Source organism: Neorhizobium sp. NCHU2750, from assembly GCF_003597675.1.
Classification (GTDB): domain Bacteria; phylum Pseudomonadota; class Alphaproteobacteria; order Rhizobiales; family Rhizobiaceae; genus Neorhizobium.
Genome location: NZ_CP030827.1, coordinates 3,218,946 through 3,276,616 on the forward strand (window position 1 = coordinate 3,218,946; position 57,671 = coordinate 3,276,616).

Genomic DNA, 57,671 nt, shown 5'->3' on the forward strand with positions numbered 1-57,671 from the left:
TGAGCACGCTGTTGGGCACGCCATGCGACGTCCATTCGGCAGCACTGTCGGCCGTCACGTAGACGATCGGAATGCTGGCAACGCATTGGCGGGCATGCTGACCGACCTGCCAGCCATTGGCCCCCTTGCCGAGGCGGATATCGGTGATCACGCCGGAAAAATTCTCGGCATCCCGGTCGAGCGCGGCAAACGCCTCTTCGCCGGTGGAGACCGATGTGACCTGAAACCCATTTTCCGTCAGCAGCTCTTCCGCATCGAGCCGCAACAGATGGTCATCCTCGACCAGAAGCAATTGCACTGACAATTCGTCCGCCATAGTCCGTCCTAACGGATGCGCAGACCGTATCCGCCACCGCATCCTTCCTTGCCAGCTCCAACCTGTGGTTTCAGCCAGCCCCGTCGGGATCGATAACGCAATCAGTGAGATGTAGTTCCCCATTCTGACACAATCTTCGGGGGATGCTTACCGAGCGTAATCTAAATGCATCACCCCGCGCCCCAAATCGGGACACCGCGCGCGTGAACGGGTTGCCAGGCGGGGGAATATCGAACGCGCAGGAGCGACTGCCCTATTGAAGCGCAACCAATGCGGACAGCCTGTCGCGCGGAGACATGCAGGCGTGGCGGCGCCATGCGCTCGGCGTCGTGCCGGTAACGCGGCGGAACACCCTCGACAGGTGGGACTGGTCGGCCAGCCCGCAATCGAGCGCGATTTCACAAAGCGGCGCATCGCTGGTCAGCATCCTGTACTTGGCGTGATCGACCCGGCAGCAGACGATGTAACTGTGCGGAGAAACGCCGAAGGTCGACTTGAATGCGGAAGAGAAGTAGCTGGTGCTGAGCCGCACCAGTTGGGCCAGTTCATCCAACGGAATGCCATGGCCGATCCGCGCCTCGATATGCTGCCTGATCTTCTTCACCTGCCAGGGTGCCAGCCCGCCGGTCGTGCCTTGCGGCAGATCGGAAATCTCAGGCATGTCCGCCGCAACGATCCTCAATGCGGCGGAGCGGCGTGTCTGGGCGGCAACCTGTTCGGCGCAGGACGAACCGGACATATCGAGGGCATGGATCTGGCGGGCAACAACAGCTGCGGTGGCGGACATCTTCGCTCTCCTGTGGACCTGTTGAATTTTGACAGGTGCATATTGAAGCGCCTCGCCCGATCCGGATATTCTACGGTCAGTCCGTTTTCATACCCATGGGTTTTACAACCCTATACTCGGGTATGATTGCCGCCGGCCCGGCAGCCCGAATAGGGTCGACAGAGCAGGTAGCGTGCCAAAAACCGCCGAATTGAGGATATGACGGAAAGCCCAATCATATTGGTTGTCGATGACGAACCGCTGGTGCGGCAGTCGCTCGATTCGCTGCTGCGCTCGGTGGGTTACCGCGTTCGCACCTTCGCCACCGCACTGGAACTCTACGAGGACGACCGCCTTCCCGAAGCGAGTTGCCTCATCCTCGATATAAGGCTGCCCTTCACCAGCGGGCTCGACTTCCAGCAGAAACTTTCTGAACGCGGCGTCACCATCCCGATCATCTTCGTCACCGCCCATGGCGATATCCCGATGACCGTGCGGGCAATGAAAGCGGGAGCCGCCGACTTTCTCTCCAAGCCCTTCCGCGATCAGGATATTCTCGATTCCGTCGCAGCCGCCGTTGCCAAGCATCAGGCCTTTCTCGGATCGAGCCGCGCCGAGACGGACATCCGGTCGCGCTTCAACCAGCTCTCCCCGCGCGAACAGCAGATCATGGTCATGGCGACCACCGGCCTGATGAACAAGCAAATCGCCGGCGAGCTCGGCCTCAGCGAAATCACCGTGAAGATCCACCGTGGCAAAGTCAGCCGCAAGATGAACGCCAAGACCTTTGCCGACCTCGTCAAAATGGCCGAAACGCTCGGCCTGTCGCGCGACTGAACGGAAAATCCCGCGCACGAAACCACCCCGATAAACCGGTGTATAATTTAAACCTGCCGCGTCAGGGCGCATATTGGGGTCAGTTCGAAAGACCGGGTTTCCCGGAGATTGGTATCATTCCCGTTGAAAGCGCCTGTCATCATTTCCATCATCGACGACGAGGAAAATGTTCGTCGCGGGATCAGCAGCCTGCTCCGGTCGCATGGTTACGAGGTTAACACCTTTGCCTCCGCGGAAAGCTTTCTCGCCTCGTCGGCAGTCGGCAACTGTTCCTGCGTCGTCTCCGACCTTCATATGGGCGGCATGAACGGCATCGAGCTTTTCCACACGCTCCGGTCCCGCGACAGCCGGCTACCCTTCATTTTCGTCACCGCCTTTGCCGATGACGTGCTGCGGCTGAAGCTCGTCGACGATATCTGCGTCCTGCCCAAGCCCTTCAGGGCCGAATGCCTCATTGAAAGCATCGCAAGGGCCACTCGACCGACGACCTGAACCCTCAGAGGGAGGAAAGTCATGTGCACGCATCACAACCTGATCCGAACGGTAACGCCGAAGACGCGCGGATGCCAGGAATGCCTCGAACAGGGGATGACCTGGGTTCATCTACGGCTATGCCGCGAATGCGGGCATGTCGGCTGCTGCGATCAGTCGGAAGGCAAGCACGCAACCGCCCATTTCCGGCATACCCGCCATCCGATCATCGAGGGCTATGACCCGCCGGAAGGCTGGGGCTGGTGCTATATCGACGACGAATTTGTCGATCTGCCCGATCAGACCCCGCAGGTCGGACCGATCCCGCGCTACGTCTGAATATTCAATGCGCCGCCGCCAGATACTGGTGGATCGCGGCGACCACCACCGATCCCTCGCCGACAGCCGATGCGACGCGCTTGACCGATCCGGCCCGCACGTCGCCGACGGCGAAGACTCCGGGCTTGCTCGCCGCATAGGGATGCCGCGTCATGTCGTCAGAGGACAGGCCGGTGCAGACGAAACCGTGGCTGTCAAGTTCCAGGCACCCGCCGAGCCAGTCCGTATTCGGTTCGGCGCCGATCATCACGAAGAGATTGGAGGCATCGCAGCGGAATGTCTTACCGGTCGAGCGATCGATCCATGCGACCTGTTCCAGCGCACTATCCCCTTCAAGCCCGGTAATCTCGCAGCCCTCGCAGAGCGTGATATGCGGCGAGATCCTGATCCGCTGGACCAGATAATCGGACATGGTCGCGGAAATCTGGCTTCTCACCAGCATATGGACGTGCCGCGCCGTCCTCGATAGAAAGACCGCCGCCTGACCGGCGGAATTGCCGCCACCGACGATCACCACGTCCTGGCCGGAGCAGATCTGCCCTTCCATCGCCGTTGCCGCATACTGGATGCCCTTGCCCTCGAATTTCGCATAATTCGGCACGTCGAGCTTGCGATAGCGTGCGCCGGTCGCAACCACGACCGCCCTAGTGCTGACGGCGCGCCCGTCGCTGAGACCGATGACATAGGGCGCCTGCGAGCAGTCGAGCGAGGCGGCATTGCGCGAAATGCAAAGCCGCGCCCCGAATTTCTGCGCCTGGATATGCGCCCGTCCGGCCAGAGCCAGGCCCGAAATGCCCGTCGGAAACCCGAGATAGTTTTCGATCTTCGATGACGTGCCGGCCTGACCGCCCGGCGCCATCGCTTCGACCACAAGGGTCTTCAGCCCTTCGGACGCCGCATAGACCGCCGATGCAAGCCCGGCAGGCCCGGCCCCCAGAACCACGACATCATAGACCGCACCGTCCTCCGGTGCCTCGAACAGACCGAGTTCCTCCGCCAGATCTTCGTTGCTCGGACGTTTCAGCACCCCGTGATCCGGCGTGATCAGCGCCGGCAGGTCTTCGACCGCAAGCGCGAACCGTTCCATCACCCCCTGCGCATCCGCCTCGTTCAGCCCCATCAGCGTGACGGGATAGAGGTTGCGGATCAAGAACCGCTGGATGCCGAGCAATTCGCCGCTGTCCCGGTGACCGATCAGGATACCGCCACCCGTCGCATGGCGCACGAAGCCTGCACGACGCAGGATATAGGAACGGATGATGGTCTCGCCGATATCCGGCTCGCCGGTGATCAGCTTGCGGAACTGGTCGTGCTCGACCCGGATCACCCGCGAACCGGCGACAAGCAGGCCGGACAGCAGAATGCTGCGGTGGGTGAACATGTTCTGCTCGCCGCTGAACTGGCCCTTTTTGTAGCTGTAGAGAAGTTGCCGGCCCTTGATCGGATCGTCGGCGAACATCTGCAGCTCGCCGGAAAGCAGCAGCAGGAAATCGATCGAGTGATCGCCGCGCCGGAAGACATAGCTATCCTGCGCAACCTCTTCCTCGGCACCATAGGCCCGCACCCTGTCGATCATCTCATCCGTCAGTTCGGGAAAGGTCTGTGCCGGGCGAATCCAGGGATCGGAAGGGTCGAGAGCGGGATCGGGCATGGCAGGCTCTCCGTCGAAAATCAATCAGGGCAGGATCAATCAGGGATTGCAAAACATATCAAAGAAAAGCCGGCATCCGCAATCGGATGCCGGCAACAAGAATATTACTTGTTGGTGTCGCGCAGGATTTCGAACAGGAACCAGACGCGCTTTTCGGTCTCGTCGATCCAGTTTTCGAGCAGGCTGGCGGTGCCCACATCGCCATGTTCGTCGCAGACGTTATGCAGTTCACGCATGCTGGCGAGCAGGCTCGAATTGTCTTCGCGCAGTTCCGCCAGCATCTCGTGCGGATGGACGAAATCGGCGTCATTGTCCTCGATGCGCTGCTTGCGGGAAATGTCGCCGATCGAACGCAGCGTGTTGCCGCCGATCTTGCGGACGCGCTCGGCGAGTGGATCGGTCATGCCCAGAAGCTCGTCGCCATGATCGTCCAGCATCAGGTGGAAGTCACGGAAATTGACGCCGGACATGTGCCAGTGGAAATTCTTGGTCTTCAGATAAAGGGCGAAGACGTCAGCCAGGAGCGCGTTGGCGCCACCGGAAATATCCTTGGTGGCTTCTGCGCCAAGACCGCTCGGGGTCTTGAGATCTGCCGAACGGCGCGATTTGACGGATTGTTCCATGGGTCGGATCCTTTCTAGAGATCGGTTGAAATTATGCAGTGCGGAGCGACGAGGGCGGGTCGCTTGCAGGAAAAGTCTCCTCCAGCGCTTCTTCCAGGTCTTCGTCGGTCTCGACACGCGGCAATGGCGCCCTGGCAACCACAAGGTCGAGCGGTTCCGGAAGGCTTTCGAGACCATCGCGCAGCGTATCGTCTGCGTCTTGACGCTTTGTCGTCATGCCACGTCTCCCCTTCTGCCGCCGACGTCTGCCCCGCACTCGCGAGGGCGCTCAGGAAAATGACGTTGCGGCCTTTGCGTTCCACCAATGTGACAATATCGCTCCGGCACATCATCCGCTTGGACAATTCCATCCGTATGACAGCCGGTATTCGCATTTCATCGGCAACCGGCACGGTCCGACTGCTGACTTTTAGACAATCCAGGGTAATTTCAGAGAAGAATAGCACGGCTTTCTGCGATAGTCTGTCACAACGACGGGAAGATGTCTGCGGGTAATCAATTATATACGGGGAAGGGAAATTGCAGGGCGAGACGGGGATAAGGATACGACGGCGGGAAGGCCAATCTGGACTTCTCCGGCCAGACAGGCGCTATCGCGTGGCGCTCGCTGCGGCGCTGGCACTTGTCATCTTCACCATCGACACCTTCACCATGCTCGCCAGCGCGGTTGCAGTCCTTTACGTGCTGGTCATCGTGCTCGCCGGCGATCTCGGCAGCAAGCGCATCGTTCGCACCGCATCGGCAGTCTGCGCAACCTTTACCGTCATAAGCTTTCTCATCTCCCATGCGAATGACTGGGAAACACAGGCGACGCTGCGTCTGCTGTTCAGCCTCGCCGCCAATATTGTCACGACGCTGCTGCTGTTGAGACGGGTCGGCGACGAGGCAGCCTTGAAGGAGAGTGAACACCGCTATCGCACGATCTTCGAAACGCTGGCGATCGCGATCTGGGAAAACGACTTCCGCCATGTCATGGCCGAACTGACGTCGATCAGAGAGAGCGGCATCACCGACCTTCGCCAATATCTCGCAGACCATCCCGGCCTCGCCTGCGACTTGCGCCGGTCTGTCCGCATTACCGACGTCAACCAGACGGCACTGACGCTGATGGGTATTCCGTCCAAGCAAGAATTCTTCACCTCGCTCGACGATTTCCTGCCCGACCGGGACGGCGGCTTCGTCAATTTCCTTGTCGCTCTTTTCGAGGGACAGAGGGACTTCCAGTCCGAAACCACGGTGCGAAGCCGCGACGGCAGGCTCATCCCGATTCTGGTTGCCATAAGCTTTCCGAAAGATGGAACGGGTCTCGACCGCATACAGGCAAGCATCGTCGACATGACCGAGCGTCATCAGTTCCAGGAGGCGCTGGAAGCCTCCAGGCAGGAACTGGAACAGGCGTCGCGCGCCGCCATGATCGGCGAGATTTCCGCCTCGATCGCCCATGAAGTCAACCAGCCGCTGTCGGCGATCATGACCTGCGTCCAGGCCGGCACGCGCTGGCTCGACCGGACGCCGCCCGACATCTCAGAAGCGAGAGCAGCACTTCAGGATGCCGCTGCAGCGACCGAACATGCCGCCCAGGTCGTTCGCCGCGTCCGGATGCTGCTCGGCAAATCCAAGTCGGAAAGCGCCAAACTGTCCGTCGATGCCGTGCTCGGCGAAGCAGCGCAACTCAAGCAGAAGGAATTGCTGACGGCAGGGGTGGAGCTGCAGCTCTCGCTCGGCGCGCCGGCCGCCGTCATCCGCGGCGACAAGATCCTGCTGCAGCAGGCCTTCATCAACATCATCACCAACGCCATCCATGCGATGGAAACGGTCAGGGACGACAGCCGCAGTCTCAGGGTCGAAAGCCGGCAGGACAAGGACGGCATTGCCATACGCTTCCTCGACAGCGGCGCCGGCCTTGGCATGACGGCACCGGAAACGCTGTTCAAGCCGTTCAACACGACCAAGGTCAACGGCATGGGTCTGGGGCTCGCCATGTGTCGCTCCATCACCATGGCCCATAGCGGCAATATCTCGTTGCGGAATCGCGACGACGGCAAGGGCGCCATCGTCGAGATAAGGCTGCCGAGCCATGTCGACGAGATGGAAACGGCGGAGCCGTTGACTGCCTGATGGCTAGGCCTGCTCAGCTGGCCCCGAGCTTTGCCACCGCAGCCTTGAGCGCCACGCCGCTCACCCTTGTCCTCGCCATGTCACGCACGAGGCCGGCAATGATCTCCGCCGCCTCGCCGATCTTCAGCCCGCCATCGCGGATATTCGAGATACAGTTGCGGCCGGAATCCGGATTTCCCGGTTTCGGCCCATAGGTGATATAGGCGCCGAGACTGTCGGCGGCTGAAAGACCTGGGCGTTCGCCCACCAGCACGATCGAAAGCTTTGCGCCAAGCGCCTCCCCCACCGGATCGCCGAGCGCCACGCGGGCCTGGCTCGCCAGCACGATCGGCCCCACCTGCAGGTTGATCGCCGACAGCTTCGGCACCAGCGCCTCGATCAGCGGCACGGCGTTGAGATCCACGGCACTCGACGACAACCCGTCGGCCACGACGATGGCGATGTCGCAGGATGTCTCCGCAGCAAGCACCTTCAGGCTTTCCGTCGACGCCGCATTGAGCAAGCGGCCAAGATCCGGGCGGCGCACATAGACACTGCGGCTGTCGGCCATGCTGTCCACCCTGGCGACGGAAAAGCCGAGGCGGTTGAGGCAGTCGGCAAGCGATGCCCGGTCGACACTCGTCCACACCGCCTCGCGCGCCTTCGCATGGTCGAGCAGGAAGGAGAGCTGCGCCCGTGTCGGCAGGCCCGCGCCATGACGTCCGAGCGCCACCCGCGCATCGGTCATGTCCCGCAGATCGAGCCTGCGCTCTGCCGCCGATGCCTCGGTCTCTGCCGGTTCTATGGTCTTTGCCATCTCAGGCCCCGATCAAGGCGCTGCTGCGCACATAGTTGGAAAGCGCCGCCGGCTCGCCGACCAGCGCCCCGTCGCGGTCGGTAAGTCCGATCTCCTTCAGCCATGCCTCGAATTCCGGTGCCGGCGGCCGTTTCAGCGTTTCGCGGCAATAGACGGCATCGTGATGCGACAGCGACTGATAGTTCAGCATGATGTCGTCGGCGCCGGGCACGGTGATGACGAAATTGACATTCGCCGCACAGAGCAGCGTCAGGAGCGTATCCATGTCCTCCTGGTCGGCATCCGCATGGTTGGTATAGCAGACATCAACCCCCATCGGCAGGCCGAGAAGCTTGCCGCAGAAATGGTCCTCGATGCCGGCACGGATGATCTGCTTGCCGTTGAACAGATATTCCGGCCCGATGAAGCCGACCACCGTATTAACCAGCAGCGGATCGAACTCGCGGGCAACCGCATAGGCGCGCGCCTCCATCGTCTGCTGATCGACGCCGAAATGCGCATCGGCGGAAAGGGCCGCCCCCTGCCCCGTCTCGAAATACATGACATTGGAGCCCGGCATGCCGCGACTGAGCGACCGCCCCGCCTCATGCGCCTCCTTAAGCAGCGCCAGATCGACGCCGAAACCGCGATTGGCCTTTTCCGACCCCGCCACCGACTGGAAGACGAGGTCGACCGGCGCGCCGCGCTCGATCGCCTGGATCGCAGTCGTCACATGGCCGAGACAACAGGTCTGGGTGGGGATGGCGAGCTTTTCGCGCAGTTCGTCCAGCAGCGAGACGATGCGGATATAATCGTCCGTGCTGTCGGTCGCCGGATTGACGCCGATCACCGCATCGCCCGATCCCATCAGCAAGCCGTCTATGGCGGATGCGATGATGCCCCGGCTGTCATCGGTCGGGTGGTTCGGCTGGTTGCGGGTGGAAAGCCGGCCAGCAAGCCCGATCGTGTTGCGGAAACGGGTGACGACCCGGCGCTTTGCCGACACCGCGATCATATCCTGCAGCCGCATGATCTTGGAGACCGCCGCCACCATCTCGGGCGTCAGCCCCCAGGTGATCGCCTCCAGACGGTCATGCGTCGTCTCGGGCCTGAGCAGCCATTCGCGGAATTCGCCGACGGTCATCGACGAGACCGCGGAAAACGCCGCGGGATCGTGCCGCTCGGCAATCAGTCGCGAGACCTCATCGTCATCGGATGAAATCAGCTCTTCCGACAAAAATGCTTTCATTGGCAGATCGGCCAACGCCATCTGCGCCGCCAGCCGCTCGACCGGGCCGTCTGCCGCAATACCCGCCAGTTGGTCGCCCGACCGCTCCGGCGTCGCCTTTGCCAGCAATGCCTTCAGGTCGTCGAAACGAAATACCGTCTGCTCGATCGTCGTCTTATAGGCCATAGGAAACTCAATCCGAAAAACGGTCAGGTAAAAAAATCGGCCTCCCCGAGCGCACCAGCTTCTCCCGGCCTGTGCCCTCAGCGCGAATTAAGCACGACAAACCACCCGCTTTTCAAGATCAAACTCGATCCATCGCCGGATTGGTTGCGCTTGACCTCTGGCACGCGACCAATATTTACGCCGAATGGACACGCAAGGCACGTCACATCGCCACCGCCCGAAACTCCACGCGCTGAGAGATACGGCCCGGCGTGTCGCCACCGGCCGCGACACTTGGGCGCTGCGCTGGCAGGCGCTGCTCGCCATCGTCGATATCTGCATCCTCGCCTTCTTCCTGGCCGGCCCCTATCTGCGCGACGGGCCATCCTACCTGATCATCGACTATGCGATCGCAGTCTGGGTGGCAGCAGAACTCGTCGCGCGGGCATTGGCGGCGCCGTCCTTCGGAAAACTCCTCAAGACACCGATGACCTGGGTCGACCTCGTGATTCTCGGGACGCTGCTCTTCCCCGACATCCTGTTCAACTTCGCCTTCCTCAGGGTGATGCGCATCTGGGCGATCGGCCGCAGCCCGCTTCTGAAGGAAATCATGCGCCGCTTCGGCTGCCTGCATCTTGAAGATGTCACGCGCGCCTGCCTGAACTTCCTCGTCTTCCTGTTCCTGGTGACGGGCTTCGTCTACACGACCTTTTTCTACGATCGCAGCAATGGCGAGGGATTTGTCGACGCGCTCTATTTCACCGTTGCCACCATCACTACGACCGGCTTCGGCGATATCACCCTGCCTGGCACGCTCGGCAAGCTGACCTCCGTCGTCACGATGATCATCGGCATCTCGCTCTTCGTGCGCCTCGCCCAGACGATCATCAGGCCGCACAAGGTCCGCTTCGCCTGCCCCGAATGCGGCCTGCAGCGGCATGACACGGACGCCGTTCACTGCAAGGCCTGCGGCCATCTTCTCAACATCCCCGACGAAGGACACTGACGGGGCGCTGCGAGAAGCGTCACAGTCACGTCAAACCTGTGCTATAGCAGGCACGGGATGTGACGGAGAGGCGACGATTTGACGACGCTGCAGGACGTGGCGGAACGCGCCGGCTGCTCGCTTGCGACGGCAAGCCGGGCACTGACCCTCAAGGGCTCGGTCAGCGACGCGATGCTGAAAAAGGTGCGCCGCGCCGCCGCCGAACTCGGCTATCGCCATACGGTTTCCGGCGGCAAATCCGGCCGAAGGCTCGTCGTCGGCATCCTGATCCCTAGCATCACAAACCCCGTCTTCTCCTCCTCGCTGTCGAGCATCGAAAACCGCATGCTGATGGCCGGCCACGGCGTGCTGATCGCCCAGTCGAACTACGATCCCGCCCGTGAACTCGATGCCGTGGCGGCCCTGCTCAACGAAAGACCCACCGGGCTGATCCTGACGCTCTGCGCGGCGGAAAAAAGCGGCATCCTAGATTTGCCCCTGCCGCCCACGGTGCTTTTGCACAACCGCCCGACCGCACATTTTCCGTCCGCCGTGACGGTCGACAATTTCAGGGCCGGACACGAACTGACCACCCATCTGCGCGACCTCGGCCACGAGCGTATTCTCTTCCTGTCCGGCAGCTTTGCCGCATCCGACCGCGCCCGCCTGCGTTACGACGGCTATGCCAAGGCGATGGCGCAAACCGGCGTCGAGCCCTTGCCCGCCATGCAGATCTCCTTTGTCGGCGATTACGACATGCTCGACCTGTCGACCGCAATCGCCGACTGGAAGCCGACAGCCATCATCGCCTCCAACGATCTGCTGGCTTTCGGCGTCATCGGTGCCCTGCGTCGCGAGGGCCTGTCCGTGCCGGGCGACATTTCGGTTGCCGGCTTCGACGGCATATCGCTCGGCCGCATGATGGACCCACCGCTGACGACGATCGAAATGCCCGATGCCAGCATGGGCGCCGCCGCCGCCTCCCTGCTTCTCGACATCGCCGAAAACGCCGCCCCGCCAAGGCATCTGGAAATGGCTTACACGCTGCGGCGCGGCGGGAGTGTGCGGGCGGTTTGAGCGGGGCGCAATTTATATGCCCTAAAAAGTCCCCTCCCAACCCTCCCCACAAGGGGGAGGGCTTAACCCAGCCAAACCGCCGAGGCTCAATTGAGGCAGATGGCCGCCACAGATCTTCTCCCCCCTTGTGGGGGAGATGGCCGGCAGGCCAGAGAGGGTCTTTCTTCACAACAAAACAAAAAACCGCCGGACCTTTCGATCCGACGGCCTGTCATGTGCGGGGGGCTGAGAACTCAGCTGCGCGGCAAGAGGCGCTTCACTTCCTTGGCGGCGTCGTCCAAGGCTTCCTTCGGCGTGGCCGACTGCTCGACGACGCGGGCGGTGTTGTCGACGATCGTCTGGGTGACACGAACGCCGTTGGAACCCGGGAAGGCATACCACGGGATCATCCGCGGCATCTGCTTCAGGCCGGCCTGGAACAGCGGATTTTCCTTGTAGAAGTTGCCGAGATATTCCGGCGACTTGGCGGCCAGTTCATTGTTCGGAACGTAGCCGGTGCCCGGAACGACGACCGAGGCGCCGTAAGGGCCGGCAGCGAACTTGGCGAACTTCCATGCGGCTTCCTGCTTGGCGGCATCATGGGTCAGGATGACGACGGCATTGCCGCCGGTCGGCAGCTTGCCGTTGACCGGGTCGAGAAGCGGGATTTCAGCTGTACGCAGGTCGAACTTGCCGCCGACATTCTTGATCGTGTTGCGAAGCGCCCCGGTGGTCTGGAAAGTGAAGCCGACCTTGCCGGCAACGAAGGCCTGCTCGCCGGCAGCCTTGGTGAAGACCGGCATGCCGGCTTCCTTGACCATGCGGTCGATGATGTTCATCGCCTTCTGGCCTTCCGGACCGTTGAACGTGACCTTGCTTTCGTCTTCCGAAAGCATCGTGCCGCCGGCGCCGAACAGCAGCGCGGAGAACATCCAGTCGTCGCCCTGCCAGCGGAAGTCGATGGAATCGACGCCGTTGCCGAGCGCCTTGATCTTGGCGCCGAGAGCGATGACTTCGTCCCAGGTCTTCGGCGGCTGGTCTGGATTGCCGCCGGCAGCTTTAACCAGATCGGCATTGTAATACATGATCGGGTTGGAGGTCGCGAAAGCGAGGCCGACCTGCTTGCCGTCGACCTGCGCGAGCTTCAGGATCGTGTCCGAGAAGCCCTGCTCGGCCATCGAAGCCTTGTCCTTGGCAATCATCGGGCCCATGTCGACCGGGATATTGCGTTCGCTCGCCATGCGCAGGCGGTTGAGCGCGATGAAGGTCAGATCCGGCATTTCTGCCGTACCGGCCTGGCGCATGATCGTCTGGATGCCTTCTTCATAGGTCGGAGAAGGATTGGCGAACTGGATCTTGATATCCGGGTTCTCTTCCATGAACTTCTTCGAGATCGTGTCCATCACGTCCTTGAAGAAGCCCGGCATCGGGTAATGCACGGTCAGCGTCGTTTCGGCATGGGCCGGCAGCGCTACAGTCATGGCGCCGGAAAGGGCGACGCCCGCTGCGGCAAGGATCTTGGTGAAATGCTTCATCGCATGGCTCCTGCGTTGAACAAGTAGGGTTTCAGGCTTGCGGTATGGGCGACCGGGGATAAGGGCTTCAGCCCTTGAGACCGGTCATGGTGATCCCTTCGACGAAGCGCTTCTGGGCGACCAGAAAGGCGGCGACGAGGGGGAAGGTGATGATCAGGGTTGCCGCCATCAGGGCGCCGTAGTCGTCGCCGGCTTCGGCGGCGCGGAAGTAGAGAAGGCCGAGCGGCGGGGTGGCATAGGCCTGATCGGAGACGACGATCAGCGGCCAGTAGAGGTCGTTCCAGTGGGCGACGACCGAGAAGATCGAAAACGCCGTGACCGCCGGCCAGGCATTCGGCACGATGACGCGGGCAATCACGCCGATCTCGCTCATCCCGTCGAGACGGGCGGCATGAATCAGGTCGTCCGGCATGGCGCGGAAGAACTGCAGGAACAGGAAGATGCCGAAGACCGAGATCGAGAAGGGCGCAACCAGCGCCGTATAGCTGTTGAGCGCACCGACGCTATCGAAACCGACATAGAGTGGCAGCGCCGTCGCATGGATCGGCACCAGAAGGCCGAGCATGACGAGAACCATCATCGCCTTCGCCGCACGGAACTTCAGCTTCGCCATGGCATAGGCGCAAGGGATGGCGATGACGACCTGGATGACGAGGATCATCGCGCAGATGATCACGCCGTTGAACAGGAGCATCGCCATATTCACGCGCGACCAGGCCTTGGCGAAATTCTCCGCATAGAACCAGTGCTGCGGGATGAGGTTGAGCGACGAGGTGAAGATGTCGCTCTGGCCCTTGCCGGCAGTCGAGATCATGAAGATGTAGGGCGCCAGGAAGACGAGAGCGCCGAGGCCGAGGATGGCGAGCCGGACGACGCGGCCAACCGAAAAGGCGGGGGTGAAGGCGTTCGCTCTCATGAGTAATGCACCTGCTTGTCCTGCACCCGGTACTGGAAGAACATCAGCACGACGAGGATGGCGAGGAAGACGACGGTCATTGCCGAGGCATAGCCGACCCGCAGATAGACGAAGCCTTCCTGGTAGATCGTGTAGAGCAGCACTTCCGAGGCCTTGTTCGGGCCGCCTTCGGTGAGCGTCTTGACCGTCTCGAACACCTTGACCGAATTGATGATGCTGATCGTGGTGACGAACAACGTCGTCGGCCCGAGCATCGGCCAGGTGACCAGCCGGAACCGGTCCCAGGCGGATTTCGCCCCGTCGATCTCGGCTGCCGAATAGAGCTCCCGCGGAATGGCGGTAAGGCCGGCGAGGAACAGCACCAGGTTGAAGCCGACAGACTGCCAGACGCCGATGATCGACAGGCTGTAGAGAACCATGCCGGCCGAGCCGAGCCAGTTCGGCCCGGTAACGCCGATCATCGCGAGCATGGCATTGATCGGCCCGATCGTCGGGTGGAAGAGATATTGCCACACGGTCGCCATGGCGACGAGCAGTGATGCGACCGGCAGGAAATAGGCGGTGCGGAAGAACGACTTGCCGATCCCTTCCGCCTCGATCAGCATGGCAAGACCGAGCGCCATGAAGATCGAAACCGGCGTCACGATCACGGCATAGACGGTCGTGTTCCACAGCGACTTCTGGAACGTCCGGTCGGAGAACAGCTCGCTGTAATTATCGAAGCCGACGAATTCGAAGCCCGGATAGCCGAGCTCGAAATTGGTGAAACCGAGAAAGATCACGGCCGCCACCGGCAGGATGATGAACAGGAAGACCAGCACGATGGCCGGCAGCGACAGCATGATGCCGGCACGCGCCTCGTGGCGTTCGGCGGCCGATTGCCGGGCCTTGGGTATGACCGGTGCTGCATCGATCGAAGTTGCGGCCATGTCAGCCATGGGCCGCCTCCCTCATCGCATTTTCCGCCAGCGGCGCCGAGGCAAGCCGGGCACCATCGGCACCGAAGACGAAAATATGCTGGGCGGCCGCCGAAAGGCGAACCGGTGCGCCGGAGACAAGGCCTGCACCTTCGGCCGGCGTCACCTTGGCGATCATCGTCTCGCCGATCGCATCGAGACGGCAATAGACGATGATTTCCGAGCCGAGGAACTCGACCCGCTCGACATGCGCGGGCAACCCCACGTCGCCCGAGCGCGATACCCGAACAAATTCCGGCCGGATACCGAGCGTGACCTGGCTGCTTGCCGCAAGATTGCGATCGGCCAGCACGCAGCGCTCGGTCCCGAGCGCCACGATACCATTGTCTTCCACCTGCGAGGCAATCAGGTTGATGCGCGGCTGGCCGACGAATTTCGCCACTTCGATATGCTGCGGATCGTCATAGATCACCTGCGGCGGGGCAAGCTGCAGCAGCGAGCCGCCGATCATCACCGCCACCCGGTCCGCCATCGACAAAGCTTCCGCCTGGTCATGGGTGACATAGACGGTCGGCACACCGGCGCGGCGGTGCAGTTCGACGATCTCGCCGCGGGCATGGACGCGCAGGTTGGCATCGAGGTTCGACAGCGGCTCATCCATCAGGAACACTGCCGGGCGGCGCACCATGGCACGGGCAAGCGCCACGCGCTGGCGCTGGCCACCGGACATCTGGCCGGGCTTGCGGTCGAGAAGATGGTCGATCTTGAGCGAAGTCGCCATCTCGCGCACGTCGCGATGGATATCGGCAACGGCCTTGCGCTGGCCCGGCATCAGCGGTGCGACGAAAGGAATGCGCTGTGCCCGCGTCAGCCGGCGCATGACGAGCGGCACGGCAATGTTCTGCGCCGCCGTCAGATGCGGATAGAGCGCATAGGACTGGAACACCATCGCGACATTGCGGTCAGCCGCCTGAACCTGGCTCACTTCGCGCCCGTCGATAACGATCTCGCCGCTGTCGGAGGTTTCCAGACCCGCGAGGATGCGCAGAAGCGTACTCTTGCCGCAGCCAGACGGACCGACCAGCGCGATGAACTCGCCCGGCTCTGCATCAAGGCTCACACCCTTGAGGATCTGGTTGCCGCCGAAGGATTTCTGGATGTTGTTGAGAGTGAGCGCGCTCATTCGGCGGCCTCCTCCTGCGCCCGGCGATGCGACTTCGCCGCCGGGCCGCCCTTGGGGGCAGAGGCCGGATAGACTTCGTGGATGACGTCGTCGATGTAATGGGCGGTCGTGCCCGGCACGGCGACGATCTCGCTTTGAACCTCGTCGCCGAATTCATGCACGACGGCGCCGATCAGCCGCTCGCCCGGCATTTCGCGCTCCAACGTGTCGATGATGAAGGCGGCCGAAGGACCCCAGACGATCGAGGTGTCCTTGAACCTGCCCTTCCAGGCCCAGTGCAGATGGCCGCTGGCAAACAGCGGCACGTCATGCTCAGCCATCAGGTCGAAGAAACGCTGGCGCTGGGCGGGGCGAAACCCCCAATAGCCCGTGTCGCCTTCTTCCGGATCATCGACAAACAGCGGCTTGTGGGAAAACAGCGCCAGCCGGCGTCCGTTGCGCTCCTCGAATGCGGTCCGCAACCATTCGAACTGCGCTTCCTCTTCTTCGTCCTCGTGACCGACGAGAAGCGCGTTGAGCCCAACGAAACGCCAGCCGTTCGCATCCTCAATGAAACGGTCGCTGCCGGTCAGATCGCGCCAGCGCTTCAGGCGCTCGGCATTGACCGGCTGGTGCGAACCCGGCAGATGGCCGACATCGTGATTGCCGGGAATGATCAGCATCGGCGCAGTGGCCTGCCGCATCAGGTCCATCGAGAAGGTGATGTCGTGGTCCTTGTCGGCACCATCGACGGAGAGATCGCCGGTATGGATGATCAGGTCGGCCTTCTGGTCCTCGATCCAGGTCAGGAGCGGTTCCCAATTGCCGTTGAAATGGGGCTTCTCCGGGCTGAAATGGGTATCGGTGATCTGGATGACTTTCATGGTCGGCTCTCCGGTCTTTCGGGGCGCGTACCAAAGCTTGGCGGCACGCTGTTGCGAGCCTCCTTAGTCCCGGCTTGTGTCAGGCTGGTAACAAGCCTTTCCAACGGCTTTTCATTTTGGTCACAAAAGCTTCACGCTGACCAAGAGACCGCGGGACAAGATCATCGCGATGACGGAGGAAAGGGCTTTCCGTGTCGTATATCGACTGGGCCGCGACAAGAACTGTCGCTAATCTCTGGGCCACATTCAGGAGACGGCAATGGCAGAATTTCCAACAAAGGCAAAAGTGGTCATCATCGGTCTGGGCGGCATCGTCGGCGCCTCGATCGCCCACCATCTGGTGGAGCGCGGCTGGGACGACATTGTCGGCATCGACAAGTCCGGTATCCCGACCGATATCGGCTCGACCGCCCATGCCTCGGACTTCTGCTACACGACGAGCCACGACTATCTGTCGGTCTGGACCACCCAGTATTCGATCGATTTCTATGAGAAGATGGGCCACTACGCCCGTATCGGCGGCCTTGAAGTCGCCCGCACCGGCGATGATGCCTGGATGGAAGAGATCAAGCGCAAGCTGACCTCCGCCAAGGCTTTCGGCACCCGCGCCCATTATGTCTCGCCCGCCGAGATCAAGGAAAAATTCCCGCTGATCGAGGAGGATCAGGTGCAGGGCGGCATGTATGATCCCGATGCCGGCCTCGTCATTCCCCGCTCGCAGACCGTCGCCGGCAAGCTCGTCGATGCAGCCGAAAGGGCCGGCAAGCTGCAGGTCTTCGGCAATACGCCGGCGAAGTCGCTGATCGTCGAGAACGGCCGCATCAAGGGTGTCGTCACCCATCGCGGCACGATCATGGCCGATTACGTCATCGTCTGCGCCGGCATCTGGGGCCGCCTGATCGCCGAAATGGTCGGCGAGGACCTGCCCGTCATGCCGGTCGATCACCCGCTCACCTTCTTCGGCCCCTATAACGAGTTCGAAGGCACCGGCAAGGAGATCGGCTTCCCGCTTTTGCGCGACCAGGGCAATTCCGCCTATATGCGCGACACCGGCGACCCGAACACGACCGAGGGCGGCCAGATCGAATGGGGCTATTACGAGACAGCAAACCCGCGCCTCTGCCATCCGCGTGACATTCTCGAAAAGCACGAGGCGCGCCTGTCACCGTCTCAGCGCGACCTCGACATGGAGCAGATCCTTGAACCACTCGAAAAGGCGATGGAACTGACCCCGATCCTCGGCGAACTCGGCTACAATGAAGGCCATTCCTTCAACGGCCTCTTACAGGTGTCTGCCGCCGGCGGCCCTTCCTGCGGCGAAAGCCAGAAGGTCCGCGGCCTCTGGTATTGCGTCGCCATCTGGGTCAAGGACGGCCCCGGCTACGGCAAGCTGATCGCCGACTGGATGACCGATGGCCGCACCGAAGTCGACCACAACTCGATCGACTATTCCCGCTTCTACCCGCACCAGCTGACCGAGGAATTCATCCACGGCCGCACCTATGAAGCGGCCCAGAAGATCTATTTCCCCGCTGTCCACCCGCGCGAGCCCTATGCGACCGGCCGCAACGCCAAGCGCTCGCCCTTCTACGAGCGCGAAAAGGAACTCGGCGGCTACTTCATGGAACTCGGCGGCTGGGAACGTGCCCACGGCTATGCCGCCAACGAACATCTGCTCGAAAAATACGCCGACAAGGTGCCGGTGCGCGAGAACGAATGGGACAACCGCCATTTCTGGCGTGTCTCCAATGCCGAACATCTGGCGATGAGCGAGGATTGCGGCATCGTCAACCTATCGCATTTCCACATGGTCGACATCGAGGGTCCCGACCACGTCGAGCTGCTCGAATGGCTCTGCGCCGCGAAGATCGGCGGGGACGCCAATATCGGCAAGGGCATCTACACCCACTTCCTCGACGACGAGGGCATGGTGCGCGCCGACTTCACCGTCTTCCGCATGGAAGACCGTGGCCGCCTCGTCAACGGCGCCGATGCCGGCCCGCGCGATTACCACTACATGAAGCGCATCGCCGAGGACAAAGGCCTCGACGTGACGATCACCGACGTCTCGGAACAGTTCATCACCATCGGCATCTGGGGCCCGAATGCCCGCGATACGCTGAAAAAGGTTGTCGCCGACCCGGCCGGACTCGACGTCGAGAATTTCGCCTTCGCCGCCATCAAGCCGATCGAGATCGCCGGCAAAAAGGTCTCCGCCTTCCGCATTTCCTATGTCGGCGAACAGGGCTGGGAACTGCATATGAAATACGAGGACGGCCTCGCCGTATGGGATGCCCTGCGTGCAACGGGCGTCATGGCCTTCGGCGTCGAGACCTATGCAAACTCGCGGCGCATGGAAAAGTCGCTGCGCCTGCAGAACGGTGATCTTCTTACCCAGTATAACCTGATCGAGGCCGACCTTGCCCGCCCCAAGGTCAAGGAAGCCGATTTCCGCGGCAAGGCCAAGCATCTGGAATACAAGGCTAGGCCCCACCAGCCGGCGATGCTCTGCACCCTCGTCATGACCGACAACACCGATGCGTCAGGCGTCAAGCGCTACCCGGTCGGCTCCATGCCGGTGATGGACCCCGACACCGGCAAGACGCTGGTGGATGAACTCGGCCGCCTCTCCTACACGACCTCGGTCGCCTATGGCCCGACCATCGGCAAGAACATCGCGCTTGCATATCTGCCGCACGACTATGCCCAGGTCGGCCGCAAGCTGACGGTCAATTATTTCAACGAGGACTTCCCGGTGGAAGTGGCAGCCGTCGGCTACAAGCCGCTCTACGACCCGGAGAATTTGAAACCGAGGACGTAGTCGCCTCCCCGCCCCTCATTCCTGTGCCTGTCACAGGAATCCAGCCGACGCGCGTCCGCGCGTCGAGAAGACTCCTTTCAGCCCAAAGACTTGGGCTGGCTGGATTCCTGTCACAAGGACAGGAATGAGGGCTGTGATTGTGTCTCCCTCGCTCCAGAAACCTCAGGCGCTCTGCCGGTAGGCCGCCTCGCCCCGCGTCTCCAGGCGTTCGGCAATCTCCATCGCGACCTGCTTTGCCTGGTCGCGGATGTTCGGCACCGCAGTGATCTCCCAGAACTGTCCCGCCGTCAGCGCCCCGACGGCATAAAGGCCCGGCCTGACATTGCCCTCGGGACAACACAGGCGCGAATGCCGGTCGACGCTCATCCCGAGCCCCAGTCTGTCCATACCGATCACCGAAGCCTCGCGCATCTGCTGCAGCAGCGGCGAATGCGCGATACCCGCCCGCTCCATGCCGGTACAGTTGACGATCCAGTCGACGGTAACATCCTTGATATCGCTCGTACCCCGCTTGCGGTAGCGGATGCCGATCCGGCCGGACACATCCTCGACCTCGCGGATGAAGCCCGCATGGACCACGACCGTTCCGTCGTCGATCAGCGGCTGGAAGCGCGCCGCCACCTGCGGTGCAAGCCGGTGCCGGTGAATATTCCACCATGCCAGTGCATGGCGCATGAACCGCGCCCGCTGAGCTTCATTGAGTTCCTGCCAGAGCGCCTGCGTGCGCGGCCGCAATCCGTCCATTAGCGCCCGCCAGTCGGCGCCGTCCCGCACCTGCGCTCTGAATGTCGCAAGGATATCGCTGATTTCCCGGCTTTTCTCCGGCAGGCGGGGTTCAACCGGGGCAGCATGGGCGGTGGTATGCCCATGCGGCACCAGCCCGCGGCGTGACAGGACATGGATCCTGCCCCTATGTCCATGTGCACGCAAGGATAGGACCTGATCGATCATGGTCAGTCCCGAACCGAGAATACAGACCTCGTCCCGTGCCCCGATCGACGACAGCCAGCCGAGCCGCCAGGGATTTTGCACCACCCGATCCTGCAGGCTCGCAGGAATGAGCTTCGAGGAGATCGGCATATCCGCATTGCCGACGCCGAGACAAAGCGCAACGTTTCGCGCTTCAAGCACCGATCCGTTGTCGAGGTGAAACTCGACCGTCGTCTCTCCCGGCATCATGCAGGCTGTCGCCTTGGCCTTGATGAAATCGACCAGCGGTCGCTCGCCCCGCTGGCGCAGCAGCACAGCCAGCCGGTCCCTCAGGTAAAGGCCGTAATCGCCCCGTGAGGCGAAGTAGTTGCCCTCGGGATTGCGCCCCTTCTCTGTCAGCCAGTCGACGAAATCGGCGGGCTCATCCGGAAACACGCTCATCCGCGCGGCGGCCACATTCAGACGGTGCAAATGGAATTCGCTTCGATAGGCGGTGCCGCGGCCAAAGCCGGGATCATCGCCGACAATGGCGATCGATTGCCCGGATTTCAGCCCGCGGAGAAGATTGATTGTCAGGGCAATCGCGGAAAATCCGGAACCGACCACGGCGACGTCATAGATCAAGGGCTCGCTCCTGCTCTATTTCGGAATGCCGGTTGCCATGTCCTGGCCCCCGATAACACTACCAAATTAGTCGCGATTGAGCCGCTGTAAAGCCCCAACTTGGAGCAGGTCATGGCAAAAGCCTGAGTGCAGAAACGAAAAGACCGCGGCATTCTTCATGCCGCGGCCCTGATTTTCAGAAAGATCTGCCGATTACTTCGGCAGTGCGTAGGCGATCACATAGTCACCGCGGTCGTCCGAATTACGGGCGCCACCAGCGGAGATGACGATGTACTGCTTGCCAGTCTTCGGCGACTTGTAGGACATCGGGCCGCCCTGGCTGCCAACCGGCATGCGGGCTTTCCAGACTTCCTTGCCCGTCGCGCTGTCGAAGGCACGCAGGTAGTAGTCCTGGGTGCCGGCGATGAACACAAGGCCGCCCTGGGTGGTCAGCGTGCCACCAAGCGTCGGCATGCCGATCGGCATCTGCATGCCCATCTTGATGCCGAGCGGGCCGGTATCCTGAACCGTTCCGACCGGAACCTGCCACTTGATCTTCTGCGTCTTCATGTCGATCGCAGTCATCGTGCCGAAAGGCGGCTTCTGGCAGGGGATGCCGAGTGCCGACAGGAAGCGGTTCTTGTCGACTGCATAGGGCGTGCCCTTCATCGGAACGATGCCCATGCCGGTATTGACCGATTCACCGCCATTGGAGACCTTGTCGCTCGGTGCTGCGGCAATCATCCTGCTCCACAGGCCGAGGCGCATGTCGTTGACATAGATCGTGTCGGTGGTCGGGTCGGTGGAAAGACCACCCCAGTTCATGCCGCCGAGCGAACCCGGGAAGGCAAGCGAAAGCGTCGTGTCCGGAACCGTGTAGAGACCGTCATAACGCATGCCCTTGAAGGCGATACGGCACAGCAGCTGGTCGAACGGGGTTGCACCCCACATGTCGCTTTCGGTCAGCGTTTCCGCACCGATCTGCGGCATGCCGACAGACTTCGGCTGGGTCGGACTGTAGGGCTCGCCGGGAATGTTGCCGGGCTTGACCGGAACTTCTTCCACCTTGGTCAGCGGCTTGCCGGTTGCCCGGTCGAGCACGTAGATCTGGCCGGCCTTGGTGCCGAACACGAGCGCCGGAACCTTGCTGCCATCAGGCTTGGGGAAGTCGATGAACGACGGCGCCATCGGAATGTCGAAGTCCCAGAGGTCGTTATGAACGGTCTGGTAATCCCACTTCTCGTTGCCGGTCGTGGCATCCAGCGCCAGCATGGACGCGCCATACTTGTGCTCAAGCTCCGTACGCGGAACGCCGTAAATGTCGACCGAGGGGCTGCCCATCGGGATGAACACGGTGTTGGACGCCGCGTCATAGGACATGCCGGCCCAGTTGTTCGGCGTCGAGCGCGCATAGCTCTTGCCGTCAGCAGGCAGGTTACGATCGGTCGGGTTGCCTGGATCGAAGGCCCACTTGAGCTTGCCGGTGATCACGTCGAAGCCACGCATGACGCCGCCCGGCATGTCGGTCTGGACGTTGTCGGCAACGCGGCCGCCAACCATGACGGTCGTACCACCGACGGTCGGTGCCGAGGTCAGCACATATTGCGGATCCGGAGCATTGCCCATGCCGGCCTTGAGGTCGACGCGGCCATTGTCACCGAAATCGGCGCAGAATTTGCCGGTGTCGGCGTCGATCGCATAGAGCTGTGCGGTGATCGAGTTCATGAAGATGCGGCGCTGGCAGGGAGCACCGTCGGCAACCGTGATCGGCGTGACCGGCGTGGAACCGTCTACCGTCGGCTGAACGATCGCCTGGGTCGCATCGAAATAGGCAAGACCGCGGCAGCGCATCCAGACGGACGACTTGGCGTTGATCTCGTTCTTCCAGATCTGCTTGCCGGTATCGGCATCGATCGCGACGACATTGTTATGAGGCGTGCAGATGAACACCTTGTCGCCGACCTGCAGCGGGGTTTCCTGATCTTCTGCACCGTTGGCGCCGGGGCTGATCGGGGTGTCGCCGGTGTGATAGGTCCAGGCAACCGTCAGATCCTTGACGTTGTTGCGGGTGATCTGGTCGAGTGCGACGAAGCGCGAGGAACCGGATGTGTTGCCATAGGCTTCCCAGTTCTTCTGCTCCTTGGCCGGATCGACCGGAACGAGTGGAGCCGGCGTGCCGGTGAAGGCCACGGTCGGGTGGGGAACGAACATGCCGCCAAAACCGGCGACGGAGGCAAGTGCCAATACGATGGCGACCACGAAGGACGGCACATAGGCAGGCGTCTTGCCGGCAGCCTTCCGCAGCAGCGGGTAGGTTGCGGCAACCACGGCAGAGCCAAAGCCGAAGGCCAGCAGACGCGAGATCAGCGGCCAGAATTCAAAGCCGGCATCCCACACGGCCCAGATGGCCGTCAGCACGGTCACCAGACCGAAGAGAAGCGCGCCGGCGGGCTTGCGAAGGATGAACAATACACCCGAAATGATGATGCCGATGCCGGCCAGCAGGAAGTACCAGCTGCCGCCGAGTGTGACGAGTTTGCCGCCGCCGATGGCAAAGAATAGACCGGCGAGGACAAGAACAGCGCCGATCACGAAAAGCCAAATCTTGGCTATCGCGGACAGGGCGCCCCGAGAGGTTTCCATAGGTGTCTCTAGCTCCAGTTGTAGTTTCGACATAGTCGACAGTCGAAGGCCACAGCGGCGCCGTCAGGAGCGGAATAGATCGTCAAGTTCGCTTACCGTGCTTCTGTCGAAGGAACGCAGGCGGCGGGCCGGTCTTATAAATTACGGCGGGTCGGAGGCGCCCCTTTCGAGGACTTCGTAGATCGCCTGCAGCACCCTCCCCGCACCGCCGGCGGCAGGCAAATTCATCCCTGCGATTGCGGTATAACGCCGCCTGCGACAAAATAGCAAGAGAATGTATGTACTATTCCGTACATAAAACGCGCAAAAATTCTGCCTGTTTTATAACATAATGATTTAATTGAAGTTTCAGAAGCTTACTTGAGACGCGCCACTCTATGGACACGTTGCGGCCGCAGAGTGCGCCTCACCTTGCGGCAGGGTCGACGGCATATTCGGTCCGCTGGGTGCGTGCGTTGCGGCTGACTATTCGCAGCCGCTCTCCTTGCTCGGCAAGCAGGTTCAGTTCTCGAAGAACAAGCGCATGGGCCGCCCCGAAGACACGCGCGAATGTGCGGCTGTCATGGGCGATACCCTGCTCGGCAGCAAGGATGATCGCCGCCTGCAACGGGCTCAGTCGCGGATCCCCTTTCTGGAGATCCGCGACCAGGGCCATGAAACGCTCACTGTCGTCGGTGGCTTCGTTCACGCAGCCTCGCGCTTGCGGAACGACACCATGATCGACTTCGACGTCGGCGTATCGCTCTCGTCGCCGGCGCTGCCGAGCGGCACGAGTACGTTGAGCTCCGGATAATATCCGGCAATGCTGCCTCTTGGGATATCATAGGGCACGAAGCGGAAATCCGGTGCCACGCGGGAAATGCCGTCGTTGAAATCGCCGACCACGTCGACCCGATCACCCGCTTCCGCCCCCATCGCCTTCAGGTCATCCGGATGGATGAAGATCACCTGGCGCTCGCCATAGACGCCGCGATAGCGATCATCGAGACCGTAGACGGTGGTGTTGTACTGGTCATGCGAGCGGAAGGTCTGCAGCGCATAGCGTCCCTCGCCCCGACGGGCCTGCTGATGCAGCGTGGCGTCAGGCAATGCGACGGACGAGAAGGAGGCCTTGGCAGCCGGTGTGTTCCACTCGCGATGCGCAGCCGCATTGCGCAGGTGGAAACCACGTGGCTTGCGCACCCGCATATTGAAGTCGTCAAAGCCCGGAATGGTGGCTTCGATATGCTCGCGAATAAGGTCGTAATTGTCGGCAAGCTCGGTCCAGTCGACGATGCCATTGCCGACCGTCGCCTGCGCGATGCCGGCAATGATGCCGACTTCCGAGAGAAGAAGCGGCGAGGCCGGACGGTTGATTCCCGCCGAACCATGCACCATGCTCATAGAATCCTCGACGGTGACGAGCTGTGAATGGCCGGCCGAATTCAGGTCCATCTCGGTGCGACCAAGGCATGGCAGCACATAGGACACTTCGCCGGGCATGAGATGCGAATGATTGGGCTTGGTGGCGATATTCACCGTCAGCTTCATCCGCCGCATGGCTGTCTCGACCAGCGCGCTGTCCGGCGTCGCACGGGCAAAATTGCCGCCGAGCCCGATAAACGCCTGGGCCGAGCCGTCGAGCATGGCGCCGATCGCCGCCAGCACGTTATGGCCATCGGCACGCGGAACCTTGAAGCCGAAATGCTTTTCCAGCGAATCGAGGAAAGCGGCCGGCGCCTTCTCGTTGATCCCGACGGTACGGTCGCCCTGCACGTTGGAATGGCCACGGACCGGGCAGAGGCCGGCGCCTTCCTTGCCGACATTGCCGCGCAGGAACATGAAGTTCGAGATTTCACGGATCGTCGCAACCGAATGGACATGCTGGGTAACGCCCATCGCCCAGGTGCAGATGACCTTATCGGCCTTCATATAGACGGCTGCTGCCCGCTCGATCTGCTCGCGGCTCAGGCCCGACTGATCCTCGATCTGTTCCCAGCCCGTCGCGTCGACGGCCGCACGATAGTCGGCAAGTCCCACCGAGTGCTTGTTGAGGAAATCGTGGTCGAGAACCGAAGGCAGGCCGGCGGCAATCGCGGCGTCCTCGGCCGCAAACACGACCTTGGCCATGCCGCGCACGGCCGCCATGTCGCCGCCGAGACGCGGCTGGTAATACTGACTGGCAATATCGGTCGATCCGCCACGCAGCATCTCGATCTTGTCCTGCGGGTCGGCAAACCGTTCCAGCCCCTTTTCCCGGATCGGGTTGAAGACGACGATATCGGCGCCGCGGATCGCCGCACGGCGCAGATCGCCGAGCATGCGCGGATGGTTGGTGCCGGGGTTCTGGCCGATCACGAAGATCGCATCGGCCTTCTCGAAATCTTCGAGCAGCACGGTGCCCTTGCCGACGCCGATCGACTGCTTCAGTCCGACGCCGCTTGCCTCGTGGCACATGTTCGAGCAGTCGGGGAAATTGTTGGTGCCATAGATGCGCACGAACAACTGGTAGAGATAAGCCGCCTCGTTGGTGGCACGACCGGAAGTGTAGAATTCGGCGCGATTGGGATTGTCGAGACTGTTGAGCACCGCCCCGATCTCGGCAAAGGCATCGTCCCAGCTGACAGCAAGATAACGGTCGCTCGCCGCATCATAGCGCATCGGATGGGTCAGCCGGCCGTGAAGCTCCAGCTCGTAATCGCTGAGCTTGCGCAGATCCGATACAGTGTTTTCGGCGAAGAGTGCAGGCGTCGCCCGCTTTTCCGTCGCTTCCCAGGAGACGGCCTTGACGCCGTTCTCGCAGAATTCGAATGACGATCCGTGTTCGGGATCACCCCAGGCGCAGCCGGGACAATCGAAGCCATCCGGCTGGTTTGCCTTCAGCATGGTGCGGGCGCCGGCGAGCGGCGAACCACTTTCGAGGAGCCGCTTTCCGCAGCTTTTCAATGCGCCCCAGCCGCCAGCGGCAGAGGACTTCTTGCCAATGAATGATACTGTCATGCCCACAGGCTTATTGACGATAATCAAGGTCAATCAAGCCGAGTGTTGAGATGGCACGATAGAAGAAAACTATCGACCAGTATGATTAGGCCAGCGACGGAATGGCACAGGCCTCGCCACCACCAAAAACCCGCGAACGGGTGAGGAACCGTTTTTCCCGGCCATTGTCGAGCGAGAACATGCCTCCGCGACCCGGCACGACGTCGATGATCAGCTGGGTATGCTTCCACACTTCGAACTGGCTGCCGCTGATATAGACCGGCACGCCGCCGATCTCGCCGAGTTTCACGTCGTGATCGCCGACGATGAAGTCATCCGCCGGATAGCACATTGGTGAGGACCCGTCGCAGCATCCGCCGGACTGGTGGAAGAGGATGTCGGGATAATCCTGTTTGATTTCGGCGATGAGCTGCAGCGCCGCATCCGTGGCTGTGACGCGCGGTTCGCCGTTGACGGTGGTGTCCATGGTCGCTCCTCCCAGATCGCGATCAGTATGCTCAGGTAACGAGTTTGATGAAGTCTACCACAATCGCCAGGAAAGTGCCCGCAACCGTCATCGCCAAACCACCCAAAAACAGCTTGGCGGCCTTGTCATAGATGCGCCGCCGTAGGGAATCGTGACGCAAGAAGAGGACCAGAGAACTGCCCTGTGTGATGATGCCGGCGGCAAGCAGGATCATCGTCGGCAGATCGGCCAAGGTCCACGGCACCGGGTTCTGTGCCCATTGGCTGAGAAAGGTGAGTGAGAATGAAAGAATGATGCCGACGACGGTCAGCGTCCCATTGCGGAAAAGCATTTCCACGACCGGTTCATTTTCATTCGCCATCACGGAAGATCTCGATTGCCGGAATACCGCCTGTCTATCGAAAATTCCTTTCCAGATGATTGCCGGTTGGCAATGGCCGGCCGCGCCTGCCGGACATCAGAACCGGGCAGGAGCGTCGTTTCCCCTGCCCGGCCCGAATGCTTTATCAGAAGAAGCCGAGCTTCTTCGGGCTGTAGCTCACCAGCATGTTCTTGGTCTGCTGGTAGTGGTCGAGCATCATCTTGTGGGTCTCGCGACCGATGCCGGACTGCTTGTAGCCGCCGAAGGCCGCATGGGCAGGATAGGCATGGTAGCAATTGGTCCACACACGCCCGGCCTGGATTTCCCGGCCGAAGCGATAGGCGCGGTTGCCGTCGCGCGTCCACACGCCGGCGCCGAGGCCATAAAGCGTGTCATTGGCGATTTCGAGCGCTTCCGCATCAGTCTTGAACTTGGTGACGGAAACCACCGGTCCGAAGATCTCTTCCTGGAACACCCGCATCTTGTTATGCCCGGCAAAGATGGTCGGCTTGATGTAGTAGCCGCTCGAAAGCTCGCCGCCGAGATCGTTGCGCGATCCGCCGGTCAGCACTTCAGCGCCTTCCTGCTTGCCGATATCGAGATAGGAGAGGATCTTCTCCATCTGCTCGTTGGAGGCCTGCGCGCCGATCATCGTCGATGAGTCGAGCGGGTTGCCCTGCACGATCGCCTCGACGCGCTTGACGGCGCGTTCCATGAACCGGTCGTAGATGCTCTCATGAACCAGCGCACGGCTCGGGCATGTGCAGACCTCGCCCTGGTTCAGCGCGAACATCGCAAAACCTTCGAGCGCCTTGTCGAAGAAATCGTCGTCTTCGTTCAGCACGTCGGCAAAGAAGATGTTCGGCGATTTGCCGCCGAGTTCCAGCGTCACCGGAATGAGGTTCTGGCTGGCATATTGCATGATCAGCCGGCCTGTCGTCGTCTCGCCGGTAAAGGCGATCTTGGCAATCCGGTTGGACGAGGCAAGCGGCTTGCCAGCCTCGAGGCCGAAGCCGTTGACGATGTTGAGAACGCCCGGCGGCAGCAGGTCGCCGATGATTTCGGCCCAGACGAGCAGCGAGGCCGGTGTCTGTTCTGCCGGCTTGATGACGACGCAATTGCCCGCGGCAAGTGCCGGTGCCAGCTTCCAAGCGGCCATCAGGATCGGAAAATTCCACGGAATGATCTGGCCGACGACGCCGAGCGGCTCATGGAAGTGATAGGCGACGGTATCGTTGTCGATCTCGCCGATCGAGCCTTCCTGGGCGCGGATGCAGGAGGCGAAATAGCGAAAATGGTCGATCGCCAGCGGAATGTCGGCTGCCATCGTTTCGCGGATCGGCTTGCCATTGTCCCAGGTTTCGGCCTGGGCCAGCACTTCCAGCTTGTCCTCCATTCGCTGGGCGATCTTCATCAGGATGTTGGAGCGCTCGGCCGGTGCGGTGCGGCCCCATTTGTCCTTGGCGGCGTGGGCGGCATCAAGCGCCGCATTGACGTCCTTTTCGTCCGATCGCGGGATTTCGCAGATCTTGCCGCCGGTGACCGGCGTGATGTTGTCGAAATACTTGCCCGAAATGGGCTCCCGCCATTCACCGCCGATATAGTTGCCGTATCTCAGCTTGAACGGCGATTCGACGATTTTCTGGTGCAGCATGTCATCCTCCCTTGATGTGCTTGCTGGTTATCCGACGCGTCCCGGTTCTCGGGCCGGCCTTGGGAGGAAATCTGCGTCGCCCCGTTCCTGACGAAAAGCAGGCCGCGACCATATGGCAGCGCACACTGTCGCACCGTTGCGACAGTGGCTTGCCGCATTCCATGCGGCAACGCAGCAAATGCCGAATGAGATCAATGCAGACCGAGACGGTTCATCTTGCGGTGAAGCGTCGCCCGGCTCATGCCGAGCGCGATGGCAGCCTGAGAGACATTGCCGCTCGCCCGCGAAAGGGCCCGCATCAGCGCCGCCCTTTCCGCCTCCTCCAGATCCTGCCGATCGTCGGCCGCCATCTCGTTGAGGGCGTCGGATGCAGGAATGCCTGTCGCGATCCGCGCGTCGTCCAGTGAAAGCGCCAGTCGCGCGGCGCGCGTTGCGCCGATGACGATATCATGGCGGTCGACCGCGAGAAGTGCTGCCGCCGCATGAGCCGCCTGCGGCACCATCAGGAAACGCGCGCCGGGAAAGGCCGAGCGGAACAGGTTGAGCTCGATCCTCAGCGCCGTATCGCGCACCGTCTGCGAGAGAATGGAGAGAACCGTCTCGCTGACATCCTCGCGGCAGGTGGAAATGTCGAGCGCCGCCGCCACCTCGCCACGGTGATCGCGGATCGGTGCCGTCGTGCAGCTCAACCCGATATTGGACGAGAAGAAATGCTGGTCGCGAAAGATCGACACGGCCCGTTCGTCGGCAAGTGCGGTACCTATGCCATTGGTGCCGATGCTCGCCTCGGTCCACACCGCCGCCGTCCAAAGACCCAGATCATGGAATGCCCGGTCGTCGCCGGCGGCCCCGCGCCGCTCCAGCGCCACGCCATTGCGGTCCGTCAGCAACAGACAGCAGCCGGATCGGCCGACCGTGGAAAACAGCTTGTCCATTTCCTCGCGCGCTTCGGCAATCAGCCGGTCCGATGCCTGCCGTACCTGGCGAAATGCAGCCTCGTTCAGCCGGTCGGGCGAACGCTCCTGTTCGGGCGCCAGATGATGCATCACCATGCAGCGCCGCCATGAGGCGACGACCGGAGAACTGGCAGCTGCAGATTGGGCCGAAGCATAGACCTCGTCTGCATGTATCGAATTCTGGTGCACTGGTTCCTCCCAGCGGATGGTGCATCAAGTTTCGCTAAAAAAGCGAAACTTGGCAATCCGCAACCGGAAAAGCGCACGAGATATTTATCTGCGACCGATCCGACTTTCACTCGGATCAGGCGGCAACCGGCGTGCAGCGCTCAAAACGGGCGAAGGGCGCGAAGCCGTGACGGATGCGGATCGTCGTTTCAGGTTCGCAGGCGACGAGCGGCAGGCGCGTATCGGCCGGCGACTGGTGAATGAACGACGAAGCTTCCTTGAGGGCGGCAACGTCGCCATGACCGACAGAAGCCACGGCAACCGCAATCGTATGGGACAACGCGAAGGCGCCCTGTCGATCCTGTGACATCGCCACCACCGCCTGCATGTCGGAAGGAATGATGTTGGCTATCGGCGAAACAAGGCCGGATCCACCAGCAGTCAGAAACGGCAGAGCACCCGCATCATCGCGCGACAGATGCATGAACCTGCTTTTGACTGAAGGCGAAAAGCCGTCGAAATTCGCAAGCCGACCCGGTCCGTGGCAAACGGCACGCACGATATCGAGATCCGCGAGCCCTTCAAGCAGTGCCGAACCAAAATCCTTCGCGGTCCGGCCGGGGTCATCATCCACAATGACGGGAATGTCGATCGCCGCCGCGACCGCGCGAAAATGCGCAATCACACCTTTCAGCACCGGCTTGGAATAATAGGGTACCGTGACCAGAAGCGCATCGGCACCCATATCCCGCGCTTTCCGGCAGCGCTCGACGGTCGTTGCCGTGCAGTTTGTGCCTGTGGCGACGATAACGCTCAGATGCCGTCCCGCGCGAGAAATGCAGGTGGACAGAAGCAGCTCCTGCTCCGCCTCGCTCAAAGCCGGCCCCTCGCCTATGACGTCTCCGACAATCACCCCGTTTACCCCGGCGACGATCTGGCGATCGACAGCTTCTTCGAATGACGCAACGTCGATCACACCTTCTGAAAACGGCGTGAGCAGGGGTGTGAAAATCTGGCACCGTGAGTCATGGAGGGCTGTCATGGCGAGTGTTCCTTCATTCGGGAACACTCAAACTGGCCCTTGCCACATAGGATTTCGATGCGAGGGGCGAGACTATGACATAAAAGTCTTATATGCATTCGTTTGCCATCGCCGTTTCGCTGCACCATATTCCGCAGTAAAACGTCCGCCGGCAGACACCTTGGCCGCGCGCCTGGAGACCCTATGACCGCATCGCATGCCGCCGCTTCCGAAACCTCTTCGGAAACTCGCAAATTTCTCATGCTGCTGGTTGGTTGTATCGGGGTCGTTTACGGCGACATCGGCACGAGCCCCCTCTATGCGTTTCGTGAATCGCTGCGGCCGTTTGCAGAAAACGGCGTGCGGCCGGAACATGTGATCGGCCTGATCTCTCTGATGGTCTGGACGCTGACGATCATCGTCACGTTCAAATATGTCCTTTTTCTGCTGCGCGCCGACAATGACGGCGAAGGCGGCACGCTGTCGCTTCTGGCGCTTCTCATGAAGAAGACCGGCAGCTACATGCCGGTCCTGTTCTTCGCCGGACTGATCGGCTCGGCGCTGTTCATCGGCGATGCGATGATCACTCCGGCGCTCTCGGTCATGTCGGCGCTCGAAGGCATGAAGCTCGTTACCCCCGCCTTCTCCGATTATGTACTGCCGCTTTCGGCCGGTATCATGATCTGTCTGTTCATGGTTCAGTCGAAGGGCACCGCCGCCGTGTCGAAATTCTTCGGCCCGATTACCGTCGTCTGGTTCCTTGCCATGGCCTGGGGCGGCCTCATCCATATCGGCGATGAATGGCGTATCCTTGAAGCACTGAATCCGATCAAGGCCCTGTGGTTCATAACCCATGCCGGCTGGGCTGGCCTGATCGTACTCGGCGCAGTCTTCCTGACGGTCACCGGCGCGGAGGCGCTTTATGCAGATCTCGGCCATTTCGGCCGCAAGCCGATCAGCTGGGCATGGTTCATTCTGGTTTTCCCGGCGCTCGCCCTCAACTATCTCGGTCAGGGCGCGCTGGTCCTAAGCGACCCGTCGACGATCGAAAACCCCTTCTATCTTCTCTATCCCGAATGGGCGCTGTTGCCGATGGTCATCCTCGCCACGCTGGCGACCATCATCGCCAGCCAGGCGGTAATCACCGGCGCGTTCTCGCTCGCCCGCCAAGCCGTCCATCTCGGTTTCCTGCCGCGCCTTGCGATCAAGTTCACCTCCGAGACCAATACCGGACAGATCTATGTTCCGGCCGTCAACATGCTGCTCTTCATCGGCGTGATCGTGCTGATCTTCTCCTTCGGGGATTCGGAATCGCTCGCCACCGCCTACGGCATCTCGGTTACCGGCGCGATGGTGGTGACGACACTGATGTCCTTCCAGTTCCTGCGCGCCGTCTGGGGTTTTTCGGCCATCACCGCCGGCATCCTGCTGGCACCGCTGTTCGCCATCGAGGTCATCTTCCTCGCAGCGAACCTGCTCAAGATCCACGATGGCGGCTGGGTGCCGGTCATGCTGGCGCTGATCATCATGCTGACCATGTGGACCTGGACCAAGGGATCGAAATACCTCAAGGAAAAGACCGCCAAGAACGATATCCCGCTCGAAACCTTCATCACCTCGGTGGAAAGCTCGATCGAACGGGAAACCCCAACCGCTCCCGTCACGGTGCCCGGCACGGCGGTGTTCCTGACCAGCGTCCCGGACCGCACACCGGCCGTCCTGCTCCACAATCTGAAGCACAACCATGTCCTGCACGAACAGAATGTCATCCTGACGATCTGGACCCAGGACAAGCCCTATGTGCCACCTCAGGACCGGGTGGAAATGACCCGGCTGTCGAAGCGCTTCATCCGCCTCGACATCACCTTCGGCTTCATGGACGAGCCGAATGTCGCCAAGGCACTGACCGTCTGCAAGAAGAAGGGCTTCAAGTTCGAGATCATGCAGACCTCCTTCTATCTCGGCCGCCGCAACCTAATCGAGACACCGAATACCGGCCTGCCGCGCTGGCAGGAAAAGCTCTATATCATACTCGCCGATTTCGGCATCGATCCATCCGCCTACTTCAAGCTGCCGCCGAACCGCGTCGTCGAGCTGGGCGAACAGGTCGCGATCTGATTTTAGGGCAGGCCTATGACCGTCGTCGCATCCTATCTCTACAGCAATGGCAAGCGTGGCCGCGCCATCTCCATCGACGAACCGCGCCCTGCACTTAACGGCAACGATTTCGTCTGGATCGGCCTGCACGAACCACCGGTCGAGGAATTGGAGAAACTCGCCAGGACATATGGTCTGCATGAACTTGCGGTCGAGGATGCAGTGAACGCCCATCAGATCCCCAAGGTCGAAGCCTATGGCGACCAGCTCTTCGTCGTCGCCAAGACCGCCTATCTCGATGGCGACAAGATCAAATACGGCGAGACGGCGATCTTCATCGGCCAGCACCACATCATCACCGTCCGCCACGGCTCGGCTCGCGGCCATGCGGAGGTGAGGGCCCAGTTGGAAGCTTCGCCGCAACTGCTCGTCCAGGGGCCGGACTACGTCCTGCACGGCATCATCGACTTCATTGTCGACGGCTACCTGCCGACCGTCCAGACGATCGAGGACCGGGTTCTGGAAATGGAGCAGAAGATGCTCGCCAATTTCCTCGAACGGGAGCAAATCCGCCGCCTGTTCCGTCTGCGCCGCCAGCTGATCCTGTTCGGTCGTATTCTGGGGCCCATGTCGGAAGTGGCGGGCAAGCTCGTCAATCTTGAGCTCCCCTGCCTCGACAAGAAGGCAAAGCCCTTCTTCCGCGACGTGCTGGATCATGTCCGCCGGATCGAAAGCATGGTCGGCGGCCTGCGCGAAGTCATCACCTCGGTCTTCGAGGCCTCCAACCTCTTGGAACAGCAGCGCCAGGGCGTCATTACCAGGCAACTCGCCTCCTGGGCGGCGATCCTTGCCGTACCGACGGCAGTCGCCGGCATATATGGCATGAACTTCGAGAACATGCCCGAACTGAAGACCGAATACGGCTATTACGTCGTTCTGGCCGCGATCGTCGTGCTCTGCGGCCTGCTCTGGTATCGTTTCAAGAAGGTCGGCTGGCTTTGAGACCGGCTCAGTCCGGCGCCGCGAGCCGGTAGCCGACGCCGGTTTCCGTCAGGATATAGCGTGGCTGGTCTGGGATGGACTCGATCTTCTGCCTGAGCTGCCGCACATAGACGCGCAGATACTGCACGTCCGTCAGTCCATCCCACACATGTTCCAGGAGGAAGCGATGGGTCAGCACCTTGCCGGCATGCTGTACGAGAATGCGCAGGATATCGTATTCCTTCGGCGACAGCTTGACCTCCCGGCCCGCCACCTTGACGATCCGCTTGACCAGATCGACCGACAGTTCACCGGTCTGGAAGACCGGCTTTTCGCCCTGCGCCTGCAGTCGGTGACGAAGCGCCACACGGATGCGCGCGCCAAGCTCGTTCATCCCGAAAGGCTTCGTCACATAATCGTCGGCCCCGAGCTCCAGCGCCTTGACGATACCAGCCTCATCGGTGCGGCTGGACAGGATGACGATCGGCAGCGTCATTCCCTCGCCGCGCCATTTCGCCAGAAGATCATGGCCGGACATGTCGGGAAGGCCGAGATCGAGGATGATCAGGTCCGGCCGCTCGCTGATCATCAGTTCCATCGCCACCTTGGCATTCATGGCCTCGCTGACGAGGTAATCCTGCGCGGAAAGCCCGACGCGCAAAAGCTTGCGGATCGGCGGCTCGTCGTCGACGATCAGGATGCGCACGGCATTGTCAGTCATTCTCGTCTCCCAGAACGGGTGTTGCCGCGGGAGCCGGCATGCGGATGGTGAAGATCGCCCCCGACCGATCCGAACGGTTGTCCGCCCGGATCGTACCGCCCATCGCTTCGACGAAACCGCGGCAGATGGCAAGACCGAGGCCCGTTCCAGCCCTGACCTGATCGCTTTTGCGCACCCGATAGAAACTGTCGAAAATCCGCTCCAGATCTTCGGGAGGCACGCCCGGCCCCTCGTCCATCACGGAGAGGAGCACGACATTGCCGTCCTTCTGTCCTCTGATATCGATGACCGTGCCGTCCGGCGCATATTTGGCGGCGTTGTCGATCAGGTTGAAAAGCACCTGCTCGAACAGAACGGGATCGACCTTCAGCATCGGCAGATCGGCCGGGATGCCCACTTCCACCTTGTGACCCGATGCGATCTTCGCCGCCCGGCTGAGCGCCGTACCCACCATGTCGCCGGCAAAGTGCAGCGCATAGTTCGGCTGCATCGCCCCAGAACCGAGCCGCGTCATGTCGAGCAGGTTGACGATGAACCGGTTGAGCCGCTCGGATTCGTCGATCACGGTCGACAAGAGATCCGCACGGGTCTCCTCCGGCAATTGGTCCCCGAGATCCTTCAGCATGTCGGCCGATCCCATGATCGCCGCAAGCGGGGTTTTGAGATCATGACTGATCGAGGTCAAAAGCGCCGTGCGCAGCCGGTCGGTTTCCGCCGCAAGCCTTGCCTTGTCGACATCCGACACCAGTTGCACCCGCTCGATGGCAAGCGCGGCCTGATCCGCCAGCGCATCGAAGAGCCGCTGCTGGTCCGGCGTCAGCAGCGGTCCCTGCCGGTCATTGTCGAGGCCGATCACGCCGACGGCCTCGCGGCCGGTGCGAAGCGGCAGGTAGAGGCGTTTGGCACCCGGCAGCGTATCGGCGGCCCGGCCTGCGGGACGATTGTGCTCCCAGGCCCATCGGGCGGCAGCGATATCCGCATCCACCAGCGTATCGTCCGGCGGATAACCGGCCTTCACTGCGATCGTGCCCGCTTCCGGCAGGAGGATGACAACCCTGACCTTCAGCATTGATGCGATCTGGAAGGCGGTGACCCACAGCACGTCGTCCAGTGTGCCGGTGCTCGCGAGCTTCTTGGAGAAGAGATAGAGATCCTCGGTGGTTCGCGCCCGCGCCCGCGCGGCAACCGCCTGCCGCTGCACGGCCGCCGTCAGGTTGGAGGCGACCAGCGCCACACCGAGATAGAAGAGCAATGCGATCACGCTTTCCGGATCGCGGATGGTGAAGGTGTAGCGCGGCTCGAGGAAGAAGAAGTTGAAGGCGACCGCGCCGGCAAGCGAGGCGAACAGGCCCGGTCCCAGCCCACCCCGAACGGCAGACGCCAGAACCGCCATCAGGAAGACGAGCGCCAGGTTGCGCACATCGAAGGTCTGGTCGAGCGCAACGCCCGCCGCGATCGCCAATGCAACGAAAAGGGTGCTCTGCAGATAGTGCTTCAGCTTGAAAGGTCTTGGCGCCTGCGCCACCTTCACGCCACGCTGCGGCTCGCCCTCCTTCTCGTCTCCGGAAATCACATGCACGCTGATATGGTCGGCATGGCGGATAAGGTCATGGGTGACCGAGCCCTGCCAGAACTGCCTCCACCGCGGCTTTGCCGGCCGGCCGACGACGATATGGGTGAAGTTGTTGGCATTGGCATAGGCGATGATGTCGCGCGACGGGGAAAGTCCCGGCAGCGTCACCGTCTCTGCTCCAAGTTGCTGCGCGAGCCGCATGTTTGCCGCCAGCCGGTCCTTCTTCTCTTCCGACAGCGTCGCATCCTGCGGCGTATCGAGATGCAGCACCGCCCAGGGCGCCCTGAGGCGATCAGCCTGCCTTCGCGTATAGCGCACAAGGCTAGCGCCGTTGCTACCGTGATCGAGGCAGACAAGCAGCCGCTCGCCGGCCGCCCAGGGGCCGGAAATCGCATTCGCCTGCATATGGTTGAGCAACTGCTCATCGACCCGCTGCGCCGTACGGCGCAGCGCGAGCTCCCGTAGCGCCGTCAGGTTTCCGGGTGAAAAATAGTTCTCGATCGCACGCCGTGCCGTCTTCGGCATATAGACCTTGCCGTCACGGAGCCGCTTGATCAGGTCGTCGGGCGTGATGTCGATGATCTCGACATCATCGGCACGGTCGATGATCAGGTCCGGCACCGTCTCGCGCACCCGGATGCGGGTGATCTGCGCCACCACATCGTTGAGGCTTTCGACATGCTGCACGTTGAGCGTCGAATAGACGTCGATACCCTGTGCCAGAAGCTCCTGCACATCCATGTAGCGCTTGGGATGGCGGCTGCCGCTCGCATTCGTGTGCGCCAGTTCGTCGACCAGAACCAGCGCCGGCCGCCGCGCGAGAATGGCGTCGATATCCATCTCCTCGAGCTTCTGGCCTCGATAGTCGATTTGTTTGCGCGGTATGATCTCGAACCCGTCGGTGAGCGCCTCGGTTTCGCGGCGTCCATGCGTTTCGACCACGCCGATCACCACATCGATACCATCCACCTGCCGCGCCCGGCCGGACATCAGCATTTCATAGGTCTTGCCGACACCCGGGGCGGCGCCGAGAAAGATCTTCAGTCGCCCACGGCTTTCCCGCTCCGCCTCAAGCAGGAGTGCATCCGGCGAGGGTCTGGTATCCGGTTCTCTGCCGTTCTCACGGGTTGCGTCGGGCATCAAATTCGGTCTCTCGGGTGGTTCGCCCCCTCACCCGGCCTCCGCTTCGCTCGGCCACCCTCTCCCCGCAAGCGGGGCGAGGAGGAAGGGAGAGCTTGCGGCTTGGTCCTTCGCCCCGCTTGCCGGGAGAAGGTGCCGGCAGGCGGATGAGGGGCAAACGCCTGCATTCTTTACGTCTTAGAGCCATCCAGCGCCATGTTCAACGCCAGCACGTTGACCACCGGCTCGCCGAGGAAACCGAGTTCGCGGCCCTCGACCTGCGCATCGACCAGTGCCTTGACCTTGGCCTCGTCCATCTGCCGCGCCTTAGCCACGCGCGGCACCTGGAAATAGGCGGCCTCCGGTGAGATATCCGGATCGAGCCCGCTGCCCGAGGCCGTCACCAGATCGATCGGCACCTCGGCATTCGGATTGGAAGCCTTTGCAGCCTCGTAATCGGCCTTGACGCGATCGATCAGCTTGCCGCTGGTCGGGCCGAGGTTCGAGCCGGAGGAAGAGGTGGCATCATAGCCGTTGGTACCGGCCGCCGACGGGCGACCATGAAAATACTGCTCACCGGTAAAGGACTGGCCGATCAGTGACGAGCCAATGACTTTGCCGTCCTTTTCGACAAGGCTGCCATTTGCCTGTGCCGGAAAGATCGCCTGCGCCAGACCCGTCATGGCGAAGGGATAGGCAAGGCCGGTAATCACGGTGGTGGCCACGATCATGACGATGGCCGGACGAAGTTGTTTCAACATGGTCGTTTTCCTTAAGCGAGGCCGAGCGCGGTGATCACCACGTCGATCGCCTTGATACCGATGAACGGGACGACGATACCGCCGAGGCCGTAGATCATGAGATTGCGGGAAAGCAGCGCACCGGCGCCGACGGCGCGGTATTTGACGCCTCTCAGCGACAGCGGGATCAGCGCGATGATGATCAGGGCGTTGAAGATGATCGCCGACAGGATGGCGCTTTGCGGTGTCGCAAGCCCCATGACATTCAAGACGCCGAGCTGCGGATAGAAGGCCAGGAACATTGCCGGGATGATGGCAAAATACTTGGCGATGTCGTTGGCGATCGAGAACGTCGTCAAGGCGCCGCGGGTCATCAGCAGCTGCTTGCCGATTTCGACGATCTCGATGAGCTTCGTCGGGTCGCTGTCGAGATCGACCATGTTGCCGGCCTCGCGGGCGGCGACAGTGCCGGTGTTCATGGCGACGCCGACATCGGCCTGCGCCAGCGCCGGGGCATCGTTGGTGCCGTCACCGCACATGGCGACGAGCTTGCCCTTGGCCTGCTCTTCGCGAATGAGCGACAGCTTGTTCTCCGGTGTAGCCTGGGCCAGGAAATCGTCGACCCCCGCTTCGGCCGCAATCGCCGCCGCCGTCATCGGGTTGTCGCCGGTGATCATCACCGTGCGGATACCCATCTTCCTAAGTTCCGCAAAGCGCTCGCGGATACCGCCCTTGACGATGTCCTTGAGCTGCACGACGCCGAGCAGTTTTCCATCACGGGCAACGGCAAGCGGCGTGCCGCCGGCCTTGGCGATCTCTTCCGCAATCGACTGCAGCTCGCGCACGGTCTGAGACTGCGGGCTGGCGGCAATCGCCGCATTGCCGGCTACCCTGTCGGCCATTGGCAGCGTGCCGCCATTGACATAGGCGAGCACCGCATCGACCGCACCCTTGCGGATCTGGCTGCCGTCGAGATCGACACCGCTCATCCGCGTCTGGGCGGTGAACGGCACGAACGTGGCCTTCAGGCTGGCCATGTCCCGCCCGCGGATGGCGTATTTTTCCTTGGCCAGCACGACGATCGAGCGGCCTTCAGGCGTCTCGTCGGCAAGCGAAGCGAGCTGGGCTGCATCGGCGAGTTCCTGTTCCGAAACGCCCTTGACCGGGCGGAACGAGGTTGCCTGGCGGTTGCCGAGGGTGATCGTACCGGTCTTGTCGAGAAGCAGCGTATCGACGTCGCCGGCAGCTTCCACCGCACGGCCGGACATGGCGAGCACGTTGAAGCGGACGAGACGATCCATGCCGGCGATGCCGATCGCCGAAAGAAGCGCTCCGATCGTCGTCGGGATCAGCGTCACGAACAGCGCGACGAGCACGATGACCGGGATCGAGCCGCCGGCATAAGTCGCAAAGCTCGGGATCGTCGCCGTCGCCAGCACGAAGATCAGCGTCATGCCGGCAAGCAGGATGTTGAGCGCAATCTCGTTCGGCGTCTTCTGCCGCTCTGCACCTTCGACGAGCGAAATCATCCGGTCGATGAAGGTCGAACCGGCTGCTGCCGTGATCCGCACCCGGATGACGTCGGACAGTACCTGCGTGCCGCCGGTCACGGCCGAGCGGTCGCCACCCGATTCACGGATGACCGGGGCGCTTTCACCGGTAATCGCAGCCTCGTTGACCGAAGCAACGCCTTCGATCACCTCGCCGTCGGAGGGAATGATGTCACCTGCCTCGACCAGCACGATATCGCCGACCTTGAGGCTGGTGCCGGGCACCATCTTGTAATCGCGGCCGTTGGCGCTGGTGACCAGCTTGGCCTGGGTTTCGGTCCGCGCCTTGCGCAGACTGTCCGCCTGCGCCTTGCCGCGCCCTTCGGCAACCGCTTCGGCGAAATTGGCAAACAGCACGGTGAACCAGAGCCAGAGATTGAGCTGGAAGGAGAAACCGAGATTGTCACCGCCGACCGCAAGATCGCGCAGGAAGAGGACGGTCGTCAGGACCGACACCGTGGCCACGACGAACATGACCGGGTTCTTGGCGAGCGTGCGCGGATTGAGCTTGGTGAAAGCCGCGCCGATCGCGGGAATGAGGATGCGGCTATCGAGGATAGACGCGGATTTTGCCTGGCTCATGAAGAGGCTCCAGCTTGGATGAGGCGACCTATGCCCTGACGGATCAGGGCCAAAAGGGTCAGCCGTGCAAGATTTCGACGACGCAAGTGATGGCGAGAATGCCCGCCATCATCGCGAGAATGGCATTGGAACCGCACCATCTCTGGCGTTCCTGCTGCCTGGACTTGTCCTCATCCTTGCCGCGCGGCTGCGCGGCAAGGATGGATTGTTTGTGGAGTGCATGACGAATGCTCATCCGGGCTCTCCTTTAGAATGTCTGTCCGGCGATCATCGCCAGATGTTCGACGATCGGGCCGAGTGCCAGGGCCGGGAAGAAGGTCAGGCCGCCGACGATCAGGATCGTGCCGACGAGAAGACCGACAAACAGGCCGCCATCGGTGGGGAATGTGCCGGCGGATGCCGGAACGGTCTTCTTGGCGATCAGCGAGCCGGCAATCGCAAGTGCCGGAATGATGACCAGGAAGCGGCCCATCACCATGGCAATGCCGAGCGTCACATTGTACCAGGGCGTGTTGCCGGAAAGCCCGCCGAAGGCAGAACCGTTATTGGCGGCAGCCGACGTATAGGCATAGAGGATTTCCGAGAACCCATGCGGGCCACCGGTGCCGATCGAGGCGACGGCTGAAGGAAGTACGGTGGCGATCGCGGCGAACACGAGCATCGCAAGCGGCAGGCAGAGGACGGCAAGCAGCGCCATCTTCATTTCCTTCGCCTCGATCTTCTTGCCGAGATATTCTGGCGTGCGGCCGACCATCAGACCGGCCACGAAGACGGCGATGATGATGAACATCATGATGCCGTAGAAACCGGCGCCCACGCCACCGACGATGACTTCGCCGAGCTGCATGTTGATGATCGGGATCAGTCCACCAAGGGCGGTGAACGAACCGTGCATGGCATTGACCGCGCCGCAGGATGCGGCCGTGGTGATGACGGCAAAGAGCGACGACAGAACGACGCCGAAACGCACTTCCTTGCCTTCCATATTGCCACCCGACACGCCCATCTGGTGCATGATCGGATTGCCCGCAGCTTCCGCCCAGTAGACGAAAACGACGCCGGCGAGGAACAGGATGCCCATCGCGCCGAGGATCGCCCAGCCCTGGCGCTGATTACCGACCATGCGGCCGAAAACATTGGTCAGTGCCGCGCCGATAGCAAAGATCGACACCATCTGGATGAGGTTCGATATCGCGTCCGGGTTTTCGAACGGATGCGCCGAGTTGGCATTGAAGAAGCCGCCGCCATTGGTGCCCAGCATCTTGATGGCAAGCTGCGAGGCAACCGGTCCAAGCGCGATCGTCTGCTTGGCGCCTTCCAGCGTCGTGGCGTCCACATAAGGGCCAAAGGTCTGCGGCACGCCGAGCCAGACGAAAACCAACGTCAGCACGATGCAGATCGGCAGAAGCAGATAGAGCGTCGCACGGATCATATCGGCCCAGAAATTGCCGACCGACTTGCCCGATGCGCGGGAGAACCCGCGGATAAGAGCAATGGCGATGGCAATGCCGGTGGCAGCCGAGAGAAAGTTCTGTACGGCAAGCCCGGCCATCTGGGTGAGATAGGACATGGTGGCTTCGCCACCATAATTCTGCCAGTTGGTATTGGTGACGAAGCTGACCGCCGTATTGAATGACAGGTCGGACGGCAGGGCCGCCATACCCGCCGGATTGAGCGGCAGCATGTTCTGCAGCCGAAACAGACCGTAGAGAACCAGAACGCCCATGAGATTGAACATCAGCATGGCGAAGGCGTAAGTGGTCCAATGCTGTTCTTCACGGTCACTGGTACCGGCCAGAGCATAAAGGCCCCGTTCGATCGGAGCGAGGACCGGTGAAAGAAATGTGCGTTCGCCCGAAAACACCCGCGTCATATAGGCGCCGAGCGGTTTGACGAGAACAAGAACGATCCCGCAGTAGACGAGGATCTGAAGCCATCCGTTGAGGGTCATGTGAGGAAACTTTCAGTTCCCGAAGACTTCGTCAGAAGCGTTCGGGGCGGATGAGAGCGTAGGTGAGGTAGAGTGCGAGAAAGACGGTGACGGCACCGCCGAGAACGTAGTCGAGTATCATTGCGCCCTCCCCTCAAAGCCTGTCGCAAGCGCGGGTGTAAGCGAAGCACAGGGCGAAGAAGACGACCGCCGTGCCAACGAGAATGATGTCCATCATCGATCTGGGTCCCTTTGATCTGATCGAGACCAGACAAGCCGAAGCGCGCCATCCGGCGGGACGGCGCTTTTGCGGTTTCTGGTGCTGAGAGGATCTTCCGATCTTCCACGCTCGAATATGGCGCCGAGGCGCATAGGGTTTCGAGACGGGCGGGAGAGCGAAGATATAGGAATTTTATAGGAATTTTTCGGGGGGGGGCCGACGCCGAGCTTGGTCTGGCCCTTCAGGCTAACGAGCGGTCCTGCTGAAAAAGTCCCCCTCTGGCCTGCCGGCCATCTCCCCCACAAGGGGGGAGAAGACTTCCGGCACTCTCTCGCCTCAATTGGGCATCGACCGAGGGTCTGGGTTAAGCCCTCCCCCTTGTGGGGGTCCGAAGGACGGGTTGAGACGCGTGTCTCAACCCCGGAAGGTTGGGAGGGGTCTTTCTTTATACGATGGCACGGCTGGTAGCGCGCTCAGCCCGCAAGAAAGGCTGTTCAGAACAGCGCCATCTCGAGCACAGAAGCGACCCCGACCAAGACCAGCATCACCATCATCATGCCAAGGATCACACCCACTCCGTGCAACTGCCCGGAACCGATCAAGCGCTGCATCTGGCCACGGGGATAAACGCATCCCCGCAAATACCGAAGAGAAGGGAACATCTGGCACACCTCACGCCCGGCCGGCGACCCGGCTTCCTGCCGAGAGGCGGTGCGGATCCAAGGCCTCGCCCAGCTTGAGCGTCACATGCTCCGGCAGGCACCAGACGGCGCCGGGCGTATGATCGCTTTCGAACATGGCGAAATGCACCGCGGAAGCACGGTCGGCGAAAAGGCCGCCGACCTTGCCTTCCATGTCGTTGACGATCCAGCGGCCCCTCACGTCGCGGCCGACGGTGAAGCGGATACCCGTCGCGGGAGGCTCATGATCGATCATTGCAAGCTTGGCCATAACACGTCTCCTCAACCGACCATAGCCGCCAGCGTGGCAATTGCGCCGAAGCCGACACAAAGCACAGCGGCAAGGCGAAGAGCGATGCCAATGCTCATGCCGGATGCGCTATTGACGGCATTTCGCCCGCCCGCAGAGCTGCGGGCCAGACGGCGGCGCTGCGCGCCCGCCTCATTCAGATTGAGAAGATAGATACTGCCCAGACGACCATACATGGGTCACTCCTTGTCGATCGAAGTTGCGCGGCTAAGGCCGCGGAACCGACATCGAATGCGATGTCTGATCAAAAGGTAGCGACTGCCTCATAGGCATTCGATTGGGACGGGGGCATGAATAAATAGGAAAGACATATACCCGCCGCGGATCGTCGTTTCGATCGCGGCGGGTATCGGCAATGCCTCAGGCGTAGCGGGAAACGGCAAGGTCCGTGGCGTCGATTTCCGGCTTTTTGCCGCTGACGATGGCGCTGATGACCTTCGCCGAGCCGCAGCTCATCGTCCATCCGAGCGTACCGTGGCCGGTATTGAGGAACAGGCCCTTGACTTTGGTGGCGCCGATCACCGGCGTGCCGTCCGGCGTCATCGGCCGCAGGCCCGACCAGAACTCGGCCTTTTTCACATCACCGCCGGGGAACAAATCGGTGACAGAATGCTCCAGCGTCGCACGGCGCTTGGGACCGAGATCGTTGGTATAGCCGGAAATTTCCGCCATGCCGCCGACCCGGATACGGTCGCCGAGGCGGGTAATGGCGATCTTGTAGGTCTCGTCCATGACGGTCGATTCCGGTGCACGCGATGCATCGGTGATCGGGATCGTCAACGAATAGCCCTTGACCGGATAGACCGGCAGCTTGATGCCGACCTGCTTTGCCAGCATCGGCGAATAGCTGCCAAGCGCGATGACGACGGCGTCAGAGCGCAGCGTCTGCTTGTCGGTGACCACGCCGCGGATCTGACCGCCCTCGACATCCAGCGCCTTGATATTGGTGCCCCAGACGAACTTCACGCCCAGCTCCACTGCCTTCAGCGCCAGCGCATTGGTGAACTTGAAGCAATCGCCCGTCTCGTCCTTCGGCGTCAAAAGGCCACCGACGATCTTGTGGCGGACATGCTTGAGTGCCGGCTCGACGCGAATGCAGCCTTCCGGATCGAGCACTTCATAGGGAATGCCGTCTGCCGCCAGCGCCTTGACATCGGATGCAGATGCATCGAGCTGCTGCTGCTTGCGAAACAGCTGCAGAGTACCCTGCATCCGCTCGTCATAGGCAATCCCTGTTTCCGAGCGGACTTCGGCCAGCGAGACGCGGGCATAATCGGCAAGCCGCAGCATGCGGCTCTTGTTGACCGCATAGCGCTCCGCCGTGCAGTTCATCAGCATCTTCAGCATCCAGGACAGCATTGCCGCATCCATCTTCGGACGCAGGATCAGCGGCGCATGTTCCATGAACAGCCACTTCATTGCCTTCATCGGGATGCCGGGCGCTGCCCAGGGCGAGCAGTAGCCGAACGAGACTTCACCGGCATTGGCAAAGCTGGTTTCCAGCGCCGGGCCTTCCTGCCGGTCGATGACCGTCACGTCATGGCCGGCCTTGGCCAGTTGATAGGCTGACGTTACGCCGACGACGCCGGCTCCGAGAACGATGACTTTCATGGACTTCCCCGTCTTTATATTTTCAAGGTTTTAAATATTCGCGCTGGTAGCGCTGGCCGAGGCTGGTCAGCACCTCATAGGAAATCGTTCCGGCCGCCTGCGCAAGATCATCCAGCGTCTGGTGCGGCCCGATCATCTCCACCAGGCTGCCGAGCATAAGCGTTCCTTCCGGCAGGCTGCTGATATCGACCGTCATGCTGTCCATCGAAACGCGTCCGACGATCGGCAGGCGAACATCGCCATAATAGGCGGCACCGCGATCACTGAGGCTGCGTGGCAATCCGTCGGCATAGCCCGCTGCGATAGTGGCAAGGCGCATTTCCTTGGGCGCCACGAAGGTCGCGCCATAACCCACCTTCGCGCCGGCGGGCACCGTCCGCGTCTGGACCACGGCGATCTTCAGGCTGACGGTCGGCTCCATCGGATTGACCGCATCCGGCGTCGGATTTCCACCATAGGTAGCAATTCCGGGGCGTGCCATCAAATGATGGAAGCGCTTGCCGAGAAATACCCCGCCGGAATTGGCAAAGCAGACCGGAAACTCGGGAAACTCCGCCGCAATCCGCTCCATCTCGGCAATCTGCTCGCCGTTCTGGGCACTGTCTGCCTCATCGGCAGAGGCGAGATGGCTCATGATGAAGCGGATATCGATGAGCGGATGACGGGCCAGTTCGGTCTTCAACTGCGCCTGTTCCACAGGCGACAGGCCAAGCCGCGACATGCCGGTATCGAACTGAATGGCGGCGGCGAGCGGCTTGCCCATCAGCGTGGCCGTCTCGCCCCAGCGACGCAACTGCTCGAGAGAATTCAAAACCGGAATGATACCGGCTGCGGCGCAGGCCGCCTCGTTGCCGGGCTGGAGACCATTCAGGACATAGAGGATAGCATCGTCTGCAAGCACGGGACGAAGGGTTGCGGCCTCGGAAAAATGCGCCGTGAAGAAGTCACGGCATCCGGCCTGGTAGAACGCCTCGGCCACCGGTCGCGCACCAAGCCCGTAGGCATCCGCCTTGACCACGGCTGCGGTACGCGCGGGCGCCAGCATGCCGGCAAGCTTCAGGTAGTTTCGGCGGATCGCACCGAGATCGATGGTGAGATAGCCCGAGGCGACGGGATCGATCACCTGGGCGGACATACCGGCCATTCTCGCGTTCATTGTAGCCCCTCTTTTTTCAGGTGAGCATAATGAAATAATCGTGGAATTTCCTGCCAATCAGTGACAGAAAATTGCATTGAGGCGCCTCGTTTGAAAGCCTCTGCGAAATTTTGGAATAATATTCATGGCCGCCCTCGATGTCATAGATCGCAATCTGGTTCGCCTGCTGCGGCTGAATGCCCGCATGAGCAATGCAGCACTGGCGGCCGAGGTCGGTCTGTCGCCATCCGCCTGCCTGAGACGCATCAAGCTTCTCGAGGAGAACGGCGTCATCCGCGGTTATACCGCACTCGTCGACAACGACCAGAACGGTATCGCCGTGCTGATCAACATCACGCTTGAGCGACAGACGGAAGACTATCTCAATCGCTTCGAGGCGGCGGTCCGCAAATATCCGGAAATCCGCGAATGCTTCCTGATGACGGGCGGATCCGACTATTTCCTGCGCGTCGAGGTCGCCAATGCCGGCGAGTTCGAGCGGATCCACAAGGAGATCCTGTCGGCACTTCCGGGCGTCTTGCGCATCCATTCCAGCTTCTCGATCCGCAACGTGCTGATGACGCGGGCAAAGAAGGGGCGTTGAATACGGACCCGAATGCAAAAGCGCCGCTCCTGCCACACAGGAACGGCGCTCCGATCAGTTGCTATCAGGTCATCGACCCAAAATCAGGGCTGCTTGCCGATATAGGCCAGAATGCCGCCGTCGACATAGAGCACGTGACCGTTGACGAAGTCGGAAGCCGACGAGGCGAGGAAGACGGCCGGACCCTTGAGGTCTTCCGTCGTACCCCAGCGGTTTGCCGGCGTCTTGGCCAGGATGAAGGAGTTGAACGGATGGCCGGGCTCGCGCAGCGGTGCGGTCTGCGGCGTTTCGATATAGCCGGGGCCGATGCCGTTGCACTGGATGTTCATCGCGCCGTATTCGGAGGCGATATTGCGGGTCAGCATCTTCAGACCGCCCTTGGCTGCCGCATAGGCAGACACGGTTTCGCGGCCAAGCTCGCTCATCATCGAGCAGATGTTGATGATCTTGCCGCCGCCCTTCTTGATCATGCTCGGAATGACGGCCTTGGCGAGAATGAACGGAGCGGTCAGGTCGATATCGATGACCTGGCGGAAATCCTTCACGTCCATTTCATGCATCGGCACGCGCTTGATGATGCCGGCATTGTTGACCAGGATGTCGATCGGGCCGAGGTCCTTCTCGATATCGGCAACGAGCTTCTGCACCCCAGGCTCATCGGTCACGTCACAGACATAACCCTTGGCGTCGATCCCGGCTGCCTTATAGGCCTCGACACCCTTCTTGAGAAAATCCTCGTTGATATCGTTGAAGGCAATCGTGGCGCCGGCTTCGGCGAGCGCGCTCGCCAGTGCAAATCCGATACCGTAGGAAGCGCCCGTCACGAGTGCAATCTTGCCCTTGAGTGAAAAGCTTTCTGGATACGTCAATGTCTCAAATCCCTTTTGTCATGAAAACGGCCGGAGCGGCCCTTAAAATCCGGCCGCTCCCCCCTGTGAATACACTGAGTGGGCGCGCTTAGCGCAGGTCGCTGATGGCGATATGGTCCATGTCGTCGAAGGTGAGGTTTTCGCCGCACATGGCCCAGATGAACGTATAGGCAGCCGTGCCGCAGCCGGCATGGATCGACCAGGACGGCGAGATGACGGCCTGTTCGTTCTGCACCAGGATATGGCGTGTTTCCTGGCCTTCGCCCATCATGTGGAAGACGGCCTGGTCGGCAGCGATATCGAAGTAGAAATACACTTCCGAACGGCGCTCATGGGTGTGAGCCGGCATGGTGTTCCAGACATTGCCGGAATTCAGCTCGGTCAGCCCCATGGAGAGCTGGCAGGTTTCCAGCACGTCCGGATGGATGAACTGGTTGATGACGCGCTTGTTGGCGGTTGCCAGATCACCGACAGGCTTCTTCTTGGCGTCGGCAATCGACAGGAAGGTGGTCTTGCAGGTCTTGTGGGCCGGCGCGGAGACCATGTAATATTTGGCCGGATTTGCCTTGTCCTTGCTGGTAAAGACGACCGACTTGGTGCCCTTGCCGATATAGAGGCAATCGCGCAGGCCAAGCACGTAGACTTCACCGTCCACGTCGACCGTGCCTTCGCCGCCGAGGTTGAAAATGCCGAGTTCGCGGCGTTCCAGCACGTAGTTGGTGCCGAAATTCTTCATGCAGTCGATGCCCTTGTCGAGCGGCACTGCTTCGTTGACCGGCTGGCAGCCGAACATGACCATGCGGTCGACATGGCTGTAGGTGGCAACGATCTGGTCAGCGACGAAAAGCTTTTCGATCAGGAATTCAGCCCGCGTTTCCGCGGTCGTATAACGCTTGAAATCCCTCTGGCTGGCCGAGTAGCGGATGTCCATGATAACACTCCTGTAAGACTGGATTGGTTCTGAAATTCGGGGGCGCTCAGGCGATGAGCTTGATCACAACCTTGCGCACCTTGCCGGATACCCCCTCTGCACATCCCGGACGATGGATGTCGGTTGGATAGAACACCGCATAGGCACCTGCGGCAAGGACAAGATCCGTCTCGTCCGTCACCTTAGAGTAGAACTTGACGTCCTTGGCCTCGATTAGGTCCTCTTCCACCGTGTAATCGGCGGCGAGCGGGGCATAGCCGATCACTTCACGACCGCTGAAGACGAACTGGATGTCGGTGTAGACGGCATGCGATTCCGGCCGCTTTTCGGCTTTGGGAAGAGTGTCGTAATCCTGGATCAACGCGAAAATCGTGTCGCCGTCGATATCGACCCGGCCTGCCGGCAGCGCGGCAATGTCGGTCTCGGCGATGAACTTCAGGCCTTTCTGGACATTGAGGGGAAGAGTTGCCGCGTCGCGGTCGACGGTGGCGATATTGCTGAGAAACATGAATGCATTCCTTATGTCGGGATGGGGCCGGCCCTGTCGCCGGCCCTTGATAGGTGTCGATCAGGTCCGCTTAAGACTTGACCGCGCCCTCCAGTGCCCCCTCGACCGGCTTCTCGGCCACCGGGTTCCTGGCCTTCATGTGCTTTGCATAGATGCCGGTCAGGATCGGAACGAGAATTGCGGTGGTCAGGCATGCTGCGGCAACCAGCGAAGTGGCGGCGGCGGCGGCCGGTTTGAACTGCGGGGCCATCTCGGCGATGATCATCGGGTTGGCGACGGCGGCACCGGCAGCAGACGAAGCTGCAAGACCGGCAGTACCGTTACCGCCACCGATGATGCGGTCGGCAAGGATCAGCGGGATACCGGTGATGAAGATGACGATGACGCCGAGCAGGATGCCACCGAGACCGGTCTGGGCGATGACATGCAGGTCGATGCCGTTGCCGAGTGCGAAACCGAAGAACGGAATGAGTGTCTGCACGCCACGGCCGAAGAATTCACGCAGGTCCTTGTCGAGGTTGCCGAGCAGGAAGCCGATCAGGAACGGCAGCACGGCGCCGACGAACAGGTGCGGCTCGAATGTGGCGACACCCGATGCACCGAGGATCAGCATCGAGACCAGCGGACCCGATTCGATCGACATCAGCACGAATGCGCCCGACTCTTCCTTGGAACCGTACTGGTTCATGATGGCCGCATAGAGCCCACCATTGGTCATGTCCATTGCGGCGCAGATGGCGAGTGCCGAGAAACCCATGAACAGGCCTGACTGGACCCCCTCCAGCGGCAGGAACTGGGCTGCGACATAGGTGCTTCCCCAAGCGACCAATGTCTTGACGACAACCAGGTTACCCGACTTGCGCAGAACCGTGCCGGTGGCACGAAGATCGATCGTGGCCCCCATGCAGAAGAACCAGACGGCCAGGATCGGACCCGTCCCGGTGATCAGGCCGTTGGTGAATGAACCGAAATAACTTCCGGCCCAGGGAAAGAATGTCTTGCAGAGTGCGCCCAGAATGAGCGGCACGAGCATCAACCCGCCTGGGACCTTATCAATTGCTTTCTTAATATGCATTATCGTAACCCTCCTTGATAAAGAAATTCGCTATTCCGCAGCGCTGATAAGACTGCTCCGGCTGGCGATTTCCGATGCGAAGACGTCAGGTGTGGCGTCTTTCGGGATGATTGCGCCGTGGTGCTGAACGACCGCACCGGCGACGACATGGGCTCTGTGAGCGGCCTCCGCGGGGGCGATCCCGAGGCTGCGGCCGAGGATATAGGCAGCCGAAAAGCTGTCACCCGCTGCAGTAGTGTCCACGACTTTGTCGAGCTTCAGAGCCGGCACGACCTCGACCTTGCCGTCATGAATGATCGTGCAGGGACCCGCACCATCCTTGATGACGACTTCCAGCTTCGACGACGTCGAGAAGCGGGCGACGCCAGCCTCCATGGTCGGTTCGATACCGAAAGCTGCAAGTTCCTCGACCGTCAGCATCAGGCGGTGAGTGAAAGCGGTGATCCGCTCGTAAACCGCCTTTGTCGTTTCGGCGTTTTCCCACAGGAGCGGCCGATAGTTGCAGTCGAAGTCGACATTGACGCCGCCCTTTGCGAGTTCTTCCAGCCTCGTCAGAAGCCGTTCGCGGCTCGCAGGCTTGAGAACCGCCAGGCTGATGCCCGAGACATAAATGCTCGTGAAGTCGGCCAATGCCGCAAGCAGTTCGTCGGAACCCTCTCCCTCGAACGTCTCGCGCGCTGCGGCCTCTCCACGCCAGTAGAAGAAACGGCGCTCACCGGTCGGATCGGTCTTGATGAAATAGAGACCGGGCCGACGGCCTTTCCGGCGCAGCACAAGATGGTCGTCGACCCCCTGAGCATTCCAGAATGCCGACATGTCCTCGCTGAAAGGATCGTCGCCGATCGCAGTCACATACGAGACGAATGGCCCCAGACCTGCACCCAGACGGGCCAGATAAGCGGCGGTATTGAATGTGTCTCCGCCGAATGCCTGTGTGATCGATCCATCTGGCTTGCGCTGCAGTTCGACCATGCATTCGCCGATCGAGGCTACGCGTATTTCCAGTGTCATTTTGCCTCCCTTCCGCCCCCGAGGCGTCGCGCTGGCCGGGGTGTGGGGGCTTGCAGAGGAATTCGTCCAGCGCTGCCCGGACCATATTCACACTCATCAATTGCTACGTTGATCGGGATCAATCTTTACGGGGGCTTCCGGCGGTAGATTGCAATCGGAAACCACGAGACCTTGCAGCTGCTGAGGGGGATTGTGGGAGGGAGGACGCTTCACCAATGCCGCAAGGCAAAACATAAGGAAGATGACAAATGGGCATCCTTTCCCAGACAATTGTCCCCGCCGATCCATGGGCCGGCTTCAAGGGAGAAACATGGCGCAACGCCGTCGACGTGCGCGATTTCATCCAGAACAATTACACACCTTATTTGGCAGACAGCACTTTCCTGGCAGGCCCGACCCCGCGAACCCTCAAGGTTTGGGAAACATTGGGCAAGCTCCTTGCCGAAGAACGCAAGAAGGGCGTCCTCGCCGTTTCCGCCGACCGCGCTTCGACGATTACGGCCCATGACGCCGGCTATATCGACGAAAGCCTCGAACTGATCGTCGGCCTGCAGACCGACGCGCCGCTGAAGCGCGCCATCATGCCGAACGGCGGCCTGCGCATGGTCGAAAACGGCCTCGAAGCCTTCGGTTTTGAACTTGATCCGTCGGTCCACGAAATCTGGACAAAATACCGCAAGAGCCACAACCAGGGTATCTTCGACGTCTACAGCCCGGAAATTCTCGCCGCCCGCAAGTCCGGCGTCATTACCGGCCTGCCGGATGCCTATGGTCGCGGCCGCATCATCGGCGACTATCGCCGCGTTGCCCTCTACGGCACGGATGCGCTGCGCGCCTATAAGCTGAAGGACTTCCGCGCCATCGAGAACGAAGTCTTCAATGACGACGTGATGCGCCTGCGCGAAGAAATGTCGGAACAGTATCGCGCTCTCGATGAACTGAAGGAAATGGCCGCCAAGTATGGCTGCGACATTTCCAAGCCGGCAACCAATGCCCGCGAAGCCATCCAGTGGACCTATTTCGCCTATCTGGCAGCCGTCAAGGAACAGAACGGTGCGGCCATGTCGCTCGGCCGTGTCTCGACTTTCCTCGACATCTACATCCAGCGCGATATCGACGCAGGCATCCTGACCGAAGAACAGGCTCAGGAACTGATCGACGACATGATCATCAAGCTCCGGATCGTCCGCTTCCTGCGCACGCCAGAGTATGACCAGCTGTTCTCGGGTGACCCCACCTGGGTCACGGAATCGATCGGTGGCGTCGGCGAAGACGGCCGCCCGCTCGTCACCAAGTCGAGCTACCGCTTCCTGCACACTCTCTACAACCTCGGCCCGGCTCCGGAACCGAACCTGACCGTGCTGTGGAGCACCAAGCTGCCGGAAGGCTTCAAGAACTTCTGCGCCAAGGTGTCGGCCGATACCAGCGCCATCCAGTACGAGAACGACGACCTGATGCGGCCCAAGTGGGGCGACGACTACGGCATTGCCTGCTGCGTCTCCGCCATGCGCATCGGCAAGCAGATGCAGTTCTTCGGTGCCCGCTCCAACCTCGCAAAGGCCCTGCTCTATGCGATCAACGGCGGCGTCGATGAAAAGAGCGGTGCAGTCGTTGCCAAGGGCTTCGAACCGATCAAGGGCGACGTCCTCGACTATGACGAAGTCATGGCCAAGTTCGACAAGATGATGGACTGGCTGGCCAAGACCTATGTCAAGGCGCTCAACACCGTCCACTACATGCACGACAAATACGCTTACGAGCGTATCGAAATGGCCCTGCACGACCGCGACATCCTGCGCACCATGGCTTGCGGCATCGCCGGCCTGTCGGTCGCAGCCGATAGCCTCTCGGCCATCAAGTATGCCAAGGTCAAGGTCATCCGCAACGAGGCAGGTCTCGCCGTCGATTACAAGATTGAAGGCAGCTACCCCGCTTACGGCAACAACGACGACCGTGCGGACAGTATCGCTGTATGGCTGACCGAAACCTTCATGAAGAAGGTTGCTTCCCAGCCCTACTTCTATCGCAACTCGATGCCGACCCAGTCGGTCCTGACGATCACCTCTAACGTGGTCTACGGCAAGAAGACCGGCAACACGCCGGACGGCCGTCGCGCAGGCGAGCCCTTCGCACCGGGTGCAAACCCGATGAACGGTCGCGACACCAAGGGCTTCGTGGCTGCCGGCGCATCGGTTGCCAAGATCCCCTACGAATCCGCCCTGGACGGTATTTCCTGGACGGCTTCGGCAACACCCGATGCCCTGGGCAGGACCTCGGACGAACGTGCGAAGAACCTCGCAAATTGCCTCGATGCCTACACGGCAGCAGGTGGTTTCCATGTCAACGTCAACGTCTTCAATCGCGAGACGCTGGTCGACGCCATGGATCATCCGGAACTCTACCCGCAGCTTACCGTGCGCGTATCCGGATATGCGGTCAATTTCGTCAAGCTGACCCGTGAACAGCAGCTCGACGTCATCTCGCGCACATTCCACTCGAAGATGTAACCGTTAGCGGCTACACTGGGCGCATATGTAGACCATATGCGCCCAGATACCGAGACCTCAGTCCTCTTATACACGAGCAGCATCATGGACATTCAACGAGCGATCGCCCGCCCGCCCAAGGCGCATGCACCCGCAGGGTGCCACCTGTCGACGGATTTCGGGTACCTGCATTCCGTCGAAAGCGGTGCAGCCGTCGATGGTCCCGGAATGCGCTTCGTCTTCTTCATGGCGGGCTGCCTGTTCCGCTGCATCTATTGCCACAACCCCGACACCTGGAAGCTTCACAACGGACGCAAGATCACGCTCGACGACGCCATGGCCGAGATCAAGCCCTATGGCGGCTTCCTCAAGATGGCCGGCGGCGTGACGATCTCCGGCGGCGAACCACTGATGCAGGCTCCCTTCGTCGGTGAGATGTTCCGCCACTTCAAGACCGAGCTTGGCCTCCATACTGCGCTGGATACCCAGGGTTACCTTCATGCCACCGTAGAAGACGAGTGGTTCGACAACGTCGACCTCGTCCTTCTCGACATCAAGCATATCGACCCGGAAGTCTATCTGCGTCTGACCGCCCAGCCGCTGCAGCCGACCCTCGATTTCGCCCACCGGCTTGTCAGACTGAACAAGCCGATATGGCTCAGATATGTCCTCGTGCCCGGCTGGACCGATGGACATGACGACATTGCCAAACTTGCAGACTTCCTCGCCGGCCTCGGTTCGATCGTCGAGCGTGTCGAAGTCCTGCCCTTCCACCAGATGGGTACCCACAAATGGGAACAGCTGGGGATGCATTACCCCCTCGCCGGAGCTCCGACGCCAACGCCGGAATCGACGCAGGAAGCCAGAAACATATTCGCACAGCGTGGCCTGACAGTGTTCTGACGCCTTTTGCGTCGCAAGGCCTGCTTCACTTAAGACTATAAAAATGCAGGGAAATTTGATATGATCGATGTTCGTTCGTTCGTTCTCGTAGTCAATTGCGGGAGTTCGTCCGTCAAGTTCGGCGTCTTCTCCGGCTCGGGCCGCGAACCCATCCTGTCTGCGCTCGCTGAAAATCTCGGACAGGCGACAAGCCGCCTCGTCGTCAAGGAGAATGGCGAGAAGACCGAGATGTCGCTTGATGGCGGCAGTCATGATGTCGCGCTCCAGAAACTGCTCGGCATCCTTGACGACAAGGACTGGCTGGGTTCGGTCGTCGCCGTCGGTCACCGCATCGTTCATGGCGGCGAGCAATTCTGCGCCGCCACCCGTATCGATGGCAGCGTGCTGCACGACATCAACGGCCTCTCCCGCCTGGCACCGCTGCACAACCCGGCCAACGTGCTCGGCGTGCGCACCGCCATGGCGGCGCTGCCCTCCATCCCTCATGTCGCCGTCTTCGACACCGCCTTTCACGCCACGATGCCGCCGGCCGCCTATGCCTATGCCATCCCGCAGGATTGCTACCGCAATCTCGGCATCCGCCGTTACGGCTTCCACGGCACCAGCCATCGCTATGTCGCCATGGAAGCCGTCTCGCTCCTCGGCCTCGACCCGCAAGACCATGGCATCGTCATCGCCCATCTCGGCAATGGTGCCTCGGCAACTGCAGTTCGCAACGGCCAGAGCCTCGACACTTCGATGGGCTTCACCCCGCTCGAAGGCCTCGTCATGGGCACCCGCTCGGGCGATATCGATCCCGGCGCACTGTTCCACATCGCCCGCGAGGACGGCCTGTCGATCGACGAACTCGATACGCTCTTGAACCGCAAGAGCGGCCTTCTCGGCCTCTCCGGCCTTTCCAACGATTGCCGCACGCTCGAAAGCGCCGCCAGGGAAGGGCACGAGGGTGCAAAGCTTGCGCTCGACGTCTTCGTTCACCGGCTGGCACGCTATATCGGCGGCCTCGCCACCTCGCTCGATCGGCTGGACGCCGTCGTCTTCACCGGCGGCATCGGCGAAAACTCGGCCACCATGCGCAAGGCCACGATCGAACACCTCAAGGTGCTTGGCCTCACGCTCGACGAAGATGCCAACAGCCAGATGTTCGGCGGCCGTTGCGGCGTGATCAGCACCGCTGCCAGCAAGCCGGTCGCAGCCGTGATCGCCACTAATGAGGAATGGATGATCGCCCATGACACCCTGAGTATCGTCACCAGCACCGAGGCCGCCTGATCGCAGCCCGGACGACGCTCACTCACCAAGACGAAACTATCGCGAACCTATGGAAGGATAATCCTAGATGGGCGCACGTATAATCTTTCTCGCCCCCGCGGCCCAGGATGTCGGACTGACCTCCCTGGCGCTCGGGCTTGTGCGAGCCCTGCAGCGCGACGGCATGAAGGTCGCCTTCGTCAAGCCGATCGCCCAGCCCCGGTCGGAAGGCCGGCGGCTGCAGAAGGGCGTCGACACGTCGAGCCACTTTGCCCGCACCCTGTGCATGACCCAGTCCCCCGACCCAATCCCGTTCGAGCGGGCAGAGGAACAGGTCCGCAAGGGCGATCTCGCAGCCCTGCTCGAAGACGTTGCCACCATGACCGAGGCGCTGCGCGCCGATCATGACGTGGTTGTCGTCGAGGGCCTGATCCCGCTCGCCAGCGCCCAGATCGCGCTGCGCCTCAATGTCGAGATCGTCCGCAGCCTCGGCGCCGACGTCATCCCGGTCCTGAGCGGTGTCGACTACGATCCGAAGTTCATTGCCGAAACGGTTGCCCTGGTTCACCGTCAATATACGCGTGACGGCAACTCGCCGCTGCTCGGCCTGATGATCAACAAGATGAAGGTGGACGCCGACAAGGAGAAGCTGCAGGCGGCCCTGGCATCCTTCGGCCTGGCATCCTCGACGATTGTCGGCGCCATTCCCTATGCGCCGCGCCTCAACGCACCGCGCCTTTCCGACATCGTTGCCTCGCTGGACCTAACCGTCGAACAGGGCAAGGCACTCGACACCGTGCGCGTGCAGGAAATCGTCGTCGCCGCCCGTTCCGTCGAGAACATGATCGACCGGTTTCGTCCGGAAACGCTCGTCGTCATGCCGGGCGACCGTAGTGACATCGCCCTTGCCTCGGCGCTGGCCTATCGTCGCGGCGTGCCGCTGGCCGGCCTGCTCCTGACCTGCGGCGCACCGCTCGCACCGCCGGTTGCCGAACTTATGACCTCGGCCGGAACCGCCATCCTGCCGATCCTGTCGACCCCTGACGATACCTACGCCACGGCATCGCGCCTGTCGCATCTGAGCTACCATGTCAGCCAAGACGACAGCCAGCACATGGAAAAGGTCATCGAATTCGTCGCCGAACATGTCGATACCAGCGCGTTGCGGAGCGGGATCGGCACATCGAGCGAGCTTCGTCTCTCCCCTCCGCGTTTCCGTAACCACCTGATCGAAGGCGCCCGCAGGGCCAACAAGCGGATCGTCCTGCCGGAAGGCGAAGAGCCCCGCACCCTGCAGGCCGCCGTCATTTGCCACCAGAAGGGCATTGCCCGTTGCGTCCTGCTCGGTCGCCCGGAAGTCGTGCGCATGATGGCCAAGGCAAAGGACATCGAACTGCCCGAGGATCTGGAAATCCTCGATCCGCAGACCATCCGGGCA

General features: G+C 61.4%; 52 protein-coding genes (2 of these 52 cut by a window edge). 14 read left to right on the plus strand and 38 right to left on the minus strand.

The annotated features are described in order from the left end of the window. Positions 1-316 carry the 5' portion of a response regulator gene (locus NCHU2750_RS15750; protein ID WP_162939650.1) on the minus strand. 86 nt of this gene lie to the left of the window's left edge, so only the first 316 of its 402 coding nucleotides appear in the window; its start codon is at positions 314-316; its stop codon lies beyond the left edge, outside the window. 253 nt (positions 317-569) lie between these two features. Beyond that, complete coding sequence (locus NCHU2750_RS15755) at positions 570-1,103, minus strand: helix-turn-helix domain-containing protein (RefSeq protein ID WP_119941372.1); 534 nt, start codon at positions 1,101-1,103, stop codon at positions 570-572. Positions 1,104-1,301: 198 nt separating this feature from the next. Here NCHU2750_RS15755 and NCHU2750_RS15760 point away from each other — a divergent pair, with 198 nt between their 5' ends. From NCHU2750_RS15760 to NCHU2750_RS15770, 3 genes are all read left to right on the plus strand, one after another. Further along, positions 1,302-1,919, plus strand: a complete 618-nt coding sequence (locus NCHU2750_RS15760) for a response regulator transcription factor (RefSeq protein ID WP_119941373.1) — start codon at positions 1,302-1,304, stop codon at positions 1,917-1,919. Positions 1,920-2,042: 123 nt separating this feature from the next. Continuing rightward, positions 2,043-2,411: a response regulator transcription factor gene (locus NCHU2750_RS15765; RefSeq protein ID WP_162939651.1), complete on the plus strand. Its 369-nt coding sequence runs from the start codon at positions 2,043-2,045 to the stop codon at positions 2,409-2,411. 21 nt (positions 2,412-2,432) lie between these two features. Beyond that, positions 2,433-2,729: a UBP-type zinc finger domain-containing protein gene (locus NCHU2750_RS15770; protein ID WP_119941375.1), complete on the plus strand. Its 297-nt coding sequence runs from the start codon at positions 2,433-2,435 to the stop codon at positions 2,727-2,729. Positions 2,730-2,733: 4 nt separating this feature from the next. Here the strand turns inward: NCHU2750_RS15770 and NCHU2750_RS15775 are convergent, their stop codons facing one another. The 3 genes from NCHU2750_RS15775 to NCHU2750_RS15785 form a co-directional block, all read right to left on the minus strand. Continuing rightward, a complete protein-coding gene (locus NCHU2750_RS15775; protein WP_119941376.1) occupies positions 2,734-4,380 on the minus strand; it encodes an FAD-dependent oxidoreductase in 1,647 nt (548 codons plus the stop codon). Between the two features lie 104 nt (positions 4,381-4,484). Beyond that, the gene (locus NCHU2750_RS15780; protein ID WP_119941377.1) at positions 4,485-5,003 is read right to left on the minus strand and encodes a Dps family protein; all 519 of its coding nucleotides are present in this window, start codon (positions 5,001-5,003) and stop codon (positions 4,485-4,487) included. A 31-nt stretch (positions 5,004-5,034) separates the two neighbouring features. Continuing rightward, positions 5,035-5,220, minus strand: coding sequence for a hypothetical protein (locus NCHU2750_RS15785; protein WP_119941378.1), 186 nt, complete (start codon positions 5,218-5,220; stop codon positions 5,035-5,037). Between the two features lie 380 nt (positions 5,221-5,600). Here NCHU2750_RS15785 and NCHU2750_RS15790 point away from each other — a divergent pair, with 380 nt between their 5' ends. Next, positions 5,601-7,121: a PAS domain-containing sensor histidine kinase gene (locus NCHU2750_RS15790; RefSeq protein WP_119941379.1), complete on the plus strand. Its 1,521-nt coding sequence runs from the start codon at positions 5,601-5,603 to the stop codon at positions 7,119-7,121. A gap of 13 nt (positions 7,122-7,134) precedes the next feature. Here NCHU2750_RS15790 and eutC read toward each other — a convergent pair whose 3' ends face one another. Both eutC and NCHU2750_RS15800 read right to left on the minus strand, forming a co-directional pair. Next, positions 7,135-7,917, minus strand: a complete 783-nt coding sequence (gene eutC, locus NCHU2750_RS15795) for an ethanolamine ammonia-lyase subunit EutC (protein WP_119941380.1) — start codon at positions 7,915-7,917, stop codon at positions 7,135-7,137. Between the two features lies 1 nt (position 7,918). Then, positions 7,919-9,310: an ethanolamine ammonia-lyase subunit EutB gene (locus NCHU2750_RS15800; RefSeq protein WP_119941381.1), complete on the minus strand. Its 1,392-nt coding sequence runs from the start codon at positions 9,308-9,310 to the stop codon at positions 7,919-7,921. 184 nt (positions 9,311-9,494) lie between these two features. On the opposite strand from NCHU2750_RS15800, the gene NCHU2750_RS15805 reads away from it, so the two are divergent. Together NCHU2750_RS15805 and NCHU2750_RS15810 are read left to right on the plus strand one after the other, a co-directional pair. Next, the gene (locus NCHU2750_RS15805; protein WP_119941382.1) at positions 9,495-10,295 is read left to right on the plus strand and encodes a potassium channel family protein; all 801 of its coding nucleotides are present in this window, start codon (positions 9,495-9,497) and stop codon (positions 10,293-10,295) included. Between the two features lie 78 nt (positions 10,296-10,373). Continuing rightward, positions 10,374-11,351, plus strand: a complete 978-nt coding sequence (locus tag NCHU2750_RS15810; protein WP_119941383.1) for a LacI family DNA-binding transcriptional regulator — start codon at positions 10,374-10,376, stop codon at positions 11,349-11,351. 233 nt (positions 11,352-11,584) lie between these two features. On the opposite strand, the gene NCHU2750_RS15815 is transcribed toward NCHU2750_RS15810, so the two are convergent. The 5 genes from NCHU2750_RS15815 to NCHU2750_RS15835 all read right to left on the minus strand — a co-directional run bounded on the left by NCHU2750_RS15815 (position 11,585) and on the right by NCHU2750_RS15835 (position 16,744). Next, positions 11,585-12,865: an ABC transporter substrate-binding protein gene (locus NCHU2750_RS15815; RefSeq protein WP_119941384.1), complete on the minus strand. Its 1,281-nt coding sequence runs from the start codon at positions 12,863-12,865 to the stop codon at positions 11,585-11,587. A 67-nt stretch (positions 12,866-12,932) separates the two neighbouring features. Further along, positions 12,933-13,781, minus strand: a complete 849-nt coding sequence (locus NCHU2750_RS15820) for a carbohydrate ABC transporter permease (RefSeq protein ID WP_119941385.1) — start codon at positions 13,779-13,781, stop codon at positions 12,933-12,935. Continuing rightward, positions 13,778-14,710, minus strand: coding sequence for a carbohydrate ABC transporter permease (locus NCHU2750_RS15825; RefSeq protein ID WP_119941386.1), 933 nt, complete (start codon positions 14,708-14,710; stop codon positions 13,778-13,780). The genes NCHU2750_RS15820 and NCHU2750_RS15825 overlap by 4 nt, the downstream gene beginning before the upstream one ends. Position 14,711: 1 nt before the next feature. Then, positions 14,712-15,881 carry an ABC transporter ATP-binding protein gene (locus NCHU2750_RS15830; protein WP_119941387.1) on the minus strand — a complete coding sequence of 390 codons (1,170 nt, stop codon included), beginning with the start codon at positions 15,879-15,881 and terminating at the stop codon, positions 14,712-14,714. Further along, complete coding sequence (locus NCHU2750_RS15835; protein WP_119941388.1) at positions 15,878-16,744, minus strand: metallophosphoesterase family protein; 867 nt, start codon at positions 16,742-16,744, stop codon at positions 15,878-15,880. Before NCHU2750_RS15835 ends, NCHU2750_RS15830 begins: the two co-directional genes overlap by 4 nt. A gap of 259 nt (positions 16,745-17,003) precedes the next feature. Between NCHU2750_RS15835 and NCHU2750_RS15840 the strand changes: the two genes are divergently transcribed. Further along, positions 17,004-19,565, plus strand: coding sequence for a GcvT family protein (locus tag NCHU2750_RS15840; protein ID WP_119941389.1), 2,562 nt, complete (start codon positions 17,004-17,006; stop codon positions 19,563-19,565). Positions 19,566-19,727: 162 nt separating this feature from the next. Here NCHU2750_RS15840 and NCHU2750_RS15850 read toward each other — a convergent pair whose 3' ends face one another. The 9 genes from NCHU2750_RS15850 to NCHU2750_RS15890 form a co-directional block, all read right to left on the minus strand. Beyond that, positions 19,728-21,119 (minus strand): FAD/NAD(P)-binding protein, encoded by a 1,392-nt coding sequence (locus tag NCHU2750_RS15850; RefSeq protein ID WP_119941390.1) that lies wholly within the window; start codon positions 21,117-21,119, stop codon positions 19,728-19,730. Between the two features lie 192 nt (positions 21,120-21,311). After that, on the minus strand, positions 21,312-23,741 hold the full coding sequence (locus NCHU2750_RS15855) for a glucose/quinate/shikimate family membrane-bound PQQ-dependent dehydrogenase (RefSeq protein ID WP_162939652.1): 2,430 nt from the start codon (positions 23,739-23,741) through the stop codon (positions 21,312-21,314). 406 nt (positions 23,742-24,147) lie between these two features. After that, positions 24,148-24,429, minus strand: a complete 282-nt coding sequence (locus NCHU2750_RS15860; protein ID WP_119941391.1) for a hypothetical protein — start codon at positions 24,427-24,429, stop codon at positions 24,148-24,150. Next, entirely contained in the window at positions 24,426-26,720 is a 2,295-nt protein-coding gene (locus NCHU2750_RS15865) for an FdhF/YdeP family oxidoreductase (RefSeq protein ID WP_119941392.1), read from the minus strand. The genes NCHU2750_RS15860 and NCHU2750_RS15865 overlap by 4 nt, the downstream gene beginning before the upstream one ends. Positions 26,721-26,805: 85 nt before the next feature. Continuing rightward, positions 26,806-27,186, minus strand: coding sequence for a DUF779 domain-containing protein (locus tag NCHU2750_RS15870; protein ID WP_119941393.1), 381 nt, complete (start codon positions 27,184-27,186; stop codon positions 26,806-26,808). A gap of 31 nt (positions 27,187-27,217) precedes the next feature. Next, the gene (locus NCHU2750_RS15875; protein WP_119941394.1) at positions 27,218-27,547 is read right to left on the minus strand and encodes a hypothetical protein; all 330 of its coding nucleotides are present in this window, start codon (positions 27,545-27,547) and stop codon (positions 27,218-27,220) included. 145 nt (positions 27,548-27,692) lie between these two features. After that, a complete protein-coding gene (gene adh, locus NCHU2750_RS15880; RefSeq protein ID WP_119941395.1) occupies positions 27,693-29,201 on the minus strand; it encodes an aldehyde dehydrogenase in 1,509 nt (502 codons plus the stop codon). Positions 29,202-29,392: 191 nt separating this feature from the next. After that, the gene (locus tag NCHU2750_RS15885) at positions 29,393-30,346 is read right to left on the minus strand and encodes a helix-turn-helix domain-containing protein (RefSeq protein WP_119941396.1); all 954 of its coding nucleotides are present in this window, start codon (positions 30,344-30,346) and stop codon (positions 29,393-29,395) included. Positions 30,347-30,461: 115 nt separating this feature from the next. Then, positions 30,462-31,367: a dihydrodipicolinate synthase family protein gene (locus tag NCHU2750_RS15890; RefSeq protein ID WP_119941397.1), complete on the minus strand. Its 906-nt coding sequence runs from the start codon at positions 31,365-31,367 to the stop codon at positions 30,462-30,464. Between the two features lie 183 nt (positions 31,368-31,550). Here NCHU2750_RS15890 and NCHU2750_RS15895 point away from each other — a divergent pair, with 183 nt between their 5' ends. Together NCHU2750_RS15895 and NCHU2750_RS15900 are read left to right on the plus strand one after the other, a co-directional pair. Further along, a complete protein-coding gene (locus NCHU2750_RS15895) occupies positions 31,551-33,464 on the plus strand; it encodes a potassium transporter Kup (RefSeq protein ID WP_119941398.1) in 1,914 nt (637 codons plus the stop codon). A gap of 15 nt (positions 33,465-33,479) precedes the next feature. After that, positions 33,480-34,445 (plus strand): magnesium and cobalt transport protein CorA, encoded by a 966-nt coding sequence (locus NCHU2750_RS15900; RefSeq protein WP_119941399.1) that lies wholly within the window; start codon positions 33,480-33,482, stop codon positions 34,443-34,445. A 7-nt stretch (positions 34,446-34,452) separates the two neighbouring features. Here the strand turns inward: NCHU2750_RS15900 and NCHU2750_RS15905 are convergent, their stop codons facing one another. The 12 genes from NCHU2750_RS15905 to alr form a co-directional block, all read right to left on the minus strand. Then, positions 34,453-35,145, minus strand: a complete 693-nt coding sequence (locus tag NCHU2750_RS15905) for a response regulator transcription factor (protein ID WP_119941400.1) — start codon at positions 35,143-35,145, stop codon at positions 34,453-34,455. Next, positions 35,138-37,858 (minus strand): DUF4118 domain-containing protein, encoded by a 2,721-nt coding sequence (locus tag NCHU2750_RS15910; protein WP_119941401.1) that lies wholly within the window; start codon positions 37,856-37,858, stop codon positions 35,138-35,140. The genes NCHU2750_RS15905 and NCHU2750_RS15910 overlap by 8 nt, the downstream gene beginning before the upstream one ends. 170 nt (positions 37,859-38,028) lie before the next feature. Further along, on the minus strand, positions 38,029-38,598 hold the full coding sequence (gene kdpC, locus NCHU2750_RS15915; protein ID WP_119941402.1) for a potassium-transporting ATPase subunit KdpC: 570 nt from the start codon (positions 38,596-38,598) through the stop codon (positions 38,029-38,031). 11 nt (positions 38,599-38,609) lie between these two features. Continuing rightward, complete coding sequence (gene kdpB, locus NCHU2750_RS15920; protein WP_119941403.1) at positions 38,610-40,709, minus strand: potassium-transporting ATPase subunit KdpB; 2,100 nt, start codon at positions 40,707-40,709, stop codon at positions 38,610-38,612. Between the two features lie 58 nt (positions 40,710-40,767). Next, positions 40,768-40,944, minus strand: a complete 177-nt coding sequence (locus NCHU2750_RS30590) for a hypothetical protein (RefSeq protein ID WP_162939653.1) — start codon at positions 40,942-40,944, stop codon at positions 40,768-40,770. 12 nt (positions 40,945-40,956) lie between these two features. After that, entirely contained in the window at positions 40,957-42,660 is a 1,704-nt protein-coding gene (gene kdpA, locus NCHU2750_RS15925; RefSeq protein ID WP_119941404.1) for a potassium-transporting ATPase subunit KdpA, read from the minus strand. Positions 42,661-42,691: 31 nt separating this feature from the next. Continuing rightward, positions 42,692-42,781: a K(+)-transporting ATPase subunit F gene (locus NCHU2750_RS15930; RefSeq protein ID WP_119941405.1), complete on the minus strand. Its 90-nt coding sequence runs from the start codon at positions 42,779-42,781 to the stop codon at positions 42,692-42,694. A 572-nt stretch (positions 42,782-43,353) separates the two neighbouring features. Next, the gene (locus NCHU2750_RS30595) at positions 43,354-43,521 is read right to left on the minus strand and encodes a hypothetical protein (RefSeq protein ID WP_162939654.1); all 168 of its coding nucleotides are present in this window, start codon (positions 43,519-43,521) and stop codon (positions 43,354-43,356) included. A 10-nt stretch (positions 43,522-43,531) separates the two neighbouring features. Further along, positions 43,532-43,810 (minus strand): hypothetical protein, encoded by a 279-nt coding sequence (locus NCHU2750_RS15935; protein WP_119941406.1) that lies wholly within the window; start codon positions 43,808-43,810, stop codon positions 43,532-43,534. A gap of 11 nt (positions 43,811-43,821) precedes the next feature. Further along, positions 43,822-44,025, minus strand: a complete 204-nt coding sequence (locus tag NCHU2750_RS15940) for a hypothetical protein (RefSeq protein WP_119941407.1) — start codon at positions 44,023-44,025, stop codon at positions 43,822-43,824. A gap of 184 nt (positions 44,026-44,209) precedes the next feature. Next, complete coding sequence (locus NCHU2750_RS15945) at positions 44,210-45,460, minus strand: D-amino acid dehydrogenase (protein WP_119941408.1); 1,251 nt, start codon at positions 45,458-45,460, stop codon at positions 44,210-44,212. A gap of 22 nt (positions 45,461-45,482) precedes the next feature. Next, complete coding sequence (alr, locus tag NCHU2750_RS15950) at positions 45,483-46,616, minus strand: alanine racemase (protein WP_119941409.1); 1,134 nt, start codon at positions 46,614-46,616, stop codon at positions 45,483-45,485. 124 nt (positions 46,617-46,740) lie between these two features. On the opposite strand from alr, the gene NCHU2750_RS15955 reads away from it, so the two are divergent. Beyond that, positions 46,741-47,199, plus strand: coding sequence for an Lrp/AsnC family transcriptional regulator (locus NCHU2750_RS15955; protein ID WP_119941410.1), 459 nt, complete (start codon positions 46,741-46,743; stop codon positions 47,197-47,199). 83 nt (positions 47,200-47,282) lie between these two features. Here the strand turns inward: NCHU2750_RS15955 and NCHU2750_RS15960 are convergent, their stop codons facing one another. The 5 genes from NCHU2750_RS15960 to NCHU2750_RS15980 form a co-directional block, all read right to left on the minus strand. Next, a complete protein-coding gene (locus NCHU2750_RS15960; RefSeq protein ID WP_119941411.1) occupies positions 47,283-48,068 on the minus strand; it encodes a gluconate 5-dehydrogenase in 786 nt (261 codons plus the stop codon). An 88-nt stretch (positions 48,069-48,156) separates the two neighbouring features. Beyond that, positions 48,157-48,999, minus strand: coding sequence for a 5-dehydro-4-deoxy-D-glucuronate isomerase (kduI, locus tag NCHU2750_RS15965; RefSeq protein WP_119941412.1), 843 nt, complete (start codon positions 48,997-48,999; stop codon positions 48,157-48,159). A gap of 46 nt (positions 49,000-49,045) precedes the next feature. Further along, a complete protein-coding gene (locus NCHU2750_RS15970) occupies positions 49,046-49,507 on the minus strand; it encodes a NanQ anomerase/TabA/YiaL family protein (RefSeq protein ID WP_119941413.1) in 462 nt (153 codons plus the stop codon). A 70-nt stretch (positions 49,508-49,577) separates the two neighbouring features. Beyond that, on the minus strand, positions 49,578-50,582 hold the full coding sequence (gene kdgT / locus NCHU2750_RS15975) for a 2-keto-3-deoxygluconate transporter (protein WP_119941414.1): 1,005 nt from the start codon (positions 50,580-50,582) through the stop codon (positions 49,578-49,580). Positions 50,583-50,612: 30 nt separating this feature from the next. Continuing rightward, positions 50,613-51,593 carry a sugar kinase gene (locus tag NCHU2750_RS15980; protein ID WP_119941415.1) on the minus strand — a complete coding sequence of 327 codons (981 nt, stop codon included), beginning with the start codon at positions 51,591-51,593 and terminating at the stop codon, positions 50,613-50,615. 248 nt (positions 51,594-51,841) lie between these two features. Here NCHU2750_RS15980 and pflB point away from each other — a divergent pair, with 248 nt between their 5' ends. The 4 genes from pflB to pta form a co-directional block, all read left to right on the plus strand. Further along, positions 51,842-54,100: a formate C-acetyltransferase gene (pflB, locus tag NCHU2750_RS15985; protein WP_119941416.1), complete on the plus strand. Its 2,259-nt coding sequence runs from the start codon at positions 51,842-51,844 to the stop codon at positions 54,098-54,100. Between the two features lie 84 nt (positions 54,101-54,184). After that, positions 54,185-54,982, plus strand: coding sequence for a pyruvate formate-lyase-activating protein (gene pflA / locus NCHU2750_RS15990; protein ID WP_119941417.1), 798 nt, complete (start codon positions 54,185-54,187; stop codon positions 54,980-54,982). 60 nt (positions 54,983-55,042) lie between these two features. After that, complete coding sequence (locus tag NCHU2750_RS15995; RefSeq protein ID WP_119941418.1) at positions 55,043-56,254, plus strand: acetate/propionate family kinase; 1,212 nt, start codon at positions 55,043-55,045, stop codon at positions 56,252-56,254. A 67-nt stretch (positions 56,255-56,321) separates the two neighbouring features. Beyond that, positions 56,322-57,671: the 5' portion of a phosphate acetyltransferase gene (gene pta, locus NCHU2750_RS16000; protein WP_119941419.1), read on the plus strand. Its footprint extends 807 nt past the window's final position; only the first 1,350 of its 2,157 coding nucleotides appear in the window; its start codon is at positions 56,322-56,324; its stop codon lies beyond the right edge, outside the window.

Coding starts and splice junctions, on each gene's coding strand:
- NCHU2750_RS15830 (WP_119941387.1), bottom strand. CDS start 15,881: ATGAGCGCGCTCACTCTCAACAACATCCAGAAATCCTTCGGCGGCAAC.
- kduI (WP_119941412.1), bottom strand. CDS start 48,999: ATGGACATCCGCTACTCGGCCAGCCAGAGGGATTTCAAGCGTTATACG.
- NCHU2750_RS15800 (WP_119941381.1), bottom strand. CDS start 9,310: ATGGCCTATAAGACGACGATCGAGCAGACGGTATTTCGTTTCGACGAC.
- NCHU2750_RS15870 (WP_119941393.1), bottom strand. CDS start 27,186: ATGGACACCACCGTCAACGGCGAACCGCGCGTCACAGCCACGGATGCG.
- kdpA (WP_119941404.1), bottom strand. CDS start 42,660: ATGACCCTCAACGGATGGCTTCAGATCCTCGTCTACTGCGGGATCGTT.
- NCHU2750_RS15775 (WP_119941376.1), bottom strand. CDS start 4,380: ATGCCCGATCCCGCTCTCGACCCTTCCGATCCCTGGATTCGCCCGGCA.
- NCHU2750_RS15935 (WP_119941406.1), bottom strand. CDS start 43,810: ATGGCCAAGCTTGCAATGATCGATCATGAGCCTCCCGCGACGGGTATC.
- kdgT (WP_119941414.1), bottom strand. CDS start 50,582: ATGCATATTAAGAAAGCAATTGATAAGGTCCCAGGCGGGTTGATGCTC.
- NCHU2750_RS15780 (WP_119941377.1), bottom strand. CDS start 5,003: ATGGAACAATCCGTCAAATCGCGCCGTTCGGCAGATCTCAAGACCCCG.
- NCHU2750_RS30595 (WP_162939654.1), bottom strand. CDS start 43,521: ATGTTCCCTTCTCTTCGGTATTTGCGGGGATGCGTTTATCCCCGTGGC.
- NCHU2750_RS15785 (WP_119941378.1), bottom strand. CDS start 5,220: ATGACGACAAAGCGTCAAGACGCAGACGATACGCTGCGCGATGGTCTC.
- eutC (WP_119941380.1), bottom strand. CDS start 7,917: ATGGCAAAGACCATAGAACCGGCAGAGACCGAGGCATCGGCGGCAGAG.
- NCHU2750_RS15760 (WP_119941373.1), top strand. CDS start 1,302: ATGACGGAAAGCCCAATCATATTGGTTGTCGATGACGAACCGCTGGTG.
- pflB (WP_119941416.1), top strand. CDS start 51,842: ATGGGCATCCTTTCCCAGACAATTGTCCCCGCCGATCCATGGGCCGGC.
- NCHU2750_RS15890 (WP_119941397.1), bottom strand. CDS start 31,367: ATGACAGCCCTCCATGACTCACGGTGCCAGATTTTCACACCCCTGCTC.
- NCHU2750_RS15770 (WP_119941375.1), top strand. CDS start 2,433: ATGTGCACGCATCACAACCTGATCCGAACGGTAACGCCGAAGACGCGC.
- NCHU2750_RS15945 (WP_119941408.1), bottom strand. CDS start 45,460: ATGAAAGTCATCGTTCTCGGAGCCGGCGTCGTCGGCGTAACGTCAGCC.
- kdpB (WP_119941403.1), bottom strand. CDS start 40,709: ATGAGCCAGGCAAAATCCGCGTCTATCCTCGATAGCCGCATCCTCATT.
- adh (WP_119941395.1), bottom strand. CDS start 29,201: ATGCTGCACCAGAAAATCGTCGAATCGCCGTTCAAGCTGAGATACGGC.
- NCHU2750_RS15855 (WP_162939652.1), bottom strand. CDS start 23,741: ATGGAAACCTCTCGGGGCGCCCTGTCCGCGATAGCCAAGATTTGGCTT.
- NCHU2750_RS15875 (WP_119941394.1), bottom strand. CDS start 27,547: ATGGCGAATGAAAATGAACCGGTCGTGGAAATGCTTTTCCGCAATGGG.
- NCHU2750_RS15820 (WP_119941385.1), bottom strand. CDS start 13,781: ATGAGAGCGAACGCCTTCACCCCCGCCTTTTCGGTTGGCCGCGTCGTC.
- NCHU2750_RS15980 (WP_119941415.1), bottom strand. CDS start 51,593: ATGACACTGGAAATACGCGTAGCCTCGATCGGCGAATGCATGGTCGAA.
- kdpC (WP_119941402.1), bottom strand. CDS start 38,598: ATGTTGAAACAACTTCGTCCGGCCATCGTCATGATCGTGGCCACCACC.
- NCHU2750_RS15900 (WP_119941399.1), top strand. CDS start 33,480: ATGACCGTCGTCGCATCCTATCTCTACAGCAATGGCAAGCGTGGCCGC.
- pflA (WP_119941417.1), top strand. CDS start 54,185: ATGGACATTCAACGAGCGATCGCCCGCCCGCCCAAGGCGCATGCACCC.
- NCHU2750_RS15835 (WP_119941388.1), bottom strand. CDS start 16,744: ATGAAAGTCATCCAGATCACCGATACCCATTTCAGCCCGGAGAAGCCC.
- NCHU2750_RS15865 (WP_119941392.1), bottom strand. CDS start 26,720: ATGACAGTATCATTCATTGGCAAGAAGTCCTCTGCCGCTGGCGGCTGG.
- alr (WP_119941409.1), bottom strand. CDS start 46,616: ATGAACGCGAGAATGGCCGGTATGTCCGCCCAGGTGATCGATCCCGTC.
- NCHU2750_RS15910 (WP_119941401.1), bottom strand. CDS start 37,858: ATGCCCGACGCAACCCGTGAGAACGGCAGAGAACCGGATACCAGACCC.
- NCHU2750_RS15805 (WP_119941382.1), top strand. CDS start 9,495: ATGGACACGCAAGGCACGTCACATCGCCACCGCCCGAAACTCCACGCG.
- NCHU2750_RS15930 (WP_119941405.1), bottom strand. CDS start 42,781: ATGATACTCGACTACGTTCTCGGCGGTGCCGTCACCGTCTTTCTCGCA.
- NCHU2750_RS15905 (WP_119941400.1), bottom strand. CDS start 35,145: ATGACTGACAATGCCGTGCGCATCCTGATCGTCGACGACGAGCCGCCG.
- NCHU2750_RS15955 (WP_119941410.1), top strand. CDS start 46,741: ATGGCCGCCCTCGATGTCATAGATCGCAATCTGGTTCGCCTGCTGCGG.
- NCHU2750_RS15840 (WP_119941389.1), top strand. CDS start 17,004: ATGGCAGAATTTCCAACAAAGGCAAAAGTGGTCATCATCGGTCTGGGC.
- NCHU2750_RS15895 (WP_119941398.1), top strand. CDS start 31,551: ATGACCGCATCGCATGCCGCCGCTTCCGAAACCTCTTCGGAAACTCGC.
- NCHU2750_RS15995 (WP_119941418.1), top strand. CDS start 55,043: ATGATCGATGTTCGTTCGTTCGTTCTCGTAGTCAATTGCGGGAGTTCG.
- NCHU2750_RS15755 (WP_119941372.1), bottom strand. CDS start 1,103: ATGTCCGCCACCGCAGCTGTTGTTGCCCGCCAGATCCATGCCCTCGAT.
- NCHU2750_RS15940 (WP_119941407.1), bottom strand. CDS start 44,025: ATGTATGGTCGTCTGGGCAGTATCTATCTTCTCAATCTGAATGAGGCG.
- NCHU2750_RS30590 (WP_162939653.1), bottom strand. CDS start 40,944: ATGAGCATTCGTCATGCACTCCACAAACAATCCATCCTTGCCGCGCAG.
- NCHU2750_RS15825 (WP_119941386.1), bottom strand. CDS start 14,710: ATGGCCGCAACTTCGATCGATGCAGCACCGGTCATACCCAAGGCCCGG.
- NCHU2750_RS15815 (WP_119941384.1), bottom strand. CDS start 12,865: ATGAAGCATTTCACCAAGATCCTTGCCGCAGCGGGCGTCGCCCTTTCC.
- NCHU2750_RS15970 (WP_119941413.1), bottom strand. CDS start 49,507: ATGTTTCTCAGCAATATCGCCACCGTCGACCGCGACGCGGCAACTCTT.